At 66.1% G+C, this 56,456-nt stretch carries 49 protein-coding genes (1 of these 49 running past the window's edge); 31 read left to right on the top strand and 18 right to left on the bottom strand.

From position 1 onward, the window contains the following. The 3 genes from MJ122_RS13230 to MJ122_RS13220 form a co-directional block, all read left to right on the top strand. Nucleotides 1-275, top strand: partial view of a cytosine permease gene (locus MJ122_RS13230; protein WP_239744483.1) — the end only. 1,117 nt of this gene lie to the left of the window's left edge; 275 of the gene's 1,392 nt are visible here — the last part of the coding sequence; its start codon lies off the left edge, out of view; it ends in the stop codon at nt 273-275. After that, nucleotides 272-1,384 (top strand): class II histone deacetylase, encoded by a 1,113-nt coding sequence (locus MJ122_RS13225; RefSeq protein ID WP_239744482.1) that lies wholly within the window; start codon nt 272-274, stop codon nt 1,382-1,384. Before MJ122_RS13230 ends, MJ122_RS13225 begins: the two co-directional genes overlap by 4 nt. Nucleotides 1,385-1,542: 158 nt before the next feature. Then, complete coding sequence (locus tag MJ122_RS13220; RefSeq protein WP_239744481.1) at nt 1,543-1,935, top strand: lysozyme inhibitor LprI family protein; 393 nt, start codon at nt 1,543-1,545, stop codon at nt 1,933-1,935. A gap of 311 nt (nt 1,936-2,246) precedes the next feature. Here MJ122_RS13220 and fdhA read toward each other — a convergent pair whose 3' ends face one another. From fdhA to glyA, 7 genes are all read right to left on the bottom strand, one after another. Next, complete coding sequence (gene fdhA / locus MJ122_RS13215) at nt 2,247-3,446, bottom strand: formaldehyde dehydrogenase, glutathione-independent (RefSeq protein ID WP_017521542.1); 1,200 nt, start codon at nt 3,444-3,446, stop codon at nt 2,247-2,249. Between the two features lie 398 nt (nt 3,447-3,844). Beyond that, on the bottom strand, nt 3,845-4,702 hold the full coding sequence (locus MJ122_RS13210) for a formyltetrahydrofolate deformylase (RefSeq protein ID WP_088420823.1): 858 nt from the start codon (nt 4,700-4,702) through the stop codon (nt 3,845-3,847). A gap of 55 nt (nt 4,703-4,757) precedes the next feature. Then, nucleotides 4,758-5,393, bottom strand: coding sequence for a sarcosine oxidase subunit gamma family protein (gene soxG / locus MJ122_RS13205; RefSeq protein WP_239744480.1), 636 nt, complete (start codon nt 5,391-5,393; stop codon nt 4,758-4,760). Nucleotides 5,394-5,571: 178 nt separating this feature from the next. After that, nucleotides 5,572-8,592 carry a sarcosine oxidase subunit alpha gene (locus MJ122_RS13200; RefSeq protein WP_239744479.1) on the bottom strand — a complete coding sequence of 1,007 codons (3,021 nt, stop codon included), beginning with the start codon at nt 8,590-8,592 and terminating at the stop codon, nt 5,572-5,574. Further along, nucleotides 8,592-8,918 (bottom strand): sarcosine oxidase subunit delta, encoded by a 327-nt coding sequence (locus MJ122_RS13195; RefSeq protein WP_017521545.1) that lies wholly within the window; start codon nt 8,916-8,918, stop codon nt 8,592-8,594. Before MJ122_RS13195 ends, MJ122_RS13200 begins: the two co-directional genes overlap by 1 nt. A 14-nt stretch (nt 8,919-8,932) precedes the next feature. After that, nucleotides 8,933-10,183 carry a sarcosine oxidase subunit beta gene (locus MJ122_RS13190; RefSeq protein WP_088420826.1) on the bottom strand — a complete coding sequence of 417 codons (1,251 nt, stop codon included), beginning with the start codon at nt 10,181-10,183 and terminating at the stop codon, nt 8,933-8,935. Between the two features lie 131 nt (nt 10,184-10,314). Beyond that, nucleotides 10,315-11,568: a serine hydroxymethyltransferase gene (gene glyA, locus MJ122_RS13185; RefSeq protein ID WP_088420827.1), complete on the bottom strand. Its 1,254-nt coding sequence runs from the start codon at nt 11,566-11,568 to the stop codon at nt 10,315-10,317. Between the two features lie 237 nt (nt 11,569-11,805). Here glyA and MJ122_RS13180 point away from each other — a divergent pair, with 237 nt between their 5' ends. The 4 genes from MJ122_RS13180 (at nt 11,806) to MJ122_RS13165 (ending at nt 14,744) form a co-directional block, all read left to right on the top strand. After that, complete coding sequence (locus MJ122_RS13180) at nt 11,806-12,333, top strand: hypothetical protein (protein WP_239744478.1); 528 nt, start codon at nt 11,806-11,808, stop codon at nt 12,331-12,333. 65 nt (nt 12,334-12,398) lie between these two features. Further along, nucleotides 12,399-13,079 carry a hypothetical protein gene (locus MJ122_RS13175; protein ID WP_239744477.1) on the top strand — a complete coding sequence of 227 codons (681 nt, stop codon included), beginning with the start codon at nt 12,399-12,401 and terminating at the stop codon, nt 13,077-13,079. Nucleotides 13,080-13,196: 117 nt separating this feature from the next. Beyond that, on the top strand, nt 13,197-13,625 hold the full coding sequence (locus MJ122_RS13170; protein WP_239744476.1) for a hypothetical protein: 429 nt from the start codon (nt 13,197-13,199) through the stop codon (nt 13,623-13,625). A gap of 75 nt (nt 13,626-13,700) precedes the next feature. Beyond that, nucleotides 13,701-14,744 carry a low specificity L-threonine aldolase gene (locus MJ122_RS13165; RefSeq protein WP_239744475.1) on the top strand — a complete coding sequence of 348 codons (1,044 nt, stop codon included), beginning with the start codon at nt 13,701-13,703 and terminating at the stop codon, nt 14,742-14,744. Between the two features lie 149 nt (nt 14,745-14,893). On the opposite strand, the gene MJ122_RS13160 is transcribed toward MJ122_RS13165, so the two are convergent. Continuing rightward, a complete protein-coding gene (locus MJ122_RS13160) occupies nt 14,894-15,211 on the bottom strand; it encodes a heavy metal-binding domain-containing protein (protein ID WP_017521552.1) in 318 nt (105 codons plus the stop codon). 912 nt (nt 15,212-16,123) lie between these two features. Here MJ122_RS13160 and fusA point away from each other — a divergent pair. Next, nucleotides 16,124-18,172 (top strand): elongation factor G, encoded by a 2,049-nt coding sequence (gene fusA / locus MJ122_RS13155; protein ID WP_239744474.1) that lies wholly within the window; start codon nt 16,124-16,126, stop codon nt 18,170-18,172. A 235-nt stretch (nt 18,173-18,407) separates the two neighbouring features. On the opposite strand, the gene gbcB is transcribed toward fusA, so the two are convergent. Beyond that, complete coding sequence (gbcB, locus tag MJ122_RS13150; protein ID WP_088420833.1) at nt 18,408-19,511, bottom strand: glycine-betaine demethylase subunit GbcB; 1,104 nt, start codon at nt 19,509-19,511, stop codon at nt 18,408-18,410. A 426-nt stretch (nt 19,512-19,937) separates the two neighbouring features. Between gbcB and gbcA the strand changes: the two genes are divergently transcribed. From gbcA to MJ122_RS13105, 9 genes are all read left to right on the top strand, one after another. Beyond that, nucleotides 19,938-21,227, top strand: coding sequence for a glycine-betaine demethylase subunit GbcA (gbcA, locus tag MJ122_RS13145; protein WP_088420834.1), 1,290 nt, complete (start codon nt 19,938-19,940; stop codon nt 21,225-21,227). Between the two features lie 516 nt (nt 21,228-21,743). Then, the gene (locus MJ122_RS13140; RefSeq protein WP_017521556.1) at nt 21,744-22,721 is read left to right on the top strand and encodes a dipeptidase; all 978 of its coding nucleotides are present in this window, start codon (nt 21,744-21,746) and stop codon (nt 22,719-22,721) included. Between the two features lie 171 nt (nt 22,722-22,892). Continuing rightward, on the top strand, nt 22,893-23,423 hold the full coding sequence (locus tag MJ122_RS13135) for a 4-vinyl reductase (RefSeq protein WP_015479613.1): 531 nt from the start codon (nt 22,893-22,895) through the stop codon (nt 23,421-23,423). A 74-nt stretch (nt 23,424-23,497) separates the two neighbouring features. Beyond that, nucleotides 23,498-25,558, top strand: a complete 2,061-nt coding sequence (gene dgcA, locus MJ122_RS13130; protein WP_239744473.1) for a dimethylglycine demethylation protein DgcA — start codon at nt 23,498-23,500, stop codon at nt 25,556-25,558. 182 nt (nt 25,559-25,740) lie between these two features. Then, on the top strand, nt 25,741-27,708 hold the full coding sequence (gene dgcB / locus MJ122_RS13125) for a dimethylglycine demethylation protein DgcB (RefSeq protein WP_239744472.1): 1,968 nt from the start codon (nt 25,741-25,743) through the stop codon (nt 27,706-27,708). A gap of 130 nt (nt 27,709-27,838) precedes the next feature. Further along, a complete protein-coding gene (locus MJ122_RS13120) occupies nt 27,839-29,071 on the top strand; it encodes an electron transfer flavoprotein subunit alpha/FixB family protein (RefSeq protein ID WP_239744471.1) in 1,233 nt (410 codons plus the stop codon). Nucleotides 29,072-29,176: 105 nt separating this feature from the next. Beyond that, nucleotides 29,177-29,953 carry an electron transfer flavoprotein subunit beta gene (locus MJ122_RS13115; RefSeq protein ID WP_088420838.1) on the top strand — a complete coding sequence of 259 codons (777 nt, stop codon included), beginning with the start codon at nt 29,177-29,179 and terminating at the stop codon, nt 29,951-29,953. A 257-nt stretch (nt 29,954-30,210) separates the two neighbouring features. Next, nucleotides 30,211-30,441, top strand: a complete 231-nt coding sequence (locus tag MJ122_RS13110) for a hypothetical protein (RefSeq protein WP_088420839.1) — start codon at nt 30,211-30,213, stop codon at nt 30,439-30,441. Beyond that, nucleotides 30,438-30,734 (top strand): cell division protein ZapA, encoded by a 297-nt coding sequence (locus MJ122_RS13105; protein WP_017521563.1) that lies wholly within the window; start codon nt 30,438-30,440, stop codon nt 30,732-30,734. The genes MJ122_RS13110 and MJ122_RS13105 overlap by 4 nt, the downstream gene beginning before the upstream one ends. 329 nt (nt 30,735-31,063) lie before the next feature. Here MJ122_RS13105 and aspA read toward each other — a convergent pair whose 3' ends face one another. Further along, on the bottom strand, nt 31,064-32,488 hold the full coding sequence (gene aspA, locus MJ122_RS13100; protein ID WP_017521564.1) for an aspartate ammonia-lyase: 1,425 nt from the start codon (nt 32,486-32,488) through the stop codon (nt 31,064-31,066). 211 nt (nt 32,489-32,699) lie between these two features. Here aspA and MJ122_RS13095 point away from each other — a divergent pair, with 211 nt between their 5' ends. The 4 genes from MJ122_RS13095 to MJ122_RS13080 all read left to right on the top strand — a co-directional run bounded on the left by MJ122_RS13095 (nt 32,700) and on the right by MJ122_RS13080 (nt 37,873). Beyond that, the gene (locus MJ122_RS13095; protein WP_045214108.1) at nt 32,700-33,614 is read left to right on the top strand and encodes a LysR substrate-binding domain-containing protein; all 915 of its coding nucleotides are present in this window, start codon (nt 32,700-32,702) and stop codon (nt 33,612-33,614) included. A gap of 126 nt (nt 33,615-33,740) precedes the next feature. Next, a complete protein-coding gene (locus MJ122_RS13090; protein ID WP_239744470.1) occupies nt 33,741-34,328 on the top strand; it encodes a sigma-70 family RNA polymerase sigma factor in 588 nt (195 codons plus the stop codon). Continuing rightward, nucleotides 34,325-35,329: a FecR family protein gene (locus MJ122_RS13085; RefSeq protein ID WP_239744469.1), complete on the top strand. Its 1,005-nt coding sequence runs from the start codon at nt 34,325-34,327 to the stop codon at nt 35,327-35,329. The genes MJ122_RS13090 and MJ122_RS13085 overlap by 4 nt, the downstream gene beginning before the upstream one ends. Before the next feature lie 114 nt (nt 35,330-35,443). Then, nucleotides 35,444-37,873 (top strand): TonB-dependent receptor, encoded by a 2,430-nt coding sequence (locus MJ122_RS13080; protein WP_239744468.1) that lies wholly within the window; start codon nt 35,444-35,446, stop codon nt 37,871-37,873. A 116-nt stretch (nt 37,874-37,989) separates the two neighbouring features. Here the strand turns inward: MJ122_RS13080 and adhP are convergent, their stop codons facing one another. Beyond that, a complete protein-coding gene (gene adhP / locus MJ122_RS13075) occupies nt 37,990-39,024 on the bottom strand; it encodes an alcohol dehydrogenase AdhP (protein ID WP_239744467.1) in 1,035 nt (344 codons plus the stop codon). Between the two features lie 327 nt (nt 39,025-39,351). On the opposite strand from adhP, the gene purE reads away from it, so the two are divergent. From purE to MJ122_RS13055, 4 genes are all read left to right on the top strand, one after another. Further along, nucleotides 39,352-39,843 carry a 5-(carboxyamino)imidazole ribonucleotide mutase gene (gene purE / locus MJ122_RS13070; RefSeq protein WP_017521570.1) on the top strand — a complete coding sequence of 164 codons (492 nt, stop codon included), beginning with the start codon at nt 39,352-39,354 and terminating at the stop codon, nt 39,841-39,843. An 8-nt stretch (nt 39,844-39,851) separates the two neighbouring features. Next, nucleotides 39,852-40,937: a 5-(carboxyamino)imidazole ribonucleotide synthase gene (locus MJ122_RS13065; RefSeq protein WP_239744466.1), complete on the top strand. Its 1,086-nt coding sequence runs from the start codon at nt 39,852-39,854 to the stop codon at nt 40,935-40,937. A gap of 193 nt (nt 40,938-41,130) precedes the next feature. Further along, a complete protein-coding gene (locus tag MJ122_RS13060) occupies nt 41,131-41,376 on the top strand; it encodes a GlsB/YeaQ/YmgE family stress response membrane protein (protein WP_017521572.1) in 246 nt (81 codons plus the stop codon). A gap of 85 nt (nt 41,377-41,461) precedes the next feature. Continuing rightward, nucleotides 41,462-42,004: a DUF3299 domain-containing protein gene (locus tag MJ122_RS13055; RefSeq protein ID WP_026079325.1), complete on the top strand. Its 543-nt coding sequence runs from the start codon at nt 41,462-41,464 to the stop codon at nt 42,002-42,004. A gap of 30 nt (nt 42,005-42,034) precedes the next feature. On the opposite strand, the gene MJ122_RS13050 is transcribed toward MJ122_RS13055, so the two are convergent. The 3 genes from MJ122_RS13050 to MJ122_RS13040 form a co-directional block, all read right to left on the bottom strand. Continuing rightward, the gene (locus tag MJ122_RS13050) at nt 42,035-42,946 is read right to left on the bottom strand and encodes a D-hexose-6-phosphate mutarotase (protein WP_239744465.1); all 912 of its coding nucleotides are present in this window, start codon (nt 42,944-42,946) and stop codon (nt 42,035-42,037) included. An 81-nt stretch (nt 42,947-43,027) separates the two neighbouring features. Beyond that, nucleotides 43,028-43,708: a GNAT family protein gene (locus MJ122_RS13045; protein ID WP_239744464.1), complete on the bottom strand. Its 681-nt coding sequence runs from the start codon at nt 43,706-43,708 to the stop codon at nt 43,028-43,030. A 12-nt stretch (nt 43,709-43,720) separates the two neighbouring features. Then, nucleotides 43,721-44,170: a GNAT family N-acetyltransferase gene (locus MJ122_RS13040; protein ID WP_088420847.1), complete on the bottom strand. Its 450-nt coding sequence runs from the start codon at nt 44,168-44,170 to the stop codon at nt 43,721-43,723. A 117-nt stretch (nt 44,171-44,287) separates the two neighbouring features. On the opposite strand from MJ122_RS13040, the gene MJ122_RS13035 reads away from it, so the two are divergent. Together MJ122_RS13035 and MJ122_RS13030 are read left to right on the top strand one after the other, a co-directional pair. Continuing rightward, nucleotides 44,288-45,742: a PLP-dependent aminotransferase family protein gene (locus tag MJ122_RS13035; protein WP_239744463.1), complete on the top strand. Its 1,455-nt coding sequence runs from the start codon at nt 44,288-44,290 to the stop codon at nt 45,740-45,742. A 208-nt stretch (nt 45,743-45,950) separates the two neighbouring features. After that, nucleotides 45,951-47,162 carry a YeeE/YedE family protein gene (locus MJ122_RS13030; protein ID WP_088420849.1) on the top strand — a complete coding sequence of 404 codons (1,212 nt, stop codon included), beginning with the start codon at nt 45,951-45,953 and terminating at the stop codon, nt 47,160-47,162. 1 nt (nt 47,163) lies between these two features. Here the strand turns inward: MJ122_RS13030 and MJ122_RS13025 are convergent, their stop codons facing one another. The 3 genes from MJ122_RS13025 to MJ122_RS13015 all read right to left on the bottom strand — a co-directional run bounded on the left by MJ122_RS13025 (nt 47,164) and on the right by MJ122_RS13015 (nt 49,621). Continuing rightward, on the bottom strand, nt 47,164-47,334 hold the full coding sequence (locus MJ122_RS13025) for a hypothetical protein (RefSeq protein ID WP_141099366.1): 171 nt from the start codon (nt 47,332-47,334) through the stop codon (nt 47,164-47,166). Beyond that, on the bottom strand, nt 47,327-47,887 hold the full coding sequence (locus MJ122_RS13020; protein WP_088420850.1) for an HdeD family acid-resistance protein: 561 nt from the start codon (nt 47,885-47,887) through the stop codon (nt 47,327-47,329). The genes MJ122_RS13025 and MJ122_RS13020 overlap by 8 nt, the downstream gene beginning before the upstream one ends. A gap of 198 nt (nt 47,888-48,085) precedes the next feature. Then, nucleotides 48,086-49,621 (bottom strand): BCCT family transporter, encoded by a 1,536-nt coding sequence (locus MJ122_RS13015; RefSeq protein ID WP_088420851.1) that lies wholly within the window; start codon nt 49,619-49,621, stop codon nt 48,086-48,088. Between the two features lie 360 nt (nt 49,622-49,981). Between MJ122_RS13015 and betI the strand changes: the two genes are divergently transcribed. The 3 genes from betI to betA all read left to right on the top strand — a co-directional run bounded on the left by betI (nt 49,982) and on the right by betA (nt 53,903). Beyond that, nucleotides 49,982-50,575, top strand: a complete 594-nt coding sequence (gene betI / locus MJ122_RS13010) for a transcriptional regulator BetI (protein ID WP_017521582.1) — start codon at nt 49,982-49,984, stop codon at nt 50,573-50,575. Nucleotides 50,576-50,621: 46 nt separating this feature from the next. Next, nucleotides 50,622-52,094 carry a betaine-aldehyde dehydrogenase gene (gene betB, locus MJ122_RS13005; RefSeq protein WP_088420852.1) on the top strand — a complete coding sequence of 491 codons (1,473 nt, stop codon included), beginning with the start codon at nt 50,622-50,624 and terminating at the stop codon, nt 52,092-52,094. Between the two features lie 126 nt (nt 52,095-52,220). After that, nucleotides 52,221-53,903: a choline dehydrogenase gene (betA, locus tag MJ122_RS13000; protein ID WP_239744462.1), complete on the top strand. Its 1,683-nt coding sequence runs from the start codon at nt 52,221-52,223 to the stop codon at nt 53,901-53,903. 52 nt (nt 53,904-53,955) lie between these two features. Here betA and MJ122_RS12995 read toward each other — a convergent pair whose 3' ends face one another. Then, nucleotides 53,956-54,360, bottom strand: coding sequence for an acyl-CoA thioesterase (locus tag MJ122_RS12995; protein WP_017521585.1), 405 nt, complete (start codon nt 54,358-54,360; stop codon nt 53,956-53,958). 259 nt (nt 54,361-54,619) lie between these two features. On the opposite strand from MJ122_RS12995, the gene MJ122_RS12990 reads away from it, so the two are divergent. After that, a complete protein-coding gene (locus tag MJ122_RS12990) occupies nt 54,620-55,939 on the top strand; it encodes an MFS transporter (RefSeq protein ID WP_239744461.1) in 1,320 nt (439 codons plus the stop codon). Nucleotides 55,940-56,456: the final 517 nt, after the last annotated feature.

Here is a 56,456-nt window from a genome sequence, read left to right as displayed (position 1 = left end):
ATTACCTGGTTGCCCACGGTGAGTACGACGTGCTGTCGTTCTTCCGTCGTGACGGCGGCATCTACGGCACCTTCAACTGGACCGCGGTGAACTGCTACATCCTCGGCATCCTGGTGCAGGTGCCGTTCATGTCCACCGCGCTCTACACCGGCGCCGCCGCGCAGGCCATGAACGGCGCGGACATCTCCTGGGTGGTCGGCCTGGGGGTGGTCTCGCCGGTCTACTGGCTGTTCAGCCGCAAGCGCCAGCGTGCCCTGAAGGCGGCCCGCGCATGAGCCGTCGTACCGGGTTCTTCTTCGACGAACGCTGCTTCTGGCACGCAACCGGGTTGCATGCGCTGATCCTTCCTGTCGGTGGCTGGCTGCAGCCGCCGGTGGGCGGCGGCCATGCCGAATCGCCGGAGAGCAAGCGCCGACTGAAAAGCCTGATGGATGTTTCCGGCCTGAGCAGCCAGCTGCACCTGTCCAGCGCGCCCCTGGCCAGCGAGGAAGACCTGCTGCGGGTGCATCCGGCGAGCTACCTGGAACGCTTCAAGGCCTGCAGCGAAGCCGGCCACGGCGACATGGGCGAGGAATCCATGGTCAGCCATGGCACCTACGACATTGCCCGGCAGTCTGCCGGCCTGACCATCGCCGCGGTCGACGCGGTACTGCGCGGCGAGTTGGACAACGCCTACGCGCTGTCCCGCCCGCCGGGTCACCACTGCCTGCCGGATCGCGGCATGGGCTTCTGCTACCTGGCCAACATCGCCGTGGCGGTGGAGACGGCCAAGGCGCGCCACGGCATCAAGCGCGTGGCGGTGCTCGACTGGGACGTGCACCACGGCAACGGCACCGAGGCGATCTTCTACGGCCGCGACGACGTGCTGACCCTGTCGATCCACCAGGCCGACTGCTACCCCACCGGCACCGGTGCGGTGGACGACATCGGCGAGGGCGCGGGCAAGGGCTACAACCTCAACGTGCCGCTCTATCCGGGCAGCGGTGACGATGCCTACCGCGTTGCCATGGAGACGATCATCGTGCCGGCGCTGGAGCGCTTCCAGCCGGAGCTGATCGTGGTCGCCAGCGGCTTCGACGCCAACGGTGTGGACCCGCTGGCACGCATGCTCGCCCACAGCGAGACCTTCCGCTTCATGACCGCCGCCGTCCGCAATGCCGCCGAGCGCCTGTGCGACGGCAAGCTGGTGGTGGTGCACGAAGGCGGCTACGCGGAAGCCTATGTGCCGTTCTGCGGCCACGCGGTGATCGAGGAAATGGCCGGCGTGCGCACCGAGGTGGTCGATCCCTTCCTGCCGATGCTCGAAGGCCAGCAGCCCGACGCGGACTTCCGCGCCTTCCAGCGCCAGGCGCTGCAGCGGATGGCGGCGAAGCTGCTGGGATGAGTGCCGCGACGTGGCGGCGGATAACCGCTAGCGGTTATTCGCCCTACGTTCAGGTCGCGGATTCTCGTAGGGCGCATAACGCCCCAAGCGTTATCCGCCGTTACCCTGCCAGAGCGGCTAGAGTGGGGACTCCATCCAAAACAACGGATAGCGTCCCCATGAAGTTGCTGCTCCTTCCCCTCGGCCTGCTGGCCTTCTCCTCCCTCGCTCACGCCGACGACTGCGCCGACGCCCAGACCCAGGGCGAGATCAACGCCTGTACCGGTGCCGCCTACAAGGCCAGCGACAAACGTCTCAACGACCTCTACGGGCAGTATCGCCAGCGCCTGGATGCCGGGCAGAAGAAGGCCCTGACCGCCGCGCAGAAGGCCTGGTTGACCTACCGCGACCTCAGCTGCCAGTTCGAGACCTCCAGCGTCGAGGGTGGCTCGGGCTACCCGATGGCCTACAGCAATTGCCTGAAGGCCATGACGGATAACCGCATCAAGGAATTGCAGACCCTCTCCGATTGCCAGGAAGGCGACTTCAACTGCCCCGCGCCCAAGCCCTGATCGTATTTGCAGGATGGTGTGGAGCGCAGCGATACCCATCGGTCCGGCTCACCGACAGCATGGGTATCGCTGCGCTCCACCCATCCTACGTATCCTTCCCGCGCCAAGCCGTGACGGATCTTCTGTAGGAGCGAGCTTGCTCGCGAACGGATTTCCCGGTTGTGCCGGTGCTGGGCGGGTTCGCGAGCAAGAACTAGGCGTCCCCCTCGCTCCTACACGCCCCGGCCGCGCGGACAAAAAAAGGGAGCCTTGCGGCTCCCTGGAGAGACGGCCGCGGAAGTGGAGCCGCGGCCGGGGGTTCAAGTGCGCCGTCAGGCGGCGCGGAACAGGTTGTGCGGGTCGATGACGAATTTCTTCGGCACGCCGGCATCGAACTCGCCATAGCCCTTGGGCGCGTCGTCCAGGGTGATGACTTCCACCCCGACGACGTCGGCGATCTTGATGCGGTCCCACATGATCGCCTGCATCAGCTGGCGGTTGTACTTCATCACCGGGGTCTGGCCGGTGTGGAAGCTGTGCGACTTGGCCCAGCCCAGGCCGAAGCGGATGCTCAGCGAGCCCTGCTTGGCCGCCGCGTCCACCGCGCCCGGGTCCTCGGTGACGTACAGGCCCGGAATGCCGATCTTGCCGGCGACCCGCACCACGCCCATCAGCGAGTTCAGCACGGTGGCCGGAGCCTCGTGCTGCGAGCCCGAATGACCGTGGCCACGGGCCTCGAAGCCCACCGCATCGACCGCGCAGTCCACTTCCGGCTCGCCCAGCAGATCGGCGATCTGCTCGTGCAGCGGGGTGTCCTTGGACAGGTCGGCGATCTCGAAGCCCTGCGCCTTGGCGTGAGCCAGGCGGGTCGGGTTGACGTCACCGACGATCACCACGGCGGCGCCCAGCAGGCGGGCCGAAGCGGCGGCGGCAAGGCCGACCGGACCGGCACCGGCGATATAGACGGTGCTGCCCGGACCGACGCCGGCCGTCACCGCACCGTGGTAGCCGGTGGGGAGGATGTCGGAGAGGCAGGTCAGGTCGCGGATCTTCTCCATCGCCGCGTCGCGGTTGGGCAGGCGCAGCAGGTTGAAGTCGGCGTACGGGACCATCACATACTCGGCCTGGCCACCGACCCAGCCGCCCATGTCGACGTAGCCGTAGGCGCCGCCGGCACGGGCCGGGTTGACCGTCAGGCAGACGCCGGTGTGCTGTTCCTTGCAGGTGCGGCAGTGGCCGCAGGCGACGTTGAACGGCACCGAGACCAGGTCGCCGATCTTCATGGTTTCCACGCCGCGACCGATTTCCACCACCTCGCCGGTGATCTCGTGGCCCAGCACCAGGCCTTCCGGCGCGGTGGTACGGCCACGGACCATGTGCTGGTCGGAGCCGCAGATGTTGGTGGAAACCACGCGCAGGATCACCCCGTGGTCGATCTGCTTGCCCTGCGGGTCCTGCATCTTCGGATAGGGGATGTTCTGTACTTCGACCTTGCCCGGGCCGAGATAAACCACACCACGATTGCCAGACATACGCATTCCTCATTGTGTTTGTGGGTACAAAGGCGGGCCCTGCGGCTCGCGGTTCTGCACTGGGATGTCGTGTGTTGCGCGACAGGGCCGGTCAATACAGCTGGCAGCCGGCTGGGCTGTCGGTGTTGCTCGGTGCTTGGGAGCGGGCTTCAAGACCCTCTCCCCAACCCTCTAACTAGGCGTCCCCCCCTGAAGGGAGAGGGGGCTGTTCGGTGTCGCCGGATGGCACGGAGTCCGGCCCTCGCTCGGATATCCCCTCTCCCTTCAGGGAGAGGGCTAGGGAGAGGGCGCTCTACAGCGCGCGCCACACTCCGAGGTGACACGTAGGGCGGATGAGCCCCATCCATCCGCCGTTGCAGGCGTCATGGCGTTATGCGCCCTACAGGTACGGGCTGTGCTTACAGCACCACCGTCCGGTTGGCATTCAGGAACACGCGTTTCTCGATGTGATAGCCCACCGCCTTGGCGAGGGTCAGGCACTCCACGTCGCGGCCCTTGGCGATCAGGTCCTCGGGGTAGTGGGAGTGGTCCACGGGTTCGACGCCCTGGGCGATGATCGGGCCCTCGTCGAGGTCGTTGTTGATGTAGTGGGCGGTGGCGCCGACCAGCTTCACGCCCTTCTGGTAGGCCTGGTGATAAGGCTTGGCGCCCTTGAAGCCGGGCAACAGCGAGTGGTGGATGTTGATCGCCCAGCCGTCCAGGCGGCGGCACAGCTCGGGCGAGAGCACCTGCATGTAGCGGGCGAGGATCACCAGTTCGGCACCGGTTTCCTCGATCACCTGCCAGACCTTTGCTTCCTGCGAGCCCTTGTCGTTGGGGTCCAGCGCAAAGTGGTGGTAGGGAATGCCATGCCAGCGCGCCAGCGGCTCCAGGTCCGGGTGGTTGGAGACCACCGCTACCACGTCCATCGGCAACTGGCCGATGCGCTGGCGGTAGAGCAGGTCGTTCAGGCAATGGTCGGCCTTGGAGACCATGATCACCACCTTGCTGCGATAGCCCGGCGGGGTCAGTTCGACGTTCATCTGGAAGGGCGAGACGCGGTCGGCGAGTCCGGCGCGGAAGGCCGCTTCGTCGAAGCCGTCGCCGGCGCGGAATTCGATGCGGATGAAGAAGCGCTGCGCCAGGCGGTCGTCGAAGGAGTGGTGCTCGGTGACGTAGCAGCGCTGCTCGAACAGATAGCGCGTGACCACGTCCACCGTGCCCAGCAGGCTCGGGCTGTCGGCGGTGAGGATCCAGGTATCGGGGGTGCGGCTCATGGTCTGACTCCGAAGGATTTCCCCTCGCCGAAGCAGCGAGGGGAATCGACGCCTGTTACGCCGCCACCTGCAGGCCGTACTCGGCGCAGGCGTCCTGCAGCCACAGCCAGAAGTAGTCGGAGAAGCTGCGGCGCACCACCAGCTCCCAGGTGTGCTCGCCGGTATGGCGGATCACCAGCTGGGACTTGGCGAAGTGGGTGCCGACCGCCTTGCCCACTGGGAAATTGCTCGGGTGCACGTCGTAGCCGGTGGACTTCATCAGCACTTCGCGGACCTTGGCGCCTTCCAGTTCCAGCAGGGTCTGGCCGCCGCTGACGTTGACCACCGAATAGTGCAGCTCTTCGCCGAGCGCCTCGCGCAGGCGCTGTTCGACGGCGAATTCCTCGCCGCCGGGGACGATCAGCAGCCACTCGTCCGGGCCGAGCCACTGCAGCGAAATATCGCCCTTGGCCACCAGGGTCAGCGCCACCGGCAGTTCAAGGCCCAGGGCCTTGTGCACGCCGCCGGCGAAGGCCGGGTCGTGGGCGTCGCCACGCAGGGTCAGGTGGCCGAGGAATTTCTTCTCGCGCAGGGTCACGCCGGCGTTGGCCACCTTGCGCGCGGCGAGCTTGTCCAGCTCGGCGTGATGCAGGGGGGATTCGGCCTGGATGCCGTCTGCGGGGCATTGCTGGTAGAGGTTGGCTTTGCTCATGTTCTGTTCACCTTGGGGGCTCGGAGCGCCCTGGAAGTCTGTCTGCCCTCTCCCTAACCCTCTCCCTGAAGGGAGAGGGGATGTCCGTGCGTGCTGATACACGGTTCCATCCGGGAGGTTCGGTCACTCCCTCTCCCATCAGGGAGAGGGCGGGGGAGAGGGGCGAACCCCACTCCGATCAATCCACGTTCTGCCGTTCGCCTTTCGGGTCGTAGAACACCGAGCTGCAGATTTCCGCCTCGATCACTCGGCCATCCGGCAGCGGGGCGTAGACCTTCTCGCCCAGGCGCTTGATGCCGCCCTTCACCACCGCCAGGGCGAAGCTGTAGCCCAGGGTGCTGCTCATGTAGCTGGAGGTGACGTGGCCGACCATGGTTGCGGGAATCGTGTGCTGCGGGGTGAACAGCAGTTGCGCGCCCTCGGGCAGCAGGTCCATCGGGTTGGTCGGCTTGAGGCCTACCAGCTGCTTGCGGTCTTCGCGCTGGCAGTCGGCACGGTTCATGCCGCGCCAGCCGATCCACGAGAACGGCTTGGTGCGACCCACCGCCCATCCCATGTTCAGGTCGTCCGGGGTCACCGAGGCGTCGGTGTCCTGGCCGACGATGATGAAGCCCTTCTCGGCGCGCAGGACGTGCATGGTCTCGGTGCCATACGGGGTCAGGTTGTACTTGGCGCCGGCGGCGACTATGGCCTCCAGTACACCCATGGCGTAGTTGGCCTGGATGTTCACCTCGTACGACAGCTCGCCCGTGAAGGAGATGCGGAACACCCGCGCCGGTACGCCGGCGACCTTGCCTTCCTTCCAGGTCATGAAGGGGAAGGCGTCCTTGTCCAGGTCGATGTCGGTGACCTCACTCAGCAGCTTGCGGCTGTTGGGGCCGGACAGGGTGAGGGTGGCCCAGTGGTCGGTGACCGAGGTGAAGTACACCTTCAGCTCCGGCCATTCGGTCTGGTGGTACAGCTCCAGCCACTCCATGACGCGGGCCGCGCCGCCGGTGGTGGTGGTCATGACGAAGTGGTTGTCCGCCAGGCACGCGGTGACGCCATCGTCGAAGACCATGCCGTCTTCCTTGCACATCAGGCCATAGCGGGCCTTGCCCACGTCCAGCTTGGTCCAGGCGTTGGTGTAGACGCGGTTGAGGAACTCGCGGGCATCCGGGCCCTGGATGTCGATCTTGCCCAGGGTCGAGGCGTCGAGCAGGCCGACCGACTCGCGCACGGCGCGGCATTCGCGGGCCACGGCGGCATGCATGTCTTCGCCACGCTTGGGGAAGTACCACGGACGCTTCCACTGGCCGACGTCCTCGAACTCGGCGCCGTTCTTCACGTGCCAGGCGTGCAGGGCGGTGAAGCGCACCGGTTCGAACAGGTGACCGCAGTGGCGGCCGGCGACAGCGCCGAAGGTCACCGGGGTGTAGTTCGGGCGGAACATGGTGGTGCCGGTGTCGGCGATGCTCTTGCCCTGGGCGCGGGCGGCGATGGCCAGGCCGTTGATGTTGCCCAGCTTGCCCTGGTCGGTGCCGAAACCCAGCGCGGTGTAGCGCTTGACGTGCTCGATGGACTCGAAACCCTCGCGGCAGGCCAGTTCGATGGCGGCGGCGGTGACGTCGTTTTGGGTGTCGACGAACTGCTTGGGCGCGCGGGCGGTGGTTTTCTCGTGGGGCACCTGGAACAGCGCCAGGGTGGCGTCCTCGGTGCGCTCGGCAACCGCCGGCAGCTCGCCTGCGACGGACTTGAAGCCGCCGTCGACAGCGGCCTGGCTGCCGGCCTGGTAGCCGTCGGCCAGGGCATCGGCGAGGCGGAACACGCCGTTCACCGCACCGGCGCAGATGCGCTTCTGGAAGGCCAGGCCGGGAACGAAGGCGAGGATGTCCTCGCGCCATTCCGGCTTGCCGCCCAGGTGCGAGGCCAGGTGCACCACCGGGCTGTAGCCGCCGGAGCTGGCGACCAGGTCGCAGTCCAGCCACTCGCCGGGCGCGTTGACCTTGTGGCGGAAGGTGTCGATGGAGGCGACCTTCGCACCGCTCACGCGCTTGCTGCCGCGGGCCTCGATCACGGCGCTGCCGGTGATGACCCGCATGCCGCGCTTGCGCGCTTCCTCGACCCACTCGCCGCGCGGATTGGGGCGGGCGTCGGCGATGGCGACCACCTGCAGACCGGCTTCCTGCCAGTCCAGGGCGACGCGGTAGGCGTAGTCGTTGTTGGTGGACAGCACCAGCTTCTTGCCTGGCGCCACGCCATAGCGGCGTACATAGGTGGAGACGGCGCCGGCGAGCATGTTGCCCGGCACGTCGTTGTTCGCGTAGACCAGCGGGCGCTCGTGGGCGCCGGCGGCGAGCACCACACGGTTGGCACGGACGCGGTGCACGCGCATGCGCACCTGGCCCAGCGGGGCAGTCTCGCCGAGATGGTCGGTGCGGCGCTCGTGGATGGTGAGGAAGTTGTGGTCGTGGTAGCCGTTGACCGTGGAGCGCGGCAGCAGGATCACGTCCGGGTTGCCTTCCAGCTCGGCGATGACCTTGGCCACCCACTCCTCGGCCGGCTTGCCGTCGAGGGTCTCGCGGGTGTCGAGCAGGCTGCCGCCGAACTCTTCCTGTTCATCGGCGAGGATCACCCGCGCGCCGCTGCGCGAAGCCGCCAGGGCGGCGGCGAGGCCGGCGGGGCCGGCACCGACGATCAGCACGTCGGCGTGGTGGTTCATCCAGTCGTAGCTGTCCGGGTCCACTTCGGTGGGCGCGCGGCCAAGGCCTGCGGCCTTGCGGATGTACTTCTCGTAGGTCAGCCACATGGACTGCGGGTACATGAAGGTCTTGTAGTAGAAGCCGGGCGGCATCAGCTTGCCGCCGACCTTGCCGAAGATCCCCATGAGGTCGTTCTGCACGTTCGGCCAGCCGTTGGTGGCGGTCGCCACCAGGCCGTTGTACAGGGCCTGCTGGGTGGCGCGCACGTTGGGCACCTGGGTGGATTCGCGCGAGCCGATCTGCAGGATGGCGTTGGGCTCTTCGGCGCCGGCGGCGACGATGCCCCGCGGGCGCGAGTACTTGAAGCTGCGGCCGAGGATGTCGACGCCGTTGGCCAGCAGTGCGGCGGCCAGGGTGTCACCGGCGAAGCCCTGGTAGCTCTGGCCGTTGAAGCTGAAGGTGAGCGGCTTGGTGCGGTCGATGCGACCGCCACGGGACAGGCGATTGATCTGGCTCATTAGGCCTTCTCCACGGCGGGCTGGACGGCGGATTTCTTCTCGGATTCGGCGGTGATGCTCGGTTTTTCGCCGATCTTGTAGGTTTCCAGGATTTCGTAGGTCACGGTGTGGCGGGTGACGTTGAAGTACTGGCGGCAGCCGGCAGCGTGCACCCACAGTTCGTGGTGGATGCCGCGCGGGTTGTCGCGGAAGAACATGTACTCGCCCCATTCCGCGTCGGAGCAGGCAGCGGGGTCGAGCGGGCGCGGGATGTGCGCCTGGCCCTTGGCGTGGAATTCCTCTTCGGAACGCAGCTCGCCGCAATGGGGGCAGAAGATGTTCAACATGGTTAATGCCCTCTTTAGTGAGCTACGGCCGCAGCGCCGTGCTCGTCGATCAGTGCGCCGGTGTGGAAGCGTTCGATGGAGAAGGGCGCGGCCAGCGGATGCGGCTCGCCCTTGGCCAGGGTCGCGGCGAAGACGTTGCCCGAGCCGGGAGTGGCCTTGAAGCCACCGGTGCCCCAGCCGCAGTTGAAGAACAGGTTCTTCACCGGGGTCTTGCCGATGATCGGGCAGGCGTCCGGGGTGGTATCGACGATGCCGCCCCACTGGCGGTTCATGCGCACCCGCGAGAGCACCGGGAACATCTCGACGATGGCCTGCAGGGTGTGCTCGATGACCGGGTAGGAGCCGCGCTGGCCGTAGCCGTTGTAGCCGTCGATGCCGGCGCCGATGACCAGGTCGCCCTTGTCCGACTGGCTGATGTAGCCGTGCACGGCGTTGGACATGATCACGCTGTCGATGATGGGTTTCAGCGGTTCGGAAACCAGTGCCTGCAGTGGGTGCGATTCGATCGGCAGGCGGAAGCCGGCGAGCTTGGCCATGTGCCCCGAGTTGCCGGCGGTGACCACGCCGACGCGCTTGGCGCCGATGAAGCCGCGGTTGGTCTCGACGCCGATGACCACGCCGTCCTGCTTGCGGAAGCCGATCACCTCGGTCTGCTGGATCAGGTCCACGCCCAGGGCGTCGGCCGCGCGGGCGAAGCCCCAGGCCACGGCATCGTGGCGGGCCACGCCGCCACGGCGCTGCACGGTGGAACCCATCACCGGGTAACGGGCGCTCTTGGTGCAGTTCAGGTACGGAATCTCTTCGGCCACCTGCTGCGCATTGAGCAGTTCGCCGTCCACGCCGTTGAGGCGGTTGGCGCTGACGCGGCGTTCGCCGTCGCGCATGTCCTGCAGGGTGTGGCAGAGGTTGTAGACCCCGCGCTGGGAGAACATGACGTTGTAGTTCAGGTCCTGGGACAGGCCTTCCCACAGCTTCATGGCGTGTTCATAGAGCAGCGCCGACTCGTCCCACAGGTAGTTGGAACGCACGATGGTGGTGTTGCGCGCGGTGTTGCCGCCGCCCAGCCAGCCCTTCTCGACCACTGCGACGTTGGTGATGCCGTGCTCCTTGGCCAGGTAGTAGGCCGTGGCCAAGCCGTGCCCGCCGCCGCCGACTATGACCACGTCGTAGACCGGCTTGGGCGCGGGCGTGCGCCACATGCGTTGCCAGTTCTCGTGGTGGCTCAGGGAATGCTTGAACAGGCCGAAGCCGGAATAGCGTTGCATGTCGATGCTCCTGATCTTTTGCTCCCCTTCCCGTGGGAAGGGGGTGGGGTGAGGGTTGCGGCGCTGGGGTCGGGACCGATGTTTCCCTCACCTGCCCTTGGGGCGCCGTCTCCGCGAGGAGACGGGAAAACTCAACGGTAGACCGGGAAGTCCGCGCAGAGACCGGCGACCTGGGTGGCCACCTTGGCCTCGACGTCGGCATCGCCCAGATGGTCCAGTACGTCGCAGATCCAGCCGGCCAGTTCGCGGCACTGGGCTTCCTTCAGTCCGCGGGTGGTCACCGCCGGGGTGCCGATGCGGATGCCGGAGGTGACGAACGGGCTCTGCGGGTCGTTCGGCACGGCGTTCTTGTTCACGGTGATGCCGACGCGGCCCAGGGCGGCGTCCGCTTCCTTGCCGGTCAGGCCCTGCTTCACCAGGCTGATCAGCATCAGGTGGTTGTCGGTGCCGCCGGAGACCACGTCGTAGCCGCGGTCGATGAACACCGAGGCCATGGCCTGGGCGTTCTTGATCACCTGGGCCTGGTAGTCCTTGAAGCCGGGCTCCAGCGCTTCCTTGAAGCACACCGCCTTGGCAGCGATCACGTGCATCAGCGGGCCGCCCTGGGCGCCGGGGAAGACGGCGGAGTTGAGCTTCTTCTCGATCTCTTCGTTGCTGCGCGCCAGGATCAGGCCGCCGCGCGGGCCGCGCAGGGTCTTGTGGGTGGTGGTGGTGACCACGTCGGCGTAGGGCAGCGGGTTCGGGTACAGGCCGGCGGCCACCAGGCCGGCGACGTGGGCCATGTCGACGAACAACAGCGCCCCGACCTTGTCGGCGATGGCGCGGAAGCGCGGGAAGTCCAGGGTCTTGGAGTAGGCGGAGAAGCCGGCGACGATCATCTTCGGCTTGTGCTCCACGGCCAGGCGCTCGACTTCGTCGTAGTCGATCAGGCCGGTGGCGGTGTCCAGGCCGTATTGCACGGCGTTGTACAGCTTGCCGGAGGAGGAGACCTTGGCGCCGTGGGTCAGGTGGCCGCCATGGGCCAGGCTCATGCCCAGGATGGTGTCGCCGGCATTGATCAGCGCCAGGTACACCGCGGAGTTGGCCGAGGAGCCCGAGTGCGGCTGGACGTTGGCGTAGTCGGCGCCGAACAGCTGCTTGGCGCGATCGATGGCCAGCTGCTCGACCTTGTCCACATGCTCGCAGCCGCCGTAGTAACGCTTGCCCGGATAGCCTTCGGCGTACTTGTTGGTCAGCCCGCTGCCTTGGGCCTGCATGACGCGCTTGCTGGTGTAGTTCTCCGAAGCGATCAGCTCGAGGTGGTCCTCCTGGCGCGCTTCCTCGGCATCCATCGCCGCGAGCAGTTCGTCGTCATAGCCTTGGATCTGGTCTTGCTTGCTGAACATCGCTGTCTCCCTGCGGCGCGGTGGGGCGCCATGGCTGGTGCGGGACGAACCCGTCCCCTTGGAAGCGATGGTATGACCGGCCCCGTCCGACCAGATGCCTGCGCACGCCGCGGGTAGGTGCGTTTGCGACATGCCGTGAACGGCGTAAAAGCGACCGGGTGCGTGGAATTGCACGTGGCGGCTGGTCAGAATGCGACATGCTCGCGCCAGGACGGCGCGACCCTTGGAGCCCTGCCGATGAAGCGCGTCTTCTTGTGTGGTTCGTTGTGCATTGCCCTGCTGTCGCCGGCGTTGTCGGCCTGGGGCATGTCGCGCCTGTTCGACGGCGACGCGCGGGTCTGGGTGCGAGGCCGGACGCTGTGCTTTGGTGGCGCGGCATTCAGGTCGCCCGGCCTGTTTTTCAACCGCACCTTGCAGGTGGACGAGCGGCAGGTGGCGGTGTACTCCATCGAGGTCGCGCGCGAGCCCTACGAGCCGTTCTGGTCGTCGGCCAGCATCGAGCCCACTCAAGGCGTGCCACTGCGCAGCGATACCTGCTTCGCCTACGGCCAGGCGATTCCCGGTTTCCACGAGAAAACCCCGGCGCTGCCGCTGCAGCCTGGCCTGTACAACGTCACGCTCGGCGGGCACGACAGCGCCGGCAACGGCCAGCGGGCAACCTTCATGAAAACCTTCTGCTTGCAAGCGCGCAGCAACGGGGTGGCAGTGATCGACGCCGGCTATGACAACAGGCTGGGGCGCTGGGTCTGCAATCCTCCGCAATGAAGCTGGCGATAGGAAGCAGTGGGCCAAGGGACTAAACTGCGGCCCTCACGAAATGCGAGGACGCCATGAACCGTTCCCTGACTCTGCTTTCCGCCCTTCTGCTCGCCGCGACGCTGCAGGGCTGTGGCGACGACAGCCAGCCCGCCAAGGCCCAAGCGCCGGAAGCCGCCAGCACCGCCGCCGCAGCCACCCCGGCTGGCGACAGCTGCACCGGCCATGTGCTGGAAAAGGCGCTGCCGCCGACCAAGGCCGTCTACGGCTATCCCTACCTGTCCCGCGAGTGCGGCTACGACGACGCCACCATCGTCTATGGCAAGGCCGATGGCAGCCAGCGCCTGGTCGTGACCCTGACCGACACCGGCCTGCCGGCGCCGGGCGCCGACCAGCAGGGCGAGGCCGCCAAGCAGTACCTGGCCGCCCAGGCCAAGCTGCGCGACACCACCGCGAAGAACGTCTCGCTGCTCAACCAGGCGCGCCAGGCGGCGCTGCAGAACGGCACCGCCGCGCAGTTCGGCGGCGAGCAGTACCTGCCGGTGATCGACAGCACCCGCATGGGCGATCCGCTGGCCATCAGCGTGCCGGGCCCGGATGACAAAGCTGGTGAGTCCAGCCTGACCGGCCTGATCAAGGGCCGCTACGTGCTCAACATGGTTTCGCCGGACAAGCCCAACGGCGGCACCGCCCAGTCCCTGCGCGAGCTGTTCGTGCCCATCTCCGAGCAGATGGCGCTGACCAAGCTGCCCTGATTGATCCAGAGAGTTCTGACAGCGAACGCTCCCGATCTCTGATCCTCCACCTCGCCTCGTTCTGAGGAAAATTCCCGGCGTCGAAATTTCCCAATCGCCAGGAAGAGGTGGAGGACCATGACATTCAAGACCAGAGGCCTGCCGCTGTTCCTGGCGGCCGTGCTGTCGCTTGGCGCGCAGGCGACGCAGATGACCGCGCAGCCGATCCCTGAAGTCAAAGCCTACAGTGGCGCCGATGGCGTCAAGGTATGGGTGGAGCAGATCGGGCCACGCCGGGCCAACATGTTTCTGGTGCGCATCGGCGGCGTCGATCATGCCTGGAACATGCGCATCCACCGGATGGATGGGCTGAGCCTGCTGGATGAGTCGCTGTTCAAGCTGCATTCCCGGCGGGAGGAGCCCGTGGTCCTGGTGCTGCGCGGCGAGTGTGGCGAGCTGATGCTTCCCGGCGAGCGCAGCGGCCGCAAGGTCTGCTACGACCAGGGGTTGTCCTCGACCCAGGATGCCCGGCAGTTCGTGACGGCCTACGTGAACCAGCGCCTGTAAGACTGGCAGGTGCACGAGGAGCGGGGATTTCGCTACGCTGCTGACTGACTTTCCGTGCAGTGCCGAGGCAGCGCCATGACCGACAACACCCAACAGTTCGCCAGCGACAACTATTCCGGCATTTGCCCCGAGGCCTGGGCGGCCATGGCCGAGGCCAACCGCGGTCACGAGCGCGCCTATGGCGACGACCAGTGGACCGCCCGCGCCTCCGACTATTTCCGCGAGCTGTTCGAGACCGACTGCGAAGTCTTCTTCGCCTTCAACGGCACCGCGGCCAACTCCCTGGCCCTGGCGGCGCTGTGCCAGAGCTACCACAGCGTGATCTGTGCCGAGACCGCCCACGTCGAGACCGACGAGTGCGGCGCGCCGGAGTTCTTCTCCAACGGCTCCAAGCTGCTGTTGGCGCGCACCGACGCCCAGGGCAAGCTGACCCCCGAAGCGATCCGCGAGATCGCCCTCAAGCGCCAGGACATCCACTATCCCAAGCCGCGCGTGGTCACCATCACCCAGGCCACCGAGGTCGGCACCGTCTACCGCCCGGACGAGCTGCAGGCGCTCAGCGCCACCTGCCGCGAGCTGGGCCTGCACCTGCACATGGACGGCGCGCGCTTCTCAAATGCCTGCGCCTTCCTCGGCGCGACCCCGGCCGAGCTGACCTGGAAGGCCGGCGTCGAGGTGTTGTGCTTCGGCGGCACCAAGAACGGCATGGCGGTGGGCGAGGCCATCCTGTTCTTCAACCGCGAGTTGGCCGAGGGCTTCGATTACCGCTGCAAGCAGGCCGGCCAGCTGGCCTCGAAGATGCGCTTCCTCGCTGCGCCCTGGGTGGGCGTGCTGCAGGACGACGCCTGGATGCACTACGCCAGCCATGCCAACCGCTGTGCACAACTGCTGGCCGAGCGCGTCGCCGACGTACCGGGAGTGCAGCTGATGTTCCCGGTGGAAGCCAACGGTGTGTTCCTGCAGATGCCCGAACCCGCCCTTGAGGCCCTGCGCCAGCTGGGCTGGCGCTTCTACACCTTCATCGGCGCCGGCGGCGCGCGCTTCATGTGCTCCTGGGACACCGAGATCGCCCGCGTCGAGGAGCTGGCGGCCGACATTCGTCGGGTGATGGGCGCGTAAGTTGTCCCCAGGGGCTGGGGACGGTTGCTCGCGCAACCTGTCTCCAACCTGTGGATGAAAGCCTGCAAGCCGCGGAAAGCTTGGCTTTCGCGGGCCCGATCAATAATTGAGCGGCGCGGGCTTTATCGTCGGGAATCAGTGTGGCTTCGTCAGATGCGCACAGCCGTCCCGCTCACGCTGACCATCAGCATGCTGCCGTTCTGCCCCACGACCTCGTAATCCAGGTCGATGCCGACCACGGCATTGGCTCCAAGCTCCTGTGCGCGCTCCTGCAACTCCTCGAAGGCGATCTCCCGCGCCCTGCCCAGCTCCTTCTCGTACGCACCGGAGCGGCCGCCGATGATGTCGCGCAGGCCGGCGAACAGGTCGCGGAACACGTTCGCGCCGAGGATCGCCTCGCCAACCACGATGCCGCGGTATTCCTGGATGGTCTTGCCCTCGATGGTGGGCGTGGTGGTCAGGATCATGGGACTGGCTCCTCTGCTGGGGGAAACCCAGCATAGCCCCGCACCCCGCTGAAGGCGGCGCCGGCTGTGTTTCAGCATTTGGCGGACATCCCAGGGAAACCTTGTGATAAAGCTGTGGACAACCTGGTGGAAAATGTCGGCGATGTGACGCTCTGATGAATCGCGCCAGGTCATCGCTCATTTCCATAAGAGCCCCGCTATTCGTGGCTTTCATGGGGAATAGAGGGGGTTGTGGAGATCTCCACAGCCGCTGTGGAGGCCAGCGTGTCCAACCTGTGGAAAAACTGTTGGGAGGCGCCTGCGAAGCTGATGGTGCGCGGCCTGCGGAAAGCTGGCTATTTTGTGATCAGGCCCGCCTTTTCAGTCACTTGCGAACCTGTGTATCGATTGTGGCGATTTATCTGTGCACAGTCCTTCCACCGCTATCCCCGGTTTATGTTGACCCTCCTGTGCGCCTCCTGTGGAAAACATCGCCAACGTCATGTCCTGCGGAGCTTCCACAAGGTTGTTCAAGGAATGATCAGCTTGGCAGGCAAGGGACTGATCCACTGCTACTTTTCCCGAGGCGCAGGGGCTGCACGAAACTTTCCACAATGCCTGTGGGGCGAATCTCGCAGAAGGTGTGGACAACCTGTACCCACATCGCTGCAGCCCACGCGGGCCGCGCCCCGGACTGTTAAGTACGTTTTTTGATCAAATGGCGAAAGTCGCGCCACTACTGGCCTGCAGCGGATTTTCCGCTGGGTTTTCCACATTGGCTGTGCAACGTTGTGCCAGGAACTTGTGGGCTGGTTGTGGATGAATCGCTGCAAGCCGCGCTGTCGCGGGCTTGCGTCGGGGTGGTCAATATTTGTCCAGGCGTCTGGGGCTCGCTGCCTATACTTCAAACACCCTGGGGGCGGGAGAGTCAGCATGTCCAGTTACTCGGTGGAACAGATCCGCACCGTGGCCCTGGTCGGCCACGGCGACAGCGGCAAGACCCTGCTTGCCGAAGCGCTGTTGCAGCACAGCGGGGCCATCCCCAGCATGGGCTCGCTGGAACGCGGCGACACCCTGTGCGACTCCGACCCGCTGGAGCGCGAATACCACCACTCCCTGGCTTCCGCGCTGGTGCACTTCGAGCACGAGGGCGCGCACGTCCGCCTGATCGACACGCCCGGTTATCCCGATTTCATCGGCCATGCGCTGCCGGCACTGGCGGCTGTGGAAACCGCGCTGGTGGTGGTCAATGCGCAGAGCGGCATCGAGCTGAGCACCCGCCGCATGATGGACTGGGCCGCCGAACGCGGGCTGTGCCGGATGCTGGTGGTGAACAAGATCGACGCCGAGCGCATCGACCTGCCGGGCCTGCTGGCGGGTTTGCGCGAGTCGTTCGGCAAGGAGGTACTGCCGATCAACCTGCCTGCCGAGGGCGGCGCGCGGGTGGTGGACTGTTTCTTCAATCCCGACGGCGAGGCGGATTTCTCCTCGGTGGCCGAGGCGCACCAGGCGCTGGTTGACCAGGTGGTGGAGGTCGACGAAGCGCTGATGGCGCACTACCTGGAGGAGGGCGAGGTGGCACCCGAGGCGCTGCACGAACCCTTCGAGCGCGCCCTGCGCGAAGGGCACCTGATTCCGCTGTGCTTTGTTTCCGCCCGCACCGGCGCGGGCGTGCCGGAGCTTGCCAGCATCCTCGCGCGCCTTGCGCCGAACCCTGCCGAGGGCAACCCGCCGCTGTTCCTGCGCACCGACGACAAGGGTGTCGAGCACCCGCTGAAGTCCAGCCCCGACCCGGCCGCCCACGTGCTGGCCCATGTGTTCAAGGTGGTGATCGACCCTTTCGTTGGCCGCCTCGCGGTGTTCCGCGTACACCAGGGCACGATCCGCCGGGAGATGCAGCTGTTCGCCGGCGACGGACGCAAGCCGTTCAAGGTCGGCCATCTGTTGCGCCTGCAGGGAAAGAAGCACGAAGAGGCGCCGTGGCTGATCCCCGGTGACTTCGGCGCGCTGGGCAAGGTCGACGAACTGGAGTACGGCGTGGTGCTGCACGATTCCCACGACGAGGACCACATTCACCTCAAACCGCTGGATTTCCCCACGCCCATGCAGGGCCTGGCCATCGAGGCGAGCCGGCGCGGCGACGAGCAGCGCCTGGCGGAAATCCTCCAGCGCCTGCAGGCCGAAGACCCCTGTGTGCGCCTGGACTACAACGCCTCCACCCAGCAGACCGTGTTGCGCGGCATGGGTGAAATGCACCTGCGCTACCTGCTGGAGCGCATGGCCGGGCAGTACAAGCTGGAGGTGCAGACCCGCGCCCCCGCCGTGCCCTACCGCGAGACGGCGACCCGCAGTGCCGAAGGCCATAGCCGGCACAAGAAGCAGACCGGCGGGGCAGGGCAGTTCGGTGAGGTATTCCTGCGTATCGAGCCGCTGCCGCGCGGAGAGGGCTTCGCCTTCGTCGATGCGATCAAGGGTGGGGTGATTCCTGGCAACTTCATCCCCTCGGTGGAGAAGGGCGTGCGCTCGGCGCTGGCGGCCGGGCCGCTGGCCGGCTTCCCGGTGGAGGACGTGAAGGTCACGGTGTTCGATGGCAAGAGCCACTCGGTGGATTCCAAGGACATCGCCTTCCAGGCCGCCGGGCGCAAGGCCATGATCGATGCGCTGCGTAAAGCCGGCGGCATCGTGCTGGAGCCGGTGATGCAGATCGAGGTGACGGCGCCGGAGACCCATCTGGGCGATATCACCGCCGACCTGACCGGGCGCCGCGGCCAGGTGCTGGGCACCGAGTCGCTGTCGTCCAGCGTCGCGCTGGTGCGCGGGCAGGTGCCGCTGGCGGAGTTGGAGGGTTACGCCAACCGGCTGAAATCCATCACTGCCGGCCAGGGTCTCTATAGCCTTTCTTCCAGCCACTACAGTGCCGTCCCACAGGACGTCCAGCAACGCCTGTCCAGCGGCTACAAGGCTGCTCCGGAAGAAGACTGAGCGAATGTGGATATTCGTCGCAGCCGGCCTGCGCAAGGGCCCGGCCACGGGCCTTTGCGCGCGGCTGTCCGAGGTGTTCTCGGGAGAGGCGAGAGCCACGTGGCATGCGGGTTGCAGACGGGATCGAGGCGGCCAGGCGGTTCGGCCAGAGGTGTCTCCGAGCTTGCCTCGGGACACCTTCAGCCTGTGGATAACTCAGTGGGTAAGGTGTGGGACAGGTGGGGGCAGGCTGTGATCAGTACTCGATCACCACGTCGCCCTTGGGCACGCTGCAGCAGGACAGGATGTAGCCCTCGGCGACGTCTTCGTCGGTGATCCCGCCGTTGTGCTCCATCTCCACCTCGCCCGAGCGCTTCATCACCTTGCAGGTGCCGCAGATGCCCATGCCGCAGGCCTTGGGAATGTGCAGGCCAAGCTGCGCGGCAGCGGCATGGACGGTCTCGCCCGGCGCCACGCGGATGCTCTTGCCGGTCTCGCAGAACTCCACCAGGTTCTGCTCGGCCAGGGGCACGGCCGGCGCCTCGGCGGCTTCGGCGGCCAGTTCCTTCACGTCGGCGCGCACTTCCGGCGGGGTCGGGCCGAAGGCTTCCTCGTGGTAGCGCGACATGTCGTAGCCTTCGGCTTCCAGCAGGCGCCGGACGGCGTGCATGTACGGTGTCGGGCCGCAGCAGAAGACCTCGCGCTCGAGGAAGTCAGGCGCCATCAGCTGCAGCATCGCCTTGTTCAGGAAGCCCCGGTAGCCGGCCCAGGTCTCGCCCATCTCGTACTTCTCGCAGATCAGGTGCAGCTTGAAGTTGGCGATGCGCGAGGCCATGTGGTCCAGCTCGCGGTGGTAGATGATGTCCTTGGGCGTGCGCGCGCTGTGCACGAAGACCATGTCGACGTTGCCGTTGGTGTCGAAGAACCAGCGCGACATGGACATCACCGGGGTGATGCCGACGCCGCCGGAGAGGAACAGCACTTTCTCGGCGGGGAAATCGATGGCGTTGAAGTTGCCCACCGGCCCGTGCACCGGGATCTGGTCGCCTTCCTTGAGGTTGTCGTGCAGCCAGTTCGAGACCTTGCCGCCGGGCACGCGCTTGATGGTGATGGAGAAGCTGTAGGGCACCGAGGGCGAGCTGGAAATGGTGTAGGAGCGCATGATCGGCTGGCCGTCGATCTCCAGCTCCAGGGTGACGAACTGCCCCGGCTTGAAGAAGAACATGATCGGCGCGTCGGCCATGAAGCAGAAGGTGCGCACATCCCAGGTTTCCTGGATGGCCTTCACGCAGCGCACCAGGTGGCGCCCGTTGGCCCAGGTCTGGGTGTTCACCGGATTGAGGAAATTGTTCGTCGACATGCTGTCTCTCCGCGCACGCGGGCCGTGCTGGGCCTGATGGGGCAGCGCCGGGGCCCGCTTGCCTACGTCGTTCGAGCGTAGAAAGCACGCGGCCTTTCGGCATGCCTGATGGGGCGGATTGTGTGCACGAGGATGGCCGCTGCATTTACCTGCCAGCGACATTTGCATGCTTATCGCGACCTGCCGCCTGGGACGTGCCGTTGCGCGTCGGGAAATGATCTGGCCGTGTCGCCCATGGATAAGGGTAATCCGGGGCTGCGGCCCCACACTCAGCTCCATGCCGAGCAACCCCCAAGGTTGAGCGAGACGGCGGGAAACGGCGCACTCGGCGCGCCTGGCACCCACCGCACATGCCCTGCGTGGCAAACCGTATCAGCCACTTATTTCCGCCGGCAGCCCGACCCGGCTGCGGCATGAGGACTAGCAATGGACGTCACCACTACCCTGAGTCTGGGCGATCCGCTGGAGCCGGCCCGCAAGGCCACCGCCGAGATGCTGCGCAGCCGCGATCACAGCTTCTCGCTGCCGCAGCCCTTCTACAACGACGAGCGCCTGTTCCAGCTGGACATGCAGGAGATCTTCCACAAGGAGTGGCTGATCGCCGGCATGACCTGCGAGATCCCCGCCAAGGGCAACTTCCTCACCCTGCAGATCGGCGACAACCCGGTGATCGTCCTGCGCGGCGCGGAAGGGCAGATCCATGCCTTCCACAACGTCTGCCGCCATCGCGGCTCGCGCCTGTGCGTCAGCGACAAGGGCAAGGTCGCCAAGCTGGTCTGCCCCTACCACCAGTGGACCTACGAACTGGACGGCCGCCTGCTGTTCGCCGGCACCGAGATGGGCGCCGACTTCGACATGAAGGACTACAGCCTGAAACCGGTGAACGTGAAGACCGCCGGCGGCTACATCTTCATCTCGCTGTCGGAGAACCCGCCGGCCATCGATGACTTCCTGCGTACGCTCGAGCACTACATGGAGCCGTACGACATGGAGAACACCAAGGTCGCGGTGCAGACCACGCTGATGGAAAAGGCCAACTGGAAGCTGGTGCTGGAGAACAACCGCGAGTGCTACCACTGCAACGGTTCGCACCCGGAGCTGCTGAACACCCTGCTGGAGTGGGACGACGTCACCGACCCGCGTGCCAGTCAGGCGTTCAAGGACCAGGTCGCGGCCTGTACCACGGCCTGGGAAGCGGAGAAGATTCCTTACGCCCACGCCAGCTTCGGCCTGCGCAACCGCATCGTGCGCATGCCGCTGCTGCAGGGCACCGTGTCCATGACCATGGACGGCAAGCAGGGCAGCAAGAAGCTCATGGGCCGCATCCAGAACCCGGATCTGGGCTCGATGCGCATCCTGCACCTGCCGCACTCGTGGAACCACTGCATGGGCGACCACCTGATCGTCTTCACCGTGTGGCCGATCAGCGCGCAGCAGACCATGGTCACCACCAAGTGGCTGGTGCACAAGGATGCGGTGGAAGGCGTCGACTACGACGTGGCGCGCCTGCGCGAAGTCTGGGATGCCACCAATGACCAGGACCGTCGCCTGGCCGAAGAGAACCAGCGCGGCATCAACTCCACCGCCTACCAGCCGGGGCCGTACTCCAAGACCTACGAGTTCGGCGTGATCAACTTCCTCGACTGGTACAGCGAGCGCATGCTGAACAACCTGGGCGAGGAATCCGCCCACGCCCGCCTGGTCGCCGAGAAGTAAGACCCCGCCACCCAGCGCCCCCTTTGCGGGGGCGCTGTCGTTGAAGAGGAATCCACTTGGACGCCATGCTCTTCTACAGCAGCTCCGCCTTCGTCACCGGCCTGGTGGCGTGGAACCTCTTCGCCTGCTGGCGCAAGCGCTGACTGATTCGCCTCACGCTCTGAATGGCTTCGCTCAAAGGTTACCTGTGGGCTCGTTGTCGGATGGGTGGAGCTTGCGATACCCATCGGCGCGGCCCGCGATCGCAAATTGATGGGTATCGCTGCGCTCCACGCCATCCTGCGTCTCGGCTCTGAACCACCTCCTTATTCTGTAATCCGCGGCTTCCGAGCCTTCGTGCGGGACGCATTCTCCTGCGCGACGCAAACGCTGTCGCCCATGTCGCGAGGTTGACGCTTTCGGTATGACCCTGGTCGTTTTCGAACCGGGTCGCCTGCGGGGGCAGGGATATCCTGCCTGCAAAGCGTCGGCACAAGTCCCGCCGCACCAGCCTTGCCTGAATAGAGAGACGCCAAGATGAGCCCAGCCGAACTTCACGCCGACAGCATCGTCATCGATGGCCTGATCATCGCCAAGTGGAACCGCGAGCTGTTCGAGGACATGCGCAAGGGCGGCCTGACCGCCGCCAACTGCACCGTGTCGGTGTGGGAAGGTTTCCAGGCGACGGTGAACAACATCGTCTCCAGCAGCAAGCTGATCCGCGACAACAGCGACCTGGTGCTGCAGGTGCGCACCACCGCCGACATCCGCAAGGCCAAGGAGCAGGGCAAGACCGGCATCCTCTTCGGCTTCCAGAACGCCCATGCGTTCGAGGACCAGCTGGGCTACGTCGAGGTCTTCAAGCAGCTGGGCGTGGGCATCGTGCAGATGTGCTACAACACCCAGAACCTGGTCGGCACCGGCTGCTACGAGCGTGACGGCGGCCTCTCCGGCTTCGGCCGCGAGATCGTCGCGGAGATGAACCGCGTCGGCATCATGTGCGACCTGTCCCACGTCGGTTCCAAGACGAGCGAGGAAGTCATCCTCGAGTCGAAGAAGCCCGTCACCTATTCCCACTGCCTGCCGTCGGGGCTGAAAGAACACCCGCGCAACAAGTCCGACGCCGAACTGAAGTTCATCGCCGACCACGGCGGCTTCGTCGGCGTGACCATGTTCGCGCCTTTCCTCGCCAAGGGCATCGACTCGACCATCGACGACTACGCCGAAGCCATCGAGTACGTGATGAACATCGTCGGTGAGGACGCCATCGGCATCGGCACCGACTTCACCCAGGGCCACGGCCAGGACTTCTTCGAGTGGCTGACCCACGACAAGGGTTACGCCCGCCGCCTCACCAACTTCGGGAAGATCGTCAACCCGCTGGGCATCCGCACCGTGGGCGAATTCCCCAACCTCACCGAGACCCTGCTCAAGCGCGGCATGCCCGAACGCGTGGTGCGCAAGGTCATGGGCGAGAACTGGGTCCGCGTCCTGAAGGACGTCTGGGGCGAGTGATTCAACCTCAACAGCGCCCTCTCCCCACAGCCCCTCTCCCGCAAGCGGGAGAGGGGAGCAGAGCCGCCGGCATGCACCTGACCGTCCGCATGCACGGATAGCTCCCTCTCCCATCTGGGAGAGGGCTGGGGAGAGCGCAATCGCACACACAAATTCTGGAGTCTTGCCGCCATGGCCAAACACGCCCCCGAACTGCCCATCGAAGTCGACAGCGAAACCGGCGTCTGGACCACCGACGCCCTGCCGATGCTCTACGTACCGCGGCACTTCTTCGTCAACAACCACATGGGTATCGAGGAAGAGCTGGGCGCCGAGCGCTACGCCGAAATCCTCTACAAGGCCGGCTACAAATCCGCCTGGCACTGGTGCGAGAAGGAAGCCGAGTGCCATGGCCTGGTCGGTGTGGAAGTCTTCGAGCACTACATGAAGCGCCTGTCCCAGCGCGGCTGGGGCCTGTTCCAGATCGAGCAGATCGACCTCGACAAGGGCACGGCCCAGGTGCGCCTGAAGCACTCGGCCTTCGTCTACGTCTACGGCAAGGTCAACCGCAAGGTCGACTACATGTTCACCGGCTGGTTCGCCGGCGCCATGGACCAGATCCTCCAGGCGCGCGGCAGCGACATCCGCACTGTGGCCGAGCAGGTCTACAGCGGCGCCGAGGAAGGCCATGACGACGGCTTGTTCGTCGTCAAACCCCTCTGATCCACGACTTCGGCACGGGCGGCCCGAGGGCCGCCACCACAACAAGAAACCTCTGATCCCGTGAGGATGCCGCAATGGCTTTCGAGGCAATGTTCCAGCCGATCCAGATCGGCAAGCTGACCATCCGCAACCGCGTGCTCTCCACCGCTCACGCCGAGGTGTATGCCACCGATGGCGGCATGACCACCGAGCGCTACGTGAAGTACTACGAGGAGAAGGCCAAGGGCGGTATCGGCCTGGCCATCTGCGGCGGTTCCTCCGTGGTCGCCATCGACAGCCCGCAGGAGTGGTGGAGTTCGGTGAACCTCTCCACCGACCGCATCATCCCGCACTTCCAGAACCTGGCCGACGCCATGCACAAGCATGGGGCCAAGATCATGATCCAGATTACCCACATGGGCCGCCGCTCGCGCTGGGACGGCTTCAACTGGCCGACCCTGATGTCGCCGTCCGGCATCCGCGAGCCGGTGCACCGCGCCACCTGCAAGACCATCGAGCCGGAAGAGATCTGGCGGGTGATCGGCAACTACGCCCAGGCGGCACGCCGGGCGAAGGAAGGCGGCCTGGACGGCGTCGAGCTGTCCGCCGTGCACCAGCACATGATCGACCAGTTCTGGAGCCCGCGCGTCAACAAGCGGACCGACGAGTGGGGCGGCACCTTCGAAGGCCGCATGAAGTTCGGCCTGGAGGTGCTCAAGGCCGTGCGCAAGGAGGTCGGCGACGACTTCTGCGTCGGCATGCGCATCTGCGGCGACGAATTCCACCCGGACGGTCTGACCCATGACGACATGAAGCAGATCGCCAAGTACTACAGCGACACCGGCATGATCGACTTCATCGGTGTGGTCGGCTCGGGCTGCGACACCCACAACACCCTGGCCAACGTCATCCCGAACATGACCTACCCGCCGGAGCCCTTCCTGCACCTGGCCGCCGGCATCAAGGAAGTGGTCAACGTACCGGTGCTGCACGCGCAGAACATCAAGGACCCGAACCAGGCCACCCGCATCCTCGAAGGCGGCTACGTGGACATGGTCGGCATGACCCGCGCGCACATCGCCGACCCGCACCTGATCGCCAAGATCAAGATGGGCCAGGTCGACCAGATCAAGCAGTGCGTCGGCGCCAACTACTGCATCGACCGCCAGTACCAGGGCCTGGACGTGCTGTGCATCCAGAACGCCGCCACCTCCCGTGAATACATGGGCGTGCCGCACATCATCGAGAAGACCACCGGCGTGAAGCGCAAGGTCGTGGTCGTCGGTGGCGGCCCGGCCGGCATGGAAGCGGCGCGCGTCGCCGCCGAGCGTGGCCACGACGTGACCCTGTTCGAGAAGAAGGACCAGCTCGGCGGGCAGATCACCACCGCCTCGAAAGCCCCGCAGCGCGACCAGATCGCCGGCATCACCCGCTGGTACCAGCTGGAGCTGGCGCGGCTGAACGTCGACCTGCGTCTGGGCACCGGCGCGGACGCCGACACCATCCTGGACCTGCGCCCCGACGTGGTGGTGCTGGCCAACGGCGGCCATCCGTTCCTGGAGCAGAACGAGCACTGGGGCGCCGCCGAAGGGCTGGTGGTCAGCAGCTGGGACATCCTCGACGGCAAGGTCGCGCCGGGCAAGAACGTGCTGGTCTACGACACCATCTGCGAATTCAGCGGTATGTCGGTGGCGGATTTCCTCGCCGACAAGGGCGCCCAGGTCGAGATCGTCACCGATGACATCAAGCCGGGCGTGGCCATCGGCGGCACCACCTTCCCGACCTACTACCGCAGCATGTACCCCAAGGAAGTGATCATGACCGGCGACCTGATGCTGGAGAAGGTCTACCGCGAGGGCGACAAGCTGGTGGCGGTGCTGGAGAACGAATACACCGGCGCCAAAGAGGAGCGGGTGGTCGACCAGGTCGTCGTGGAGAACGGCGTGCGTCCGGACGAGAGCCTGTACTACGCGCTCAAGCAGGGCTCGCGCAACAAGGGCCAGATCGACGTCGAGGCGCTGTTCGCGATCAAGCCGCAGCCGTGCCTCAGCGAACCGGGCGACGGCTACCTGCTGTTCCGCATCGGCGACTGCGTGGCCCAGCGCAACACCCACGCGGCGATCTATGACGCACTGCGTCTGTGCAAGGACTTCTAAGACACGCCTTGTGATGTCCGGCAGGCACGGACAGCCCCCTCTCCCTTCAGGGAGAGGGGCGGGGAGAGGGCGGTGGGCCGAGTGACCGGGCCGACCGGGAAGACCCTCTCCCCCCGCCCTCTCCCGCCAGCGGGAAAGGGAGCTTGCCCAGTGCCCCCTGAGGTCCCGTAGGGAGACCAGAAATGCTCAACATCCTCCTCCCCATCCTGCTGTTCGCCGCCCTCGGCCTCGCCGTGCTGGGCGCCGTGAAGCGCTTTTCGATGTGGCGTCGTGGCCGGCCCGCCCAGGTCGACTGGATCGGCGGCCTGCTGAAGATGCCGCGCCGCTACCTGGTGGACCTGCACCACGTGGTCGAGCGCGACAAGTACATGTCCAAGACCCACGTGGCCACCGCTGGCGGCTTCGTCGCCGCCGCGCTGCTGGCCATCCTGGTGCACGGCTTCGGCCTGCACAGCCGCATCCTCGGCTTCGCCCTGCTGGCCGCCACCGCGCTGATGTTCTGTGGCGCGCTGTTCGTCGCCAAGCGCCGTCTCGACCCGCCGTCGCGCCTGTCGAAAGGCCCGTGGATGCGCCTGCCGAAGAGCCTGCTGATGTTCTCGGCGAGCTTCTTCATCGCCACCCTGCCGGTGGCGGGCATCCTGCCGGAAGGCTTCGGCGGCTGGTTCCTCGCTGCCATCCTCGCCGTCGGCGTGGCCTGGGGCGTGTCCGAGCTGTTCTTGGGCATGACCTGGGGCGGCCCGATGAAGCATGCCTTCGCCGGCGCCCTGCACCTGGCCTGGCACCGCCGCGCCGAGCGCTTCGGTGGCGGTCGCTCCACCGGCCTCAAGCCGCTGGACCTGGCCGACCCCATGGCGCCGCTGGGCGTGGAGAAACCCACCGACTTCACCTGGAACCAGCTGCTCGGCTTCGACGCCTGCGTGCAGTGCGGCAAGTGCGAGGCCATGTGCCCGGCCTTCGCCGCTGGCCAGCCGCTGAACCCGAAGAAACTCATCCAGGACATGGTCATCGGCCTGGCCGGCGGCAATGACGCGAACTTCGCCGGCTCCCCGTATCCGGGCAAACCGCTGGGCGAACACAGCGGTGGTCCGCACCAGCCGATCGTCGCGCTCGATGGCAAGGCCCTGGTGGACGCCGAGACGCTGTGGTCCTGCACCACTTGCCGCGCCTGCGTCGAGGAGTGCCCGATGATGATCGAGCACGTCGACGCCATCGTCGACATGCGCCGCCACCTCACCCTGGAAAAGGGCGCGACCCCGAACAAGGGCGCCGAGGTGCTGGAAAACCTCATCGCCACCGACAACCCCGGCGGCTTCGCCCCCGGCGGCCGACTGAACTGGGCGGCGGACCTGAACCTGCCGCTGCTGGCCGACAAGCAGCAGGCCGACGTGCTGTTCTGGGTCGGCGACGGCGCCTTCGACATGCGCAACCAACGCACCCTGCGCGCCTTCGTGAAGATCCTCAAGGCCGCCCATGTCGATTTCGCCGTGCTCGGCCTGGAAGAACGCGACAGCGGTGACGTGGCCCGTCGCCTGGGCGACGAGGCGACCTTCCAGACCCTGGCCAAGCGCAACATCGCCACCCTGGCCAAGTACCGCTTCAAGCGCATCGTCAGCTGCGACCCGCACAGCTTCCACGTTCTGAAGAACGAGTACGGCGCCCTCGGCGGCAACTACCAGGTGCTGCACCACACCACCTTCATCGACGAGCTGGTGCAGAAGGGTTCGCTGAACCTCGGCCAGAGCAAGGCCGACAGCGTGACCTACCACGACCCGTGCTACCTCGGCCGCTACAACGGCGAGTACGAAGCGCCGCGCAATGTGCTCAAGGCGATCGGCATCGAGGTGAAGGAAATGGAGCGCTCCGGCTTCCGCTCGCGCTGCTGCGGCGGTGGCGGCGGTGCGCCGATCACCGACATCCCCGGCAAGCAGCGGATTCCCGACATGCGCATGGCCGACATCAAGGAGACCGGCGCCGAGCTGGTGGCCGTGGGCTGCCCGCAGTGCACCGCGATGCTCGAAGGCGTGGTCGCCCCGCGTCCGGAGATCAAGGACATCGCCGAACTGGTCGCCGAGGTCCTCATCGAGGCCACCGAGGTGCCGGCAAAAAAGCCCTCGCTGGCGCGCCGTGAAGAAGCGGTGGAGGTGCATTGATGGATACCCGCCCCTGCGGAATTGAACCTGTAGGAGCGAGCTTGCTCGCGAACCGCCCGAAATTCGGTGCTGACCCGTTCGCGAGCGAGCTCGCTCCTACGAAAAGCACCTTCGCGCTGGAGGTCCAGCCATGAGCGACATCATCCGCCGCGATCCCCGCGCCGAGTGGATCGCCCGCAACCGCCTGCACCCGCTGCACGCGGCCATGCAGTCCGCCCAGGGAGGCGAAAGCCGCTGGATGGGCCCCAATGGCGTGATCCGCAAGAATCCGCACGCGGTCGGCTTCATCGGCCCCAACGGGGTCAAGCGCATCGACCGTTCCGGTGGCCAGCAGGGCACCGGCGGCAAGCGCAGCAGCGCGCCGGAAGTGGTGCAGCTGCCGCTGGTGACGATCGAGCAACCGGCCTTCCTGATCGCCGTGGTACCGGACATGGTCGGCGGCCGCCTTTCCAGTCATGACCGCGACCTGCTGGGCCTGGCCCGCAAGCTCGCAGGAAATGACGGCGCGGTGCTGGCCGTGATCTTCGGCGAACACAAGGAACCCGCCTTCGATACCGCTGGCGTCGACCGCCTGCTGCAGATCGCAGGCAACGAGTATGACGGCTACGCCCCTGAACAACGGGTGCTGGCGCTGCGTTCGGTCAACAGTCAGTTTGCCCCGCGCCACTGGCTGCTGCCCGACAGCCGCAGCGGTGGCGGCGAATTGGGCCGCCGGTTGGCCGCGAGCCTCGGCGAGCGCCCGGCGACCCGCGTCTGGCAGGCCGAAGGCGAGCGCTGCGTCGGCCGTGCCGGCGCCGGCCAGCAGGACCTGCACCGTGGGCTGCCACGCCTGATCCTGGCCGCCGCCGAGTGTGCCGAGCCGGTCAGCGAAACCCGCCACGAAGCCCGCGCGGTCGAACTGGATTCCAGCGTCGCCCGCAACCTCCCGCGCATCGAAGACCTCGGCCCGGTGGCCGTGGACCCGGCGCAGATCCCCATGGCCGAGGCGGAGTTCATCCTCTCCGGCGGTAATGGCGTGAAGGACTGGGACCTGTTCCACCGCGCCGCCGTGGCGCTGGGTGCCACCGAAGGTGCCTCCCGCGTGGCGGTGGACGACGGCCACATGCCGCGCGCCCGCCAGGTCGGCGCTACCGGTACCTGGGTCACCGCGCGGGTCTATCTGGCGGTGGGTATTTCCGGGGCGATCCAGCACCTGCAGGGCATCGGCTCCTGCGACAAGGTGGTGGCGATCAACATGGACCCGGGCTGCGACATGATCAAACGCGCCGACCTCTCGGTGATCGGCGATTCCACGGCGATCCTCAAGGCACTGATGGCCCTGGCCGAGGCCCATCGCAATGGAGCGGCGCGCGATGCGGCCTGAGTTGAGTTCCCCGGTAGGGCGCATGAAGCCGAAGGCTTTGTCCGCCATCACGGCCAAATCGGCGAATAACGCGCAGCGTTATTCGCCCTACGTCGAGATTTCAGCATGAATGACCTGAACATCGTCGCTCTGGTTTCCATCGGCGCCCACCCGGCCTCCGGTCGCGCGCGCCGCGCCGACCAGGATGCGCGCGCGGTAGAGCTGGGCATGAGCCTCGCCGGCAAGCGCCTGCGCGTGGTGCATGCCGGCGACGCCGGGGAAGAAGCGCTGCGCGGCTACCTCGGCATGGGCCTAGACGAGCTGGCCGTGCTGGAGCAGCCCGCTGGCGCCGACGCTTTGCCGGCACTGGCGGCCTACCTGGGCGACAGCGACGCGCAATTGGTGCTCACAGGCACCCAGGCGGAAACCGGCGAAGGCTCCGGCATGCTGCCCTTCCTGCTGGCCGAGCGTCTGGGCTGGCCGCTGGTGGTCGGCCTGGCGGAAGTGGAGAAAGTGGACGGCGGCAGCGCCCAGGTGCTGCAAGCCCTGCCCCGTGGCCAGCGGCGCCGGTTGAAGGTACGTCTGCCCTTTGTCGCCAGCGTCGACAATGCCGCGCCTGTGGCGCGCCAGAGCGCGTTCGGTCCGGCCCGCCGCGGCTACCTGGAAGCCCATGAGGTGGAAGTGGTCGATGACCCGCTGCTCGCCGAGGGCAACCTGCAACCGGCGCGCCCACGGCCCAAACGCCTGAAAGTCATCAAGGCGAAGACCGGCGCCGAGCGCATGAAAGCCGCCACCGCCAAGGCTTCCGGCGGCACCGGGCAGGTGCTCAATGACGTCACGCCGGAAGCGGGCGCCGAGGCGATCTTCAAGCTGCTGCGCGAAGAGGGCGTCATTCGTGTTTGAGTACGGAGTGGCCTGATACCGATCGCGGACAAAGTCCACTCCTACGCTCAGCATTTGCCGTAGGAGCGGACTTTGTCCGCGATGGGCGGGTCCAAACGCGTACTGGGGCAAGGAAGACATTGAAATAACACGAGAATTACCTCGTAAGCTATTGAATTGACAGCATACGGCTTGTCAGAAGAACGCCGTTTCCGCTGGCCCCGCCGCGCCCCTTTCTTTATCCTCCGCACCCTTTGAAAAGCTTTGCGGAGGCTCCCATGCTCGATTCCACCCTCGAACAACTTGAACAGCTGGTCGCCGAACTGCTGCAGCAGAACGAAGTGCTGGTGCAGGACAACGCCGCCGTGCGTGAAGAGCTGCTCAAGGCCCGTGAGGAAAACGACAGCCTGCAACTGTCCCTGATGGAGCAGGAAGAGAAGCACAACGCGACCGCCACCCGTCTGCAGGCGCTGGTCCGCCGCGTCAGCGACAGCCGCGCCCACGCATGAGTGGCGACGGCGTCCGCGTCCTGCGCATCCTCGGACGCGAGTACAGCGTCCGGGCGCCGGCCGGTGAAGAGCGCCGGCTGCAGAATGCGGCCGCGCTGCTGCAGGCGGAAATCACCGCCAGCAAGAAGAAATTCCCCTACGTCACCAGCAATGAGCTGATGGTGCTTTCCGCGCTCAACCTCTGTGCCCGTCAGCTGGGCGCGTCGGATGCCGAGTGCGACGAGGCGGACGCCGTGGAGCGTATCGCTGCCCTCAACCGGCGGATTCTCGATCACCTGCAACGGCAGGATTGATCCTCGCGCGTTTCCTGGTGCGATTCATGCCAATCGCGGACGGAGTCCGCTCCTACGAAACCTGAAACTGCGCAGGAGCAGACTCCGTCCGCGATGTTTTCCGCCATGTCCAAATTTCAGGCAAAAAAAAGGGGACACCGGGGTAAGCGGTGTCCCTTCTAAAGGAGAGTGGGCCGCAAGGCCCCTCAACCGGTGAGACGTGGCGCTTCGGACAAGTCCGCCGCGCCGGGCATAAAAGAAGGGACCGGGGGTAACCAATCCCTGAAAGGTGAGGGAGGAATACTCCCCCTCAACCGGTGAGACGTGCCCGGCTCGCGCCGGGCGGGTGATCAGGCGCGCAGCGGAATCAGGCGCGGGGCGATCATGTTTTCCGGCAGCAGGATGTCGGCCAGGGTGGCTTCGTCCAGCAGCTTCTCTTCGCGAACCAGTTCCAGAACGCCGCGGCCGGTTTCCAGCGCGATCTTGGCGATGCGGGTGGAGTTCTCGTAGCCGATGTACGGGTTCAGCGCGGTGACCAGGCCGATGCTGTGCTCCACCAGCTGGTGGCAGCGCTCGACGTTGGCGGTGATGCCGGTGATGCAATGCTCGCGCAGCATGTCCATGGCGCGCTGGAGCAGACGGATCGAGTCGAAGATCTTGTAGGCGATCAGCGGCTCCATCACGTTCAGCTGCAGCTGGCCGCCTTCGGCGGCGATGGTCAGCGCCAGGTCGTTGCCCATGATTTCGAAGGCGCACATGTTCACGGCCTCCGGGATCACCGGGTTGACCTTGCCCGGCATGATCGAGCTGCCCGGCTGGCGTGGCGGCAGGTTGATCTCGTTGATGCCGGTGCGCGGGCCGCTGGACAGCAGGCGCAGGTCGTTGCAGATCTTCGACAGCTTGACCGCGGTGCGCTTGAGCATGCCGGAGAACAGCACGAAGGCGCCCATGTCGGAGGTGGCTTCGATCAGGTCGGCGGCCGGGACGACCGGCTGGCCGCTGATTTCAGCCAGGCGCTCGACGGCCAGCTTCTGGTAGCCGGGGTCGGCGTTGATGCCGGTGCCGATCGCGGTGCCGCCGAGGTTCACTTCGGTCAGCAGTTCCGGCGCCAGGCGACGCAGGCGGTCGAGGTCTTCGCCCAGGGTGGTGGCGAAGGCGTGGAACTCCTGGCCCAGGGTCATCGGCACCGCGTCCTGCAGCTGGGTACGACCCATCTTCAGTACGCCGGCGAACTCGACGCCCTTGGCGGCGAAGGCCTGGATCAGGCTATCGAGGCTGGCCAGCAGGGTGTCGTGGCCGAGCAGCAGGCCCAGGCGGATGGCGGTCGGGTAGGCGTCGTTGGTCGACTGCGCCATGTTCACGTCGTTGTTCGGGTGCAGGTACTTGTACTCACCCTTGGCGTGGCCCATGGCTTCGAGCGCGATGTTCGCGATGACTTCGTTCGCGTTCATGTTGGTCGAGGTGCCGGCGCCACCCTGGATCATGTCCACCACGAACTGGTCGTGGAAGTCGCCACGGATCAGACGGGCGCAGGCTTCGCTGATGGCGGCGTGCTTGTCTGCCGGCAGGTGGCCGAGCTTGTGGTTGGCATCGGCTGCCGCCTGCTTGACCATCGCCAGGGCGACGACCAGTTTCGGGTAGTGCGACAGCGGCACGCCCGAGAGGCGGAAGTTGTTCACAGCGCGCAGGGTCTGGATGCCGTAGTAGGCGTCAGAAGGTACTTCGAGGGTGCCGAGGAGGTCTTTCTCGATGCGGAACGATGCAACAGGGGACATGACAGAGATTGTCTCAAAGGAACACGGCCAGTGCCGCGATGCCCGGTAGACTAAGGATTTCGCCTTTCGTCGGCCAATGCTGTTAAAGGCTGTCTCATGCACGAACGGCATAATGTACCCTGTGACGAATTGATGACGACGAGCGTATGACTGTGCTACGCGCGCCCGGCTCCTGACCAATCGATCAACGTGTGACAGCGTTGGAGTTGACGTGAACCTCGAAACCAAATGGCTGGAAGATTTCAGCACCCTGGCCACCACCCGCAGTTTTTCCCAGGCCGCTGAAAAGCGCTTCGTCACCCAGCCCGCGTTCAGCCGGCGCATCCGCAGCCTGGAGGATGCCCTCGGCCTGACCCTGGTGAACCGTCAGCGCACGCCCATCGAACTGACCGAGGCTGGCCAACTGTTCCTGGTCACCGCCCGCGCGGTGGTCGAGCAGCTCGGCCAGGTGGTGCGCCACCTGCACCATCTGGAGGGCGGGCAGGGCGAGGTGCTTCAGTTCGCCGCCGCACACTCCCTGGCGCTGGGTTTCTTCCCGGCATGGATCTCGCGCTTGCGCTCCGAGGGCCTGAACATCGCCAGCCGCCTGGTGGCGACCAACGTCGGCGAAGCGGTGCACCTGCTGCGCGAAGGCGGCTGCGACCTGATGATGGCCTTCTACGACCCGGACGCTGCGCTGCAGATGGATCCGGAAGTCTTCCCCTCGCTGCACCTGGGGCGCACCGAGATGCTGCCGGTGTGTGCGGTGAACTCCGCCGGCGTGCCGCTTTACGACCTGGACAGCGGCCAGAGCGTGCCGCTGCTGGCCTACAGCGCCGGGGCCTTCCTCGGTCGCGGGGTGAACCTGCTGCTGCGCCAGCGCAACCTGCGCTACACCACCGTCTATGAGACGGCCATGGCCGACAGCCTGAAGAGCATGGCGCTGCAGGGCATGGGCGTGGCGTGGGTACCGCGCCTGAGCATGGAGTCCGAGCTGGCGCGCGGCGAGCTGGCGCTGTGCGGCGGCCCGCACTGGATCGTCCCGCAGGAAATCCGCCTGTACCGCTGCGCCCTGGTGCGCAAGGCGCAGATCCGCCTGTTGTGGCGCAAGCTCGAAGGCGGCCTGGGGCTGGACGAGACGCCTTGATCCGCCTTGCGAGGCGGACGACCGGGGCTGTTCCGTTTATTTGATAAGCATTATCATTTGCGGCTTTCCAGGGTTTTTCCCTCGCGCCGTCTTCGGTGCGGACCGCTGGCGAGCCTGCATCTGAAGATGTCCCATCCTGACCTCCCGGCCGACTCCCGCGCCGCGGACGCCCCGGCGCCCGCCGAGGCGCTGCCGCGCGAGGACTTCCTGCAGGTGTTCCTGTCCCAGCGCCCGCGCATGGAGGCCCTGGTGCAGCGCCGCGTCGGCTGCCGCGCCACCGCGGCGGACCTGGTGCAGGATCTGTTCCTGCGCTTCTGGAAGCGCCCGCAGGCGCCGGTGGAGGAGCTGGGCAGCTACCTGCTGCGCAGCGCGCGCAACCTCGCCATCGATCACCTGCGCGGCGAGGACTCGCGCGGCCGCACCCTGAGCGCGCTGCTGCCCGATGACGACGACGCGCAGCCATCGCCCGAACAGGCGGTGCAGGCCGGCGCCACACTGGAGCTCATACAAGACGCTCTGCGCCAGTTGCCTGAGCGCACCCGCCACATCTTCCTGCTCAGCCGCGTGCACGGCCGCACCTATGGCGAGATCGCCACGGCCATGGGGCTTTCCCAGAGCGCTGTGGAAAAACATATGATGCGCGCCCTCGATGCCTGCAAGGCGAGCCTGGAGCCCGCCGAGCCGGCTGTTCGCCGTGGAGCCGCCGACCGATGAAGCCCGTTATCGCCACCTCGCCCGAGGACGCCCAGCGTCAGGCGCGCCAGTGGCTGCTGCGCTTGCAGGATCGCGGCGGAGAAGCCTGGCTGGGGGCTTTCCAGACCTGGCTGGCGGCTGATCCCCGGCATGCCAGGGCTTATGCCGAAGTCGATGCACTGTGGCGGGCCAGCGCCGTACCGGCGCAACGGCTGGCAGCGGAGGAGGGCGATGCCCTGAACGCCTATCTGGCGCAGATGGACCGCCCCGCTACCCGCCGCACGCGGGTTGATCCCCGCCGCTGGTGCTATCCGCTGGCCAGCGCCGCCTGCCTGCTGCTGATGCTCTGGGTCGGCGGCTGGTGGTCGCCGGGCGATTGGGTCACCGACCTCTCGGCCGATTACGTCAGCGCGCCGGGCGAAGTGCGCGAGGTCACCCTGGACGACGGCTCGCGCCTGACCCTGGATGCCGACAGCGCCGTCGCCGTGTCCCTTGAGGGCGAGCAACGCCGCGTCGACCTGTTGCGCGGCGCCGCGTCCTTCGCCGTGAAGCACCTGCCGAAGCCCTTCGTGGTGCGGGCGGGCGAAGGCGAGGCGCGGGTGCTGGGCACCGAGTTCGAAGTCCGTCGCCTGGGCGAGCAGACCCGCGTGACCGTCGCTGAAGGCCGCGTCTCGGTGCGTGGCAGTCATGCGGTCGGGGGGCCGGAAGTGGTACTCGGTGCGGGCGAACGCGTCGGCATCGATGGCACGAAGCTGGGCAATGCTCAGCCCGCCGACGCCCAGGCCGCGCTGGCCTGGCGGGAGGGCTGGCTGACCTTCTACCGCGCGCCGCTGGGCGAGGTGCTGGCACGTCTGGGCACCTACTATCCGGGCCGCATCCTGCTGCTCGACCAGGAGCTGGCGCAGCGCCGGGTCAGCGGCAGTTTCCGCAGCAGCGACCCGCAGGCCGCGCTGGATTCGCTGCAAGCGGTGGTGGGCTTCCGCCAGCAGCCGCTGCTGGGGCGTTTCGTGCTGATTCGTTGAGCGCGAAAATATTTTCGAAAAAGGGGTGAGGTACCGAGGCGGCTGCTCCGTGTAGTGGTCATGAATGCGAGTTATTCGCATGTGGAATCGACCCTTTCGAGCAAGTGAGCCCCGATGACCCCGCTGCGCCGCGCTATCCCCGAACTGTCCCTGAAGCCGCTCGCCGCCTTGGTGCTCGGTACTGCCCTGGCCACCGTGCCGACACCGGCCGCATGGGCGGAAGGAGCCGCCGCCAGTTCCGCGCTGCAAGTGAAATTCCCTTTCGCCATCGCCGCCCAGCCGCTGCCCCAGGCACTCAACGAGTTCAGCCGGGTGACCGGCCTGAGCGTGGTCTACACCGATGAGGCGCCGTATGACCTGAAGGCCCCGGCGGTCTCCGGACAGCTGAGCGCCGGTGACGCGCTGGACCGTCTGCTTGCCGGTTCCGGCTACCGCTTCCGCGCCCTCGACGGCCACACCCTGACCCTGGAACGCCTGCCCACCGACACTCTCAGCCTCACCGATACCACTGTCACCGGCCAGGCGGCTGCCACCAGCTATCAGCCGGCGCCGGTGGCCTCCATCGGTCGCACCGACACGCCGGTGCTGGAAACCCCGCAGAGCATCGTCACCGTCCCGGCCCAGGCGCTGCGCGACCAGAAGCCGCGCAACCTCGACGATGCGCTGGGCAACATCAGTGGCGTGACCCAGGCCAACACCCTCGGCGGCACCCAGGACGCGGTGATGAAACGCGGCTTCGGTGACAACCGCGACGGCTCGATCATGCGCGATGGGCTGCCCTCGGTGCTGGGCCGCAACCTCACCGCCACCGCCGATCATGTCGAAGTGCTCAAGGGCCCGGCTTCGCTGCTCTATGGCATCCAGGACCCGGGTGGTGTGGTCAACGTGGTGAGCAAGAAGCCACAGTTGCAGCAGTACAACGCCGTCACCCTGCGTGGCTCGACCTATGCCCATGGCAAGCAGGGCAGCGGCGCGCAGGTCGACACCACCGGCCCGCTGGGCGAGACCAACCTGGCCTACCGGCTGATCGTCGATCACCAGGACGAGAACTACTGGCGCAACTTCGGTCAGCAGCGCGAAACGCTGGTTGCACCCTCACTGGCGTGGTTCGGCGAGGACACCACGGTCAACCTCAGCTACGAACATCGCGAGTTCAAGACGCCGTTCGACCGCGGCACTGCCATCGACCCGCGCACCAACAAGCCGCTGGATATTCCGCGTACGCGCCGTCTGGACGAGCCGTTCAACATCACCGAGGGCCGCTCCGATCTGACCCGATTGGATGTCGAGCATCGCCTCGACGACGCCTGGAAAGCGCACTTCGCCTACGGCTGGACCCGCGAAACCTACAACGACAACCAGGCGCGGGTGACCAAGGTGGACAGCGCCAAGGGCACCGTGACGCGCCGTGTCGACGGCACCCACGGCGCGGTGAGCAGCGACAGCTTCGCCACCGCGGGGCTCAACGGCGACCTGCAACTGGGCGGCTTCCGCCATGAAGTGACCTTCGGCATCGACAGCGAGAAGCGCAAGATCTACCGCGCCGACCTGATCCGTGACACCAGGAACACCACCCTGAACTACCTCGATCCGGTCTATGGGCAGATCTCCCCCGCCACCCGCGTCAGCCCGGCGGATAGCGACCAGACCGACAAGCTGCGCAGCGATTCGCTGTACGTGCAGGACTCCTGGCACCTGGATGACCACTGGATCCTGGTGGCCGGTGGGCGCTACCAGATGTACGACCAGTACGCCGGGCGCGGCCGGCCATTCAAGGCCAACACCGACATCAGCGGGCAGAAATGGGTGCCGCGCGCCGGGGTGATCTACAAGGTCAACGACGAGATGTCGCTTTACGGCAGCTACACCCAGTCGTTCAAGCCCAACTCCACCATCGCGCCGCTCTCCACCGGCGAGGTGATCGACTCGGCGATCCAGCCTGAGCAGGCTTCGTCCTGGGAAGTCGGCGGCAAGCTCGACATTCCCGGCCGCGTGACTGCCAACCTGGCTTTCTTCGACATCCGCAAGCGCAACGTGATGGTCACCCAGCTCGATGCCAATGGCGACAGCCGCGTCAGCACCGCCGGCAAGGTGCGCTCCTATGGCGCGGAACTGGACGTGACCGGGCAATTGACCGAGAGCTGGAGCCTGCTTGGCAGCTACGCCTGGCTGGACGCGGAAGTGACCGAGGACCCTGAGCTGGAGGGCAACCGCCTGCAGAACGTGGCGAAGGAAACCGCCTCGCTGGCGGCTGTGTATGACGCCGGTTCGATCCTCGGCGGCGACAACCTGCGCCTGGGCGGCGGCCCGCGCTACGTCGGCAAGCGCGCGGGTGATCCGGCCAACTCCTTCGAGCTGCCGTCCTATACCGTTACCGATGCCTTCGCCAGCTACGACACGAAGCTGGGTGGCCACAACGTCGGCTTCCAGTTCAACGTGAAGAACCTGTTCGATCGCACCTACTACCCGTCGGCGGCGAACAACCTCTACGTCGCCGTCGGCGAGCCGCGGCAGTTCGAGATTTCGACGACGGTGGAATTCTGAGGCCGAGGCCGGACGCTTTTGTAGGAAGGGTGGAGCGCAGCGATACCCATGCAGCCAACGCCGCCATTGATGGGTATCGCTGCGCTCCACGTCGTCCTGCGTAGAGCCTGCTGCGCTTACATCTCGACGACGATCCGTCCTTCGATCTGCCCGGCACGCATCCGATCAAGGATGCCGTTGATGTCATCCAGCTTGCCGGCGCTGACGGTGGCCTTCACCAGCCCTTCGCCGGCGAAGTCCAGGGCTTCCTGCAGGTCGGCACGGGTGCCGACGATGGAGCCGGTGATGTGCAGGCCCTTGAGCACCACGTCGAAGATCGGCGTGGGGAAGTCGCCCGGTGGCAGGCCGACCAGCGACACGGTGCCGCCCCGGCGGGCCATGCCGATGCCCTGGCCGAAGGCGCTGTTGGAAACGGCGGTGACCAGCACGCCGTGGGCGCCGCCGATGTCGCGCTGCACCACTTCGACGGGGTCTTCCTTCTTCGCGTTGATGGTCAGACTGGCGCCGAGCTTGCGCGCCAGCTCCAGCTTGGCATCATCCACGTCCACCGCGACCACATGCAGGCCCATGGCCTTGGCATACTGCACGGCCACGTGGCCCAGGCCGCCAATGCCGGAAATCGCCACCCACTGGCCGGGGCGCGCGCCGGTTTCCTTCAGGCCCTTGTAGACGGTGACGCCCGCGCAGAGGATCGGCGCGATTTCCAGGAAGCCGACCTGCTTGGGCAGGATGCCGACGTAGTTCGGGTCCGCCAGCACGTATTCGGCGTAGCCGCCGTTCACCGAGTAGCCGGTGTTCTGCTGGCTCTCGCAGAGCGTCTCCCAGCCGGTCAGGCAGTGTTCGCAGCAGCCGCAGGCGGTGTACAGCCAGGGCACGCCGACGCGATCGCCTTCCTTCACGCGGGTGACGCCGGCGCCGACCGCGGCGACGAAGCCGACGCCTTCATGACCGGGGATGAAGGGCAGGCTCGGCTTCACCGGCCAGTCGCCTTCTGCGGCGTGCAGGTCGGTGTGGCAGACGCCGGAGGCCTCGATCTTCACCAGGATCTGCCCGGGGCCGGGCAGCGGGACTTTGACTTCCTCGATTCGCAGCGGTTCGCCAAAGGCGTGGACGACAGCGGCTTTCATGGTCGTGGGCAGGGTCGTGGACATTGCGCTCGCTCCTTGAAGGGTGAGGGACCTGCCCCATCCGGGCAGGGTCGTCAGACGAGTCTGAGCCTCTGAGCCTAGGCCATCTTGAGCTGCGGCAAGCTTTTCCGAAGTCGTTTCCGGGGTCGTCTTAGGCCTTGTCGGTGGCGGAATGACGAAATCGGGACCAACGGTCATGCCCAGTGCACTGTGCCACATCCTTTGCGGTATACTGCGCCGCCTTCAAGCCGGCACTGCCCGCCGGTTTGGCCACGTACAAGCCACGCCTTTAACGAGCGTGGCTTGTTGGTTTCTGACGCGCCCAAGAGCGCACTTGAGAGAGGCACGACGATGAGCGCACTGGTTGGCGTGATCATGGGCTCCAAATCCGACTGGAGCACCCTGAGCCACACCGCAGACATGCTGGACAAGCTCGGCATTCCGTATGAAGTGAAGGTGGTTTCCGCCCACCGTACTCCGGACCTGCTGTTCCAGTACGCCGAAGAGGCCGATGGCCGCGGCATCGAAGTGATCATCGCCGGCGCCGGCGGTGCCGCCCACCTGCCGGGCATGTGCGCCGCCAAGACCCACCTGCCGGTCCTCGGCGTGCCGGTGCAGTCCTCCATGCTCTCGGGCGTCGATTCGCTGCTGTCCATCGTGCAGATGCCCGCGGGCGTCCCGGTCGCCACCCTGGCCATCGGCAAGGCCGGTGCGACCAACGCCGCGCTGCTCTCCGCCAGCATCCTGGGTGCCAAGTACCCCCAATACCACGAGGCGCTGAAGCAGTTCCGCGCCACCCAGACCGAGACGGTGCTGGACAATCCCGATCCGCGCGAGGCCTGAGTACGACCATGAAGATCGGTGTCATCGGTGGCGGCCAGCTGGGCCGCATGCTGTCCCTGGCGGGCACCCCGCTGGGCATGAACTTCGCCTTCCTCGACCCGGCGCCGGACGCCTGCGCGCAAGCCCTGGGCGAGCACATCCGTGCCGACTACGGCGACCAGGAACACCTGCGCCAGCTGGCCGATGAAGTCGACGTGGTGACCTTCGAGTTCGAGAGCGTGCCGGCCGAGACCGTGGCCTTCCTCTCGCAGTTCGTGCCGGTCTATCCGAACGCCGAGTCGCTGCGTATCGCCCGCGACCGCTGGTTCGAAAAATCCATGTTCAAGGACCTGGGGATTCCGACCCCGGCCTTCGCCGACGTGCAGTCCCAGGCCGACCTCGACGCCGCGGCGGCCAGCATCGGCCTGCCGGCGGTGATGAAGACCCGCACCCTGGGCTACGACGGCAAGGGCCAGAAGGTCCTGCGCAAGGCCGAGGACGTCAGCGGTGCCTTCGCCGAACTGGGCAGCGTGCCCTGCATCCTCGAAGGCTTCGTGCCCTTCACCGGCGAAGTCTCGCTGGTGGCGGTACGTGCCCGCGATGGCGAGACCCGCTTCTACCCGCTGGTGCACAATACCCACGAGAACGGCATCCTGCGCCTGTCCGTGGCGAGCACCGACCACCCGCTGCAGAAGCTGGCCGAAGACTACGTCGGCCGCGTGCTGGACAAGCTGCAGTACGTCGGTGTGCTGGCCTTCGAGTTCTTCGAGGTCGATGGTGGCCTGAAGGCCAACGAAATCGCCCCGCGCGTGCACAACTCCGGTCATTGGACCATCGAAGGTTCCGAGTGCAGCCAGTTCGAGAACCACGTGCGCGCCATCGCCGGCCTGCCGCTGGGCTCGACCGCGAAAGTGGGCGAGAGCGCCATGCTCAACTTCATCGGCGAGGTGCCGCCGGTGGCCGAGGTGCTGAACATCGCCGACTGCCACCTGCACCACTACGGCAAGGCCTTCAAGGCCGGGCGCAAGGTCGGCCATGCCACCCTGCGCAGCGCCGACCTGCCGACCCTGAAGGCGCGCATTGCCGAAGTCGAGGCGCTGATCGCCAAGGCCTGACGGTCAGCTGTACGAAAAAGCCGCGTCAATCACTGACGCGGCTTTTTTCATGGGCGATCGGCGGAGTGCTGTAAGGCTCGCGAAACACTCTCGGTCGCTCTGGCACGCGGCGAAACACGGAACGCCGGTGTTTCCTACACTGTCCCATGACAGGCGCGCACCCACCGCGCTCAACCCACAAGGAGGGACTGTCATGGGATTAATCGGAACCATCGTCATCGGCCTGATCGTCGGACTCATCGCTCGCTTTCTGAAGCCTGGCGATGACAGCATGGGCTGGATCATGACCATCCTGATCGGCATCGGCGGCTCGTTGTTGGCCACCTACGGCGGCCAGGCACTGGGCATCTACGCGGCCGGCCAGGCGGCGGGCTTCATTGGCGCGGTGATCGGCGCCATCGTGCTGCTGGTCATTTACGGCCTGATCAAGAAGAATTGACGGTGATTTCCGCCCCTCTCCCGCCATGGGGGAGGGCGCAGGAAGCCCTTACCGCCTGTGCCCGACCGGGCCCTTCGAGTCCACGATGCGCCGACCATTGCTCGCCTGCTGCCTGATAGTGCTCACTTCCCTGGCGTCCGCCGCCGAACTCCCCGAAACCGACTGGCTGTCCCTGATGCCGCCGAGCGACCGCAAGGCGCTGGAAGACATGCCGGAAATCACCCACAACGGCCCCGAGGCCAACGGCACCTTCACCAACAAGGGCGGGCTGAAACAGTCCGACAAGAAGCTGCCGCAGGTGATGTATTCGACCAGGACTGTGGCGGCGCTGAATGGCAAGGCGCTGCGCCTGGGCGGTTACCCGGTGCCGCTGGAGAACGACGCCAAGGGCCGCGTGACCGAGTTCTTCCTGGTGCCGTACCCAGGCGCCTGCATCCACGTGCCGCCGCCGCCGCCGAACCAGATCGTGCTGGTGCGCTACCCCAAGGGAATCCAGATCGACGATATCTACAATCCGATCTGGGTCAGCGGCACGCTGAAGGTGGAGAAGGTCAGCAATGATCTGGCCGACGCCGCCTATGCCATCGACGATGCCAAGGTGCGACCGGTGGAAGAGAGCGATCTGTAACCACCGCGTCGCGGTCATACCGCTGAGTGATCAGGCCTTCAGCGGCTCGCTCCAGATTTCCACGCTCATCGTCTCGCTACGGCCCGGCGCCACGCTCATGGCGTCGTCCATTACCCGCGCGGTTTCGATGCAGAGCATTTCCGTCCAGGCATCGTCGGGCATCTGCGACAGGCGAGCGGCCTTGTCGATCCACGGATTCCACACCACCGCCGAGCGCGAGCCGCCGGCCTTGACGTGGATGCAGCGCTCCCACAGCGGGTCCTGGATCACCAGGGTCTTCTCCACGTCCAGGTAGACGCGATCGGTCTCGCCGGTGATGCGGATCACGCCGTGCTGCTGGCGCTCCCCCCAGTTCTCCATGGCGTCCAGGTAGCGGTTGCCCTGCAGACCTTCGATACTGATCTGGCGGCAGTCGCTGACGGCAAAGTAGGTATGCAGCGCCTGGGTCAGCGGCAGCGGCTTGTCGCCGAGGTTGTGGGTGGTCATCTCCAGGGTCAGGCGTTCGCCGAAGCGCATCACCAGCTCCAGCCGCGCCGAGTGCGCCCAGCCCGGCAGGCCCTGGCTTGCGTCGAAGCTGAAGTGCGCCGACAGCCGGCCCTGCTCGTCGGCGATGTCGTCCAGCTGCCAGTCGAGCGCGCGCACCAGGCCGTGGGCTGGCGGCTTGTCGCCCTGGTAGGCGGTGCGGATATCCACCGGGTTGCGGTCCAGGTTGCCGAACCAGGGCCAGCACACCGGTACCCCGCCGCGAACGGACTGGCCGTGACGGTACTCGGCAGTTTCGCTCAGCCAGACCAGCGGCGGCTGTTCGTGGGGCTGGTAGCTCAGCAGTTGCGCACCCTGCTGAGCGATCAGGGCTTCACCATGGGCGGTGTGGATACGCCAGCAGGACAGTTGATCGATCTGTACCTGCTCGACGCGGGGGGGCTGGATGTCGCTGCTCATGGTGGTCTCCGGGACTGCGGTGCGAAAGTTTCAGTATCACCGATCCTTCGCGCCTCAGGCAGTTCCCGGAGAATGAAAAGATCAGCTCTGGCGCAGGGCTTCGAGGCGTTCGCGCTGCTGGCCGTTGGCATCGAAGTTGGCAGCGTCCAGCCAGCGCTCGAACGCCCGCTGGCAGGGCGGCCATTCGCGGTCGATGATGGAAAACCACGCGGTGTCGCGGTTGCGGTCCTTCACCACCGTGGCCTGGCGGAAGGTGCCCTCGAAGACGAAGCCCAGGCGCACGGCGGCGCGCATGGAGCGGGCATTGAGCGCGTTGCACTTCCATTCCAGGCGCCGGTAGCGCATCTCGAAGGCCCAGCGTGCCAGCAGGTAGACCGCCTCGGTGGAGGCCGGCGAGCGCTGCATCACGCGGCCATAGGCGATGTGACCGATCTCGATGCTGCCGTCCTTGGGGAAGATTCGCAGGTAGCTGAGCAGGCCGACCGCCCGGCCGCTCGCGCGGTCGATCACCGCGAAGAACAGCGGATCGTTGCTCGCTGCATTGCCTGCGAGCCACGCATCGAAAGGCGCGCGCTCGGGGAAGGGGCCGTAGGGCAGGTAGTCCCACAGCGCCGGATCGGAGTCCGGGCCCTGCAGCGCTTGCCACAGGTCATCGCCGTGGAGAGCCGGATCCAGCGGCGCCAGATTGATGTGGCGACCGGCCAGGGTGCGACGTTCGGGGCTGGCGGCGGGGCGCCAGTTCAGCAGGGGTTGTTCGTTCATGGGCGCTCCGGCTCAGAGAATCTTGCGGTACTGGACGAACCCGGAGCGGTCGGCGATCCGGTCGTAGAGGAACATGGCGTCGGTATTGCTCTCGTGGGTCAGCCAGTGCACGCGCGAGGCGCCGTTGGCGCGGGCGTCGGCGTAGACGTGCTCGATCAGCTGCGCGCCGATGCCGCCGCCGCGCTGGCCCTCGGCAACGTACAGGTCCTGCAGGTAGACGTAGTCGCCCTGGGTCCAGCAGGAACGGTGGTAGATGAAATGCACCATGCCGATGGCCACGCCGTCGCGCCAGGCGAGGGCGGCATGCATCGGCTCGGCCGCATCGAGGAAGCGCTGCCAGGTGACGGCGCTTGTGGCCTCGTCGATGCGGGTCTTGTAGAAGCGCTGGTAACCCTGCCACAGCGGCAACCAGGCGGCGTGATCATCGGCGGTGATCGGGCGGATATCGACGGCGGAAGACATGCTGACAACCTTGTGTGCGTTGGAATGCTCCCAGACTAGGTCCGGAATTGGTTCTACTAAAGAGCCATTCATGGTGAAATCAAGAGAGCCATTGCCGCCGTCCTGGAAGCCTTCTCCATGAGTGTCCCGTTGCCCTTCAACCCTTCCGGCATCCGCCTCGATCCTGCCCGCCCCCTGGGCGTTCAGCTGTTCCAGGCACTGCGCGAGCGCATCCTCGATGGTCGCCTGGCCGCCCGCTCGCGTCTGCCAGCCAGCCGGGACCTGGCATCATCGCTGGGTGTTTCGCGCAATACCGTGGTGCGCGCCTACGAGCAGCTCTACGCCGAGGGTTACATCGAGGGCCGCACGGGCGATGGCACCTACGTCGCGGAACGGGTTCAGCCCTCGGTCGATGTGATTCGTGGCGAAGCTGGCAGCCCGGATGCGCCGTCCCTGGAGCGCCTCGCGCGGCACCATCTGCCACTGCCGCCGACCGGCGCGCCGCGGGCGTTCCGGGTCGGCGTGCCGGCCTTCGACCTCTTCCCGTTCGACACCTGGGCACGGCTGCAGGCGCGGTTCTGGCGCGATCCGCCGCTTGATTGCCTGGGCTACGGCGACCCGGCCGGCGAGCAGCGCCTGCGCGAACTGGTTGCTGCCTACCTGCGGACTACCCGCGGCCTGCATTGCGACGCCGGGCAGATCATCATCACCAGCGGAGCCCAGCAGGGCATTGCGCTGTGCGCCCAGGTACTGCTCGCCGAGGGTGAGGGCGCGGCCATCGAGAATCCCGGCTACCGCGCCGCTGGTCATGCTTTCGCCACGGCGGGGGCGCGGTTGCACGGCGTACCGGTGGACGCCGATGGCCTGTGCACGGCGCAGCTGGAGCAGTTGCCGGGTTGCCGGCTGGTCTATGTCACGCCGTCGCACCAGTATCCCACCGGTGTGACCCTGTCGCTGGCGCGGCGCCTGGAGCTGCTGGAATGGGCCCAGCGCAGCGGCGGCTGGATAGTCGAGGATGACTACGACGGGGAATACCGCTACAGCGGGACTCCCCTGATGCCGCTGGCGGCGCTGGATCGCCATGACCGCGTGCTCTACGTCGGCACCTTCTGCAAGATCGCCTTCCCGGCGCTGCGCCTGGGTTACCTGGTCGTCCCGCCGGCGCTGGCGCAGGCCTTCGCCCGCCGCCGTGCGCTGGATGTACGTCATTCCGAGGTTGGCACCCAGCGGGTAATGGCGGACTTCATTGCCGAAGGACACTTCCAGCGCCATGTCCGCCGTATGCGTCGGGCCGCTCGCAGCCGTCGCGATGCGCTGCTGCGCGGCTGGCCTGAGGTCGTCGGCTGCGCGCCGATGCCGGCGGTGGAAGCCGGATTGCACCTCTGCGTGCGCGTCGACAGCCGCGAGCGGGAACTGGAGTTGGTGCAACAAGCCTTGGCGGTGGGCGTGGAAGTGAATGCGCTGAGCGATTACTGGTTGCCGGAGTCCGGCGAGACGGCGGATGAGCGCGCCGGATTGGTGCTGGGGTTCGCCGCCGTGCCGGAGGCGCGCATCGCCGAGGCGCTCAAGGCACTGCGCAAGGCATGGATATAGGGGCAGATGTCGACTGGCCTGGCCCTCCAGGTGGGCGGCGGACCCTCTCCCCAGCCCTCTCCCTTCAGGCAGAGGGCAGTCGGGGCGCCGAGGGGAAGTGCTGACAGCCTCTTGTAACCCCCAGCTATTTGCTTAGCTTCCTTACGAAGTTGGCGGGCGGCGCGACGCTCCCTAAACTATCGCCCCTCTCGAAAACATCGGAGCCGCCATGAGCCTAGCCCTGTCCACTGTCCCCGAGCGCAAGTCCAGCGCGCTCTGGGTCGCCTTCCTCCTGCTGCTGGCGGGTGCGCTGTTCCTCGCCCAGGCCGTGAGCGGCCGACAGGCGCTGCTGTTCGTGGTCGGCGGCGCACTGGGCCTGACGCTCTACCACGCGGCTTTCGGCTTCACTTCCGCCTGGCGCGTGTTTATCCGGGAACGCCGTGGCGCCGGCCTGCGCGCACAGATGGTGATGCTGGCCATCGCGGTACTGCTGTTCTTCCCGGCGCTGGCCGCCGGCACGCTGTTCGGCGAACCGGTGAAAGGGCTGGTGTCGCCCGCCGGCACCTCGGTGATCGTCGGCGCCTTCATCTTCGGCATCGGCATGCAGCTGGGCGGCGGCTGCGCCTCCGGCACGCTGTTCACCGTGGGCGGCGGCAATGCGCGGATGCTGGTGACGCTGCTGTTCTTCATCATCGGCTCGGTAATCGCCACCCACCACATCGGCTGGTGGTTCGCCCTGCCGTCACTGCCGCCGACCTCCATCGTGCAGTCCCTTGGGCTGCTCCCGGCGCTGGCGGTGAGCCTTGCGCTGTTTGCCGCCATCGCCGCCGTCAGCGTGGTGCTGGAACGCCGTCGCCACGGTGTACTGGAGCTGATCGCCAGCAACGGCGAGAAGGGCATCGGGCGACTCTTCCGTGGCCCCTGGCCGCTGGTGTGGGGCGCGGTCGCGCTGGCGCTGCTGAACTTCGCCACCCTGGCACTGGCCGGGCGTCCGTGGGGCGTCACCTCGGCTTTCGCGCTGTGGGGAGCGAAGGCGTTCGAGAGTCTTGGCATCGCCGTTGACCAATGGGCCTTCTGGCAGGTCGACGCCAACGCCAAGGCGCTGGCCGCTCCGGTGTGGCAGGACGTCACCAGTGTGATGGACTTCGGCATCATGATCGGTGCCTTGCTGGCCGCCGGTCTCGCCGGGCGTTTCGCACCGAGCCTGAAGATTCCCGCACGCTCGCTGGTCGCGGCGGTGATGGGTGGCCTGCTGCTGGGCTATGGCGCGCGTCTGGCCTACGGCTGCAACATCGGCGCGTACTTCAGCGGTATCGCTTCGGGCAGCCTGCACGGTTGGCTTTGGCTGGTGGCGGCGTTCTTCGGCAACACGGTGGGCGTGCGTCTGCGGCCGATCTTCTTCCCCGCCGAGCGCGTGGAAGCGCGCCTGACCGGTTGCTGAGTCAAGCCGGGCGGGGCATTTCGCGCTCCGCCCAGTAGGTCTGCCGGTGGCCGCGGGCCTGGTAGTCCCGCGCCAGGGCTTCGGCCTCGGCGCGGGTCAGCTGGCGGCGCATGACGAAACGGTTGCCATTGTCGTCCAGGCGCAGCAGGCACCAGTCGCGCTCCTCAGGCATTGAATGTCGAAGTCTTGCGCAGGCGCAGCGCGAGCAGGATCAGCAGCACGCCGAAGAACACCGAGTAGGCGCCAATCACCCAGGCCACGGCCAGCGCTCCGGCGCCCGGATTGCCGATCATCAGCACGCCGAACAGCACCGACACCGCGCCGGAAAGCCCCAGCCACCATTCGTTCTGCAGCGCCTTGCGCAGGCGGATCGCGGCAATGATCTGCAGTACGCCCATCACCAGCGCCCAGCCGGCGATCAGCATGAGCAGGCCCAGTGCGGTCAGCTGCGGCCAGAGGAAGGCGACCAGCCCGGCGGCGATCCCCAGCAGCCCCACCAGCACCAGCGGCCACAAGGGCCGGCCGGATTCGCGCATCTGCGCGGCGGCGATCAGCGTGAACAGGCCGTCGACGAAGGCGTAGGCGCCGAAGAACAGCACCATCACGGTCAATACGATGCCCGGCCAGACCATGGCCAGGATGCCGAACAGCAGGGCGGCGACGCCGCGCAGGGCGATCCATTTCCAGTGGCGGCCCAAGGCCTGCCAGAGCGGGTGTTGCGACATGGCGACGATCCTTGCGAGGGGTGTGGCTGCAACCATAGCCCTGCCTGCTCGTCCGTGCTTGAGCGAGATCATGCGGGGCTCATTAAGGCGCGGGGTACAAGGTCCTGGCTCGCAATGCGCAAAAGAAAGCCCGGCACGAAGCCGGGCTGAAGGGCCTGCCTGGGCAGGCGGGCGGCGTCGGCGACGCCGCCGGGGAGATCAGGCTGCAGGCGCCAGGGCCGACGACGGGGCTTGCCCGTGCAGCGCCTCGTAATCCTGCTTCATGGCCTTGTAGAGGCCGAACATGAACAGGATCAGCACCGCCGAGAACGGCAGGCCGGCCAGCACCACGACGGTCTGCATGGCGGTGAAGTTGCCGGCGAACAGCAGGCCGATGGTCACCAGGGTGATCACCACCGACCAGAGGATGCGCAGCCAGTGCGGGGCGTCTTCGTCGAGGTCGCCGCCCTGGCGCGAGAGGTTGGCCAGCATCACCGAGCCGGAGTCGGCCGGGGTGAGGAACAGCACGAAGCCGACGAAGATCGACATGCCGATCACGATCTTGGCGAAGGGGTAGTGCTCCAGCAGCAGGTAGATCGACATCGACGGCTGCTCCAGCGCGGCCTTGCCCAGGTCGGCGGCGCCGTGGTTCATCACCAGGTCGACCGCGCTGTTGCCGAACACCGAAAGCCAGGCGAGGGTGAAGCCCAGCGGGATCAGCAGCACGCCCATGACCAGCTCGCGCACGGTGCGGCCGCGGGAAATACGGGCGATGAACATGCCGACGAAGGGCGCCCAGGAAATCCACCAGGCCCAGTAGAACAGGGTCCACAGGCCCAGCCACTCTTCGTTCTTGCCGGCGCCGCCGCCGGTATAGACGTAGAGGTCGAAGGTCTTGAGCACCAGGCCGTTGAGGTAGTCGCCCAGGTTCTGCACGAAGCCGTTGAGCAGTTCCAGGGAGGAGCCGCAGACCAGCACGAACAGCAGCAGCGAGCTGAACAGCACGATGTTCAGGTTGGACAGCCGGCGGATGCCTTTCTCGATACCCGATACCGCGGCCAGCGTGGCTACCAGGCTCATCACCAGCAGCACGATCAGCAGGGTGGTTTTCGAGTGCTCCATGCCGGTGAGGTACTCGATGCCCGAAGAGACCTGCAGCGCGCCGATACCCAGGTTGGTCACCAGGCCCAGCAGGGTGACGAAGATCCCGAAGCAGTCCACCGCATGGCCGGCGCCGCCCCTCACCCAGCGCTCGCCGAGGATCGGCAGCAGGGCCGAACGCAGGGCCAGCGGCTGGCGGTGACGATAGGCGAAATAGCCCACTGCCAGACCGACCAGCGCGTAGATGGCCCAGCCGTGCACGCCCCAGTGCAGGAAGGTCAGCTGCAGTGCCTGGCGGGCGGCTTGCGGGGTGCCGGCCACGCCTTCCGGCGGATGATAGAGGTGGTCGATCGGCTCGGAAGCGGCGAAGTACAGCAGCGAGATGCCGATGCCGGAGGAGAACAGCATGCCGGCCCAGGCGCCGTAGCTGAAGTCGGGCTTCTCGTGGTCGGCGCCGAGTTTCAGCTGGCCGTAGCGCGAGAAGGCGACCCACAGGACGAAGAACAGGTAGCTCCCGATGGCCAGCATGTAGTACCAGCCGAAGCTGTGCGAAAGCCACGTCTGCGTACGGTTCAGGACAGCTCCGGCGCTGTCGGGGAAGAGGATGAGGGCGGCGGTCAGAACCAGGATCAGCACGGTGGAACCGTAGAACACGATCGGATTCAGACGTACCTGCTCGTTTGTTTTTATTGGCGAAGCAGTACTCATTTGGAGGATGACCCCATGACAGTGAACGCATGGCGGCCGCCGGCGAGCGCGACTAAGGCACGGCGACGGGCCGCAAACCACAGACACAGCATTGCCACCCGACACTTCCCGCCTGGATTCTGCGATCCTTGAAGGTTGGAAAATGGCGTGGCGATGAACGGCTCGGGCCTGCTTGCACACAAGGCTCGGAGAGGTTCACGGAGCGCAGCTTATTCTTAGTTGATTGAACGTTCAATAAAAACAAAATAGACTGGCCCACAACTCGCCGGACGGCACAGGTACGTCCAGGCGAAGAGGAGAGACGAAATGCCCAAGGTCGGTATGCAGCCGATTCGCCGTTCCCAATTGATCCACGCCACGTTGGAGGCGGTGGACCAGGTGGGCATGGGTGACGCCAGCATCGCCCTGATCGCCCGCCTGGCGGGGGTCTCCAACGGCATCATCAGCCACTACTTCCAGGACAAGAACGGGCTGCTGGACGCCACGATGCGACATTTGATGTCGGCCTTGAGCAAGGCCGTCGCCGAGCGTCGCGCTACCTTGCGCAACGACGAACCGCGCTCGCATCTGCGGGCCATCATTGCCGGCAACTTCGACAGTTCCCAGGTAAACGGCCCGGCGATGAAGACCTGGCTGGCGTTCTGGGCCAGCAGCATGCACCAGCCGCAGTTGCGCCGCCTGCAGCGGATCAACGACCACCGGCTGTATTCGAACCTGTGCAGCCAGTTCCGCCGCGAACTGCCGCTGGCCCAGGCCCGCAGCGCCGCTCGCGGGCTGGCCGCGCTGATCGACGGACTCTGGCTGCGGGGCGCGCTCTCGGGCGACGCCTTCGATACCGAGCAGGCGTTGGCCATTGCCTACGACTATCTCGACCAACAACTGGCCAAGCGCCCCGGATAGCGGGCGCAGCCTTGCGCTGACACCTATAAGAGAGGACACCTGCACCATGGCTCGATTCGAAGTACAGAAGCTCTACATTGGCGGTCGCTACGTGGAAGCCACCAGCGGCGCCACCTTCGAGACCATCAATCCGGCCAACGGTGAAGTCCTCGCCCAGGTACAACGCGCCTCGAAGGAAGACGTCGAGCGCGCCGTGCAGGCGGCGGTGCAAGGGCAGAAGGTCTGGGCGGCAATGACCGCCATGCAGCGTTCGCGCGTCCTGCGTCGCGCCGTGGACATCCTCCGCGAGCGCAACGACGAGCTCGCCGAGCTGGAAACCCTCGATACCGGCAAGCCGCTGGCCGAAACCCGCTTCGTCGACATCGTCACCGGCGCCGATGTGCTCGAGTACTACGCCGGCCTGGTGCCGGCCATCGAGGGCGAGCAGATCCCGCTGCGCGACACCAGCTTCGTCTACACCCGTCGCGAGCCGCTGGGCGTGGTCGCCGGTATCGGCGCCTGGAACTATCCGATCCAGATCGCGCTGTGGAAATCCGCCCCGGCCCTGGCCGCCGGCAATGCGATGATCTTCAAGCCCAGCGAAGTCACCCCGCTGACCGCGCTGAAGCTCGCCGAGATCTACACCGAGGCCGGCCTGCCCGATGGCGTGTTCAACGTACTCACCGGCAGCGGCCGCGAAGTCGGCCAGTGGCTGACCGAGCACCCCGTCATCGAGAAAATCTCCTTCACCGGCGGCACCTCCACCGGCAAGAAGGTCATGGCCAGCGCCTCGAGTTCCTCGCTCAAGGAAGTCACCATGGAGCTGGGCGGCAAGTCGCCGCTGATCATCTTCGAAGACGCCAACCTCGACCGCGCCGCCGACATCGCCGTCATGGCCAACTTCTTCAGCTCCGGCCAGGTCTGCACCAACGGCACCCGCGTGTTCATCCCGCGCAACCTGCAGGCGCGCTTCGAGGCCAAGGTGCTGGAGCGCGTGAAGCGCATCCGCCTGGGCAACCCGCAGGATGAGAACACCAACTTCGGCCCGCTGGTGAGCTTCCCGCACCTGGAGAGCGTCCTCTCCTACATCGAGTCCGGCAAGGAACAGAAGGCCCGCCTGCTGTGCGGTGGCGAGCGCGTCACCCAGGGCGAGTTCGGCAAGGGCGCCTACGTCGCACCGACCGTGTTCACCGATTGCACGGACGAGATGACCATCGTCCGCGAGGAAATCTTCGGGCCGGTCATGAGCATCCTCGTCTACGACACCGAAGACGAGGCCATCCGCCGCGCCAACGACACCGAGTACGGTCTCGCCGCCGGCGTCGTGACCCAGGACCTGGCCCGCGCGCACCGGGCGATCCACCGCCTGGAAGCGGGCATCTGCTGGATCAACACCTGGGGCGAGTCGCCGGCCGAGATGCCGGTTGGCGGATACAAGCAATCGGGTGTCGGTCGTGAGAACGGACTGACCACCCTGGCTCATTACACTCGCATCAAATCCGTACAGGTTGAGCTGGGCGACTACACCTCGGTGTTCTGATCGCCGCGATCGAGCCATGAAAGGCCGGTCGCAGGCATGACTCCCTGACCACCGGCCATCCCCAACACGCAGACACCGGCGCACGCGTCGCGGGCGGTGTCGTGCCTGAAAAAGAGGAAGGCCTGCATGTCCCAGGAATACGACTACATCATCATCGGCGCCGGTTCCGCCGGTAACGTACTGGCTACCCGCCTGACCGAGGACGCTGACGTCAGCGTGCTGCTGCTCGAAGCCGGTGGTCCGGACTACCGAGCCGACTTTCGCACGCAGATGCCAGCGGCGCTGGCTTACCCGCTGCAAGGCCGCCGCTACAACTGGGCCTATGTGACCGATCCTGAGCCGCACATGAACAACCGTCGCATGGAATGCGGGCGCGGCAAGGGTCTGGGCGGCTCTTCGCTGATCAATGGCATGTGCTACATCCGTGGCAACGCCATGGACTTCGACGGCTGGGCGCAGGAGAAGGGCCTGGAGGACTGGACCTATCTCGACTGCCTGCCCTATTTCCGCAAGGCCGAGACCCGCGACATCGGCCCCAACGACTACCACGGCGGCAGCGGCCCGGTGAGCGTTACCACGCCCAAGGCCGGCAACAATCCCTTGTTCCACGCCATGGTCGAGGCCGGCGTGCAGGCCGGTTACCCGCGTACCGAGGACCTCAACGGCTACCAGCAGGAAGGTTTCGGTCCTATGGACCGTACCGTCACTCCGCAAGGTCGTCGCGCCAGTACCGCTCGTGGCTACCTGGACCAGGCCCGCGAGCGGCCGAACCTGACCATCGTCACCCACGCGCTGACCGACCGCATCCTGTTCAGTGGCAAGCGCGCTATCGGGGCGACCTATCTGCATGGGAATGACAATGCGCTGAAGGAGGTTCGCGCGCGCCGCGAAGTGCTGGTGTGCTCCGGCGCCATTGCTTCTCCGCAACTGCTGCAGCGTTCCGGGGTCGGCCCGGCCCCGCTGCTGCGCGATCTCGGCATCGAGGTCGTGCATGATCTGCCCGGTGTCGGCCAGAACCTGCAGGACCACCTGGAGATGTACCTCCAGTACGCCTGCAAGCAGCCGGTGTCGCTGTATCCGGCGCTGCAATGGTGGAACCAGCCGCAGATCGGCGCCCAGTGGATGTTCCTCGGTACCGGCCTGGGCGCGAGCAACCAGTTCGAGGCAGGCGGATTCATCCGCAGCCGCCCGGAATTCGAATGGCCGAACATCCAGTACCACTTCCTGCCGGTGGCGATTAACTACAACGGCAGCAATGCAGTCAGCGAGCACGGTTTCCAGGCCCACGTGGGCTCGATGCGCTCTCCCAGCCGCGGGCGGATCAACCTGACCTCCCGCGATCCGCGCAAGCATCCGAGCATCCTGTTCAATTACATGTCCTGCGAGCAGGACTGGCAGGAATTCCGCGACGCCATCCGCATCACGCGCGAGATCATGAACCAGCCGGCGCTCGACCCCTATCGCGGCCGCGAGATCAGCCCGGGCCTGGACAAGCAGAGCGACGCCGAACTTGACGCCTTCGTGCGGGAACACGCGGAAACGGCTTTCCACCCGTCCTGCTCCTGCAAGATGGGCGAGGACGACATGGCGGTAGTCGATGGCGAAGGCCGCGTGCACGGCATGGAAGGGCTGCGGGTGATCGATGCGTCGATCATGCCGCTGATCATCACCGGAAACCTCAACGCCACCACCATCATGATGGCCGAAAAGCTCGCCGATAAGGTGCGCGGCCGCCCGGCGCTGCCACGTAGCACCGCCGCCTACTATAAGGCGGAAGGAGCGCCGGTGCGCGGAAAGCCGCAGCGCTGATTCCGTAAAGCAGAGACGAAAACGCCGGCGATAAAGCCGGCGTTTTCAGTTTTCAGCCACGACGCGGAGGAACCGGGCGGGTACGGCCGCTGCCGTCGATGGCGACGAAGACGAACACCGCCTCGGTGACCTTGCGCCATTCGCTGGACAGCGGGTCGTCGCTCCAGACCTCGACCAGCATGCGGATCGAGCTGCGGCCCACTTCCAGGGTCTGGGTATAGAAGGAGAGCTGCGCGCCGACCGCGACCGGGACTAGGAAGGCCATACGGTCGATGGCCACCGTGGCCACGCGGCCCCCGGCGATGCGGCTGGACATGGCGGTTCCGGCGAGATCCATCTGCGCCACCAGCCAGCCACCGAAGATGTCGCCGAAGCCGTTGGTCTCGCGCGGCAGGGCGGTGATCTGCAAGGCAAGGTCGCCCTGCGGGATAGGATCTTCTTGTTCGAGCTCGATCATAGGTAAGGGCCTCTTGCCCCCGGCGTACTCATGGTGAGGGTATGGAAAAACTCTCCCAAGACACCTGCCGGCGCAAGGCCTTGGGACAGCTTTTGATCGGCCTGCCCGCATTATATAGAGGGAGGACCGGCGCGACGACCGCAGGATGGGGTGAAATTCCCGCGGGCGCGGCCGCTGTGTCGCCTCCGCGCAATTTGCTATGGTGCGGCACCTGCGGCTGCCGGCCGCAGCCTCCTTGCCTGCAGAGATAACAAGCACCATGCCTTCTGTGAACGCTCCTGCCGCGCCCGCGTCACGTCCGTTGACCCGCAGCGACTACAAGACTCTTTCGCTGTCCGCCCTGGGCGGCGCTCTCGAGTTCTACGACTTCATCATCTTCGTATTCTTCGCCACCGTGGTCGGCAAGCTGTTCTTCCCCGCCGACATGCCCGACTGGCTGCGTCAGTTGCAGACTTTCGGCCTGTTCGCCGCCGGCTACCTGGCCCGTCCGCTGGGTGGCGTGGTGATGGCCCACTTCGGTGACCTGCTGGGCCGCAAGAAGATGTTTACCCTGAGCATCTTCCTGATGGCCGTCCCTACGCTGATCATGGGCCTGCTGCCCACCTACGCGCAGATCGGTATCTGGGCACCGCTGGCGCTCCTGCTGCTGCGCGTCATCCAGGGCGCGGCCATTGGTGGTGAAGTGCCGGGCGCCTGGGTGTTCGTCGCCGAGCACGTCCCGCATCGCCACGTGGGCTATGCCTGCGGCACGCTCACGTCGGGTCTGACCGCGGGCATCCTGATCGGTTCGTTGGTGGCGACCCTGATCAACAGTGTCTACAGCGCGGAGGAAGTGCAGGGCTACGCCTGGCGCATTCCCTTCCTGCTCGGCGGCATCTTCGGACTGTTCTCCGTCTACCTGCGCCGCTGGTTGCACGAGACCCCGGTATTCGCCGAGCTGCAACTGCGCAAGCAACTGGCCGAGGAAGTACCGCTCGGCGTTGTGGTGCGTGAGCACCGTCCGGCCATTGTGCTGTCCATGCTGCTGACCTGGGTGCTGTCCGCCGGTATCGTGGTGGTGATCCTGATGACTCCGTCGGTACTGCAGACTGTCTATGGCTTCGATGCTGCCACGTCGCTGAAGGCCAACAGCCTGGCCATCGTTTGCCTGAGCGTCGGCTGCATCCTGGCCGGCCGCCTCGCCGACCGTTTCGGCGCGGGGCGTACCTTTATAGTGGGCAGCATTCTTCTGGGTGTCGTCTCCTGGATCTTCTACACCAGCCTGAAGGCGCACCCAGACTGGTTGTTCCCGCTGTATGCGGTTACCGGTCTGTGCGTTGGCGTCATCGGCGCGGTGCCTTATGTGATGGTCAACGCCTTCCCGGCGGTAGTGCGCTTCACCGGCCTGTCCTTCTCCTACAACCTGGCTTACGCCATCTTCGGTGGGCTGACGCCCATGGTGGTTGCCCTCCTTATGAAGGAAGACCCGCTGGGCCCGGCGTACTATGTAGTGGCGCTGTGTGTGGTTGGCCTTCTGGTCGGCGCCTATCTGCTGCGCCAGGAGCGCCGATTGGTAGGGCAGGGCGTGGCGATAAACTGATCGCCCGGACAGTTTTTTGCAGAAAGTTTAAATTAGTCGTTGACGGCCCATTTAAACTCCCTATAATGCGCACCACTCCCAGCGACGAAGCGCTGAAAGAACTTGAAAATCAAGTACTTACAGAGATTCGAAGTTGAGAGTGGTGGTCAGGCAGGTGATTCACTTGCCGCTTTTCTCCAGCTGCTTCGGTGGCTCGCTGAAAAGAAGATCGCCGAGGTGCTTGACAGTGAGTATGATCGCTGTAGAATGCGCCTCCCGCTGATGAGAAGGTTTCCTTCGCTGATGCGCAAGCGGTTGAGTAGAAAAGAAATTTTCGAAAAATAAAGCTTGACGAAAGATGAGGTTAGCGTAGAATGCGCGCCTCGGTTGAGACGAAAGCCTCAGCCAAACGCTCTTTAACAAGTTGAATCAAGCAATTCGTGTGGGTGCTTGTGATGTAAGACTGATGATCGACTGATTATCAGCAACGCAAGTAACACTCGTGAATTCGAGAGTTTTAGCTCATTAAATTGAGCAT

Source organism: Pseudomonas sp. DP-17 (genome assembly GCF_022380625.1).
Lineage (GTDB): Bacteria > Pseudomonadota > Gammaproteobacteria > Pseudomonadales > Pseudomonadaceae > Pseudomonas > Pseudomonas nitroreducens_A.
Note: the sequence above shows the minus strand (reverse complement) of the source record. Positions and strands in the feature narration are given on the sequence as shown.

What these genes read in the sequence shown, in the direction of transcription:
- MJ122_RS13165 (WP_239744475.1), top strand. Translation starts at nt 13,701, where the DNA reads ATGACCGACAACACCCAACAGTTCGCCAGCGACAACTATTCCGGCATT.
- dgcB (WP_239744472.1), top strand. Translation starts at nt 25,741, where the DNA reads ATGCTCAACATCCTCCTCCCCATCCTGCTGTTCGCCGCCCTCGGCCTC.
- MJ122_RS13115 (WP_088420838.1), top strand. Translation starts at nt 29,177, where the DNA reads ATGAATGACCTGAACATCGTCGCTCTGGTTTCCATCGGCGCCCACCCG.
- fusA (WP_239744474.1), top strand. Translation starts at nt 16,124, where the DNA reads ATGTCCAGTTACTCGGTGGAACAGATCCGCACCGTGGCCCTGGTCGGC.
- gbcA (WP_088420834.1), top strand. Translation starts at nt 19,938, where the DNA reads ATGGACGTCACCACTACCCTGAGTCTGGGCGATCCGCTGGAGCCGGCC.
- MJ122_RS13030 (WP_088420849.1), top strand. Translation starts at nt 45,951, where the DNA reads ATGAGCCTAGCCCTGTCCACTGTCCCCGAGCGCAAGTCCAGCGCGCTC.
- glyA (WP_088420827.1), bottom strand. Translation starts at nt 11,568, where the DNA reads ATGTTCAGCAAGCAAGACCAGATCCAAGGCTATGACGACGAACTGCTC.
- MJ122_RS13190 (WP_088420826.1), bottom strand. Translation starts at nt 10,183, where the DNA reads ATGCAACGCTATTCCGGCTTCGGCCTGTTCAAGCATTCCCTGAGCCAC.
- MJ122_RS13195 (WP_017521545.1), bottom strand. Translation starts at nt 8,918, where the DNA reads ATGTTGAACATCTTCTGCCCCCATTGCGGCGAGCTGCGTTCCGAAGAG.
- MJ122_RS13225 (WP_239744482.1), top strand. Translation starts at nt 272, where the DNA reads ATGAGCCGTCGTACCGGGTTCTTCTTCGACGAACGCTGCTTCTGGCAC.
- MJ122_RS13220 (WP_239744481.1), top strand. Translation starts at nt 1,543, where the DNA reads ATGAAGTTGCTGCTCCTTCCCCTCGGCCTGCTGGCCTTCTCCTCCCTC.
- fdhA (WP_017521542.1), bottom strand. Translation starts at nt 3,446, where the DNA reads ATGTCTGGCAATCGTGGTGTGGTTTATCTCGGCCCGGGCAAGGTCGAA.
- MJ122_RS13210 (WP_088420823.1), bottom strand. Translation starts at nt 4,702, where the DNA reads ATGAGCCGCACCCCCGATACCTGGATCCTCACCGCCGACAGCCCGAGC.
- adhP (WP_239744467.1), bottom strand. Translation starts at nt 39,024, where the DNA reads ATGTCCACGACCCTGCCCACGACCATGAAAGCCGCTGTCGTCCACGCC.
- MJ122_RS13085 (WP_239744469.1), top strand. Translation starts at nt 34,325, where the DNA reads ATGAAGCCCGTTATCGCCACCTCGCCCGAGGACGCCCAGCGTCAGGCG.
- betB (WP_088420852.1), top strand. Translation starts at nt 50,622, where the DNA reads ATGGCTCGATTCGAAGTACAGAAGCTCTACATTGGCGGTCGCTACGTG.
- MJ122_RS13035 (WP_239744463.1), top strand. Translation starts at nt 44,288, where the DNA reads ATGAGTGTCCCGTTGCCCTTCAACCCTTCCGGCATCCGCCTCGATCCT.
- MJ122_RS13170 (WP_239744476.1), top strand. Translation starts at nt 13,197, where the DNA reads ATGACATTCAAGACCAGAGGCCTGCCGCTGTTCCTGGCGGCCGTGCTG.
- MJ122_RS13140 (WP_017521556.1), top strand. Translation starts at nt 21,744, where the DNA reads ATGAGCCCAGCCGAACTTCACGCCGACAGCATCGTCATCGATGGCCTG.
- MJ122_RS13105 (WP_017521563.1), top strand. Translation starts at nt 30,438, where the DNA reads ATGAGTGGCGACGGCGTCCGCGTCCTGCGCATCCTCGGACGCGAGTAC.
- MJ122_RS13200 (WP_239744479.1), bottom strand. Translation starts at nt 8,592, where the DNA reads ATGAGCCAGATCAATCGCCTGTCCCGTGGCGGTCGCATCGACCGCACC.
- MJ122_RS13175 (WP_239744477.1), top strand. Translation starts at nt 12,399, where the DNA reads ATGAACCGTTCCCTGACTCTGCTTTCCGCCCTTCTGCTCGCCGCGACG.
- MJ122_RS13025 (WP_141099366.1), bottom strand. Translation starts at nt 47,334, where the DNA reads ATGCCTGAGGAGCGCGACTGGTGCCTGCTGCGCCTGGACGACAATGGC.
- MJ122_RS13020 (WP_088420850.1), bottom strand. Translation starts at nt 47,887, where the DNA reads ATGTCGCAACACCCGCTCTGGCAGGCCTTGGGCCGCCACTGGAAATGG.
- MJ122_RS13080 (WP_239744468.1), top strand. Translation starts at nt 35,444, where the DNA reads ATGACCCCGCTGCGCCGCGCTATCCCCGAACTGTCCCTGAAGCCGCTC.
- gbcB (WP_088420833.1), bottom strand. Translation starts at nt 19,511, where the DNA reads ATGTCGACGAACAATTTCCTCAATCCGGTGAACACCCAGACCTGGGCC.
- MJ122_RS13055 (WP_026079325.1), top strand. Translation starts at nt 41,462, where the DNA reads ATGCGCCGACCATTGCTCGCCTGCTGCCTGATAGTGCTCACTTCCCTG.
- MJ122_RS13065 (WP_239744466.1), top strand. Translation starts at nt 39,852, where the DNA reads ATGAAGATCGGTGTCATCGGTGGCGGCCAGCTGGGCCGCATGCTGTCC.
- MJ122_RS13045 (WP_239744464.1), bottom strand. Translation starts at nt 43,708, where the DNA reads ATGAACGAACAACCCCTGCTGAACTGGCGCCCCGCCGCCAGCCCCGAA.
- MJ122_RS13090 (WP_239744470.1), top strand. Translation starts at nt 33,741, where the DNA reads ATGTCCCATCCTGACCTCCCGGCCGACTCCCGCGCCGCGGACGCCCCG.
- MJ122_RS12990 (WP_239744461.1), top strand. Translation starts at nt 54,620, where the DNA reads ATGCCTTCTGTGAACGCTCCTGCCGCGCCCGCGTCACGTCCGTTGACC.
- MJ122_RS13050 (WP_239744465.1), bottom strand. Translation starts at nt 42,946, where the DNA reads ATGAGCAGCGACATCCAGCCCCCCCGCGTCGAGCAGGTACAGATCGAT.
- betA (WP_239744462.1), top strand. Translation starts at nt 52,221, where the DNA reads ATGTCCCAGGAATACGACTACATCATCATCGGCGCCGGTTCCGCCGGT.
- MJ122_RS13120 (WP_239744471.1), top strand. Translation starts at nt 27,839, where the DNA reads ATGAGCGACATCATCCGCCGCGATCCCCGCGCCGAGTGGATCGCCCGC.
- MJ122_RS13160 (WP_017521552.1), bottom strand. Translation starts at nt 15,211, where the DNA reads ATGATCCTGACCACCACGCCCACCATCGAGGGCAAGACCATCCAGGAA.
- purE (WP_017521570.1), top strand. Translation starts at nt 39,352, where the DNA reads ATGAGCGCACTGGTTGGCGTGATCATGGGCTCCAAATCCGACTGGAGC.
- betI (WP_017521582.1), top strand. Translation starts at nt 49,982, where the DNA reads ATGCCCAAGGTCGGTATGCAGCCGATTCGCCGTTCCCAATTGATCCAC.
- soxG (WP_239744480.1), bottom strand. Translation starts at nt 5,393, where the DNA reads ATGAGCAAAGCCAACCTCTACCAGCAATGCCCCGCAGACGGCATCCAG.
- MJ122_RS13040 (WP_088420847.1), bottom strand. Translation starts at nt 44,170, where the DNA reads ATGTCTTCCGCCGTCGATATCCGCCCGATCACCGCCGATGATCACGCC.
- MJ122_RS13110 (WP_088420839.1), top strand. Translation starts at nt 30,211, where the DNA reads ATGCTCGATTCCACCCTCGAACAACTTGAACAGCTGGTCGCCGAACTG.
- MJ122_RS13180 (WP_239744478.1), top strand. Translation starts at nt 11,806, where the DNA reads ATGAAGCGCGTCTTCTTGTGTGGTTCGTTGTGCATTGCCCTGCTGTCG.
- aspA (WP_017521564.1), bottom strand. Translation starts at nt 32,488, where the DNA reads ATGTCCCCTGTTGCATCGTTCCGCATCGAGAAAGACCTCCTCGGCACC.
- MJ122_RS13060 (WP_017521572.1), top strand. Translation starts at nt 41,131, where the DNA reads ATGGGATTAATCGGAACCATCGTCATCGGCCTGATCGTCGGACTCATC.
- dgcA (WP_239744473.1), top strand. Translation starts at nt 23,498, where the DNA reads ATGGCTTTCGAGGCAATGTTCCAGCCGATCCAGATCGGCAAGCTGACC.
- MJ122_RS12995 (WP_017521585.1), bottom strand. Translation starts at nt 54,360, where the DNA reads ATGATCGAGCTCGAACAAGAAGATCCTATCCCGCAGGGCGACCTTGCC.
- MJ122_RS13135 (WP_015479613.1), top strand. Translation starts at nt 22,893, where the DNA reads ATGGCCAAACACGCCCCCGAACTGCCCATCGAAGTCGACAGCGAAACC.